Origin of the sequence: Nocardioides marinquilinus (assembly GCF_039543705.1) — a bacterium.
Classification (GTDB): domain Bacteria; phylum Actinomycetota; class Actinomycetes; order Propionibacteriales; family Nocardioidaceae; genus Nocardioides; species Nocardioides marinquilinus.
Genome location: NZ_BAABKG010000005.1, coordinates 1 through 57,671, shown reverse-complemented (window position 1 = coordinate 57,671; position 57,671 = coordinate 1). Strand labels below are relative to the sequence as shown.

Below are 57,671 nucleotides of genomic sequence, written 5' to 3'. Positions count from 1 at the left end.
CGACCCGCTCGGCGTCGTCGACGCGGTCGTCGGGTGCGCCGACCTCGCCCAGGTCGCGGACCCAGGCGGCGACGTCGGCGGCGGACAGGCTCATGCGGCGCAACCTAGGCACGCCGGCCCCCGCTCCGCCACGGCCGCCCGCCGACCTGTGGACGGCCGCGTGAGACGGCCGCGTTCCCGAGGCCGGCACCGCGGTCGGGACGACGATTGACCCGGTCCACATCCCCCAGAGGGGCGTTGACTCCCTGAGTAAACACCCGTTCACTGAGCGCGTGACGTCCTCGACGACCAGCGCGCCCCGCACGCGCGCCTGGGAGCGGCTGCGCCGCGGCGCCGACAAGCTGACCACCCCGCTGCTGCCCGACGACTACCTGCAGCTGCTCAACCCGCTCTGGAGCTCGCGCGAGCTACGGGGCCGCATCGAGAAGGTCGTGCGCGAGACCGACGACGCGGCCACGCTCGTCATCCGCCCCGGCTGGGGCTGGCACCACCAGCACCGGCCCGGCCAGTACGTCGGCATCGGCGTCCAGGTCGGCGGCCGGTTCCACTGGCGCTCCTACTCGGTCAGCTCCGCGCCGAAGCGCTCGGGCCGTCACCTCGCGATCACGGTGCGCGCCATGCCCGAGGGGTTCCTGTCCGACCACCTCGTCAACGGCCTCGAGCCGGGCACCATCGTGCGGCTGGCCACCCCCGCCGGCGACTTCGTGCTCCCCGACCCGCCGCCGGCGAAGGCGCTGTTCCTCGTCGGCGGCAGCGGCATCACGCCGGTGATGAGCATGCTCCGGACGCTCGACCGCCGCGGCACGATGCCGGACGTCGTCCTGCACTACTCCTCGACCGGCCCCGACCGCATGATCTTCCGCGACGAGCTGCGCACCCTCCACGAGCGGCACGACGCGCTCGAGGTGATCGAGCGCCACACCGACGCCGAGGGCCCGCTCGACGTCGGCGACCTGGACGACGTCGTGCCCGACTGGCGTGAGCGCGAGACGTGGGCCTGCGGCCCCGCCCCGATGCTCGACGCCGTCGAGGAGCACTTCGAGCACCAGGGCCTCGCCGAGCACCTGCACGTCGAGCGGTTCACCCTCGACCGCGGCGGCGACGGCGGCGAGGGCGGCACCGTCACGTTCCGCAGCTCGGGCAAGGAGGCCGAGGTCGACGGCGCCACGACGCTGCTCGAGGCCGGCGAGGAGGCCGGCGTCGGCATGCCGTTCGGCTGCCGGATGGGCATCTGCCACACCTGCACGCTCACCCTCGTCGACGGCGTCGTCCGTGACCTGCGCAGCGGTGACGAGTACGACCAGCCGAACGAGTCGATCCAGACCTGCATCACCGTCCCCGTCGGCGACTGCACCCTCGACATCTGACCCCAGCACCAGCACCCGACCAGCACCGACCGGAAGGACACCATGGCCATCTCCGACGTCAAGGAGTACGCGCACCTCACCGACGAGCAGGTCGAGGAGCTCGGGCGCGAGCTCGACGCGATCCGCGCCGAGATCGAGGCGTCGCGTGGTGACGACGACGCCGCCTACATCCGCCGCCTGATCGCCGTGCAGCGGTGGATGGCGGCCGCGGCCCGCGTCGTGATGATCGCGACCCCGCACGACGACCGCACCCGCACCCCCGGCGCCGTCGTCGGCGGCACGGTGCTCGGCCTGGCCAAGATCCTCGAGAACATGGAGATCGGCCACAACGTCATGCACGGCCAGTGGGACTGGATGAACGACCCCGAGATCCACTCCTCGTCCTGGGAGTGGGACACCGCGCAGCCGGCCGAGCAGTGGAAGCACAGCCACAACTACGTGCACCACCAGTTCACCAACGTCCTGGGCCACGACAACGACATCGGCTACGGCATCCTCCGCATGGCCCGCGAGCAGCGGTGGACGCCGTTCACGCTCGGCCAGCCGGTCTACAACGCCCTGCTCGCGGGGCTGTTCCAGTGGGGCGTCGCGCTGCACGACCTCGACCTCGAGCGCATCCGCAAGGGCGAGAAGGACCCGAAGGAGATGAAGCGCCAGCTGAAGCAGATCTGGCGCAAGGGCCGCAACCAGGCGCTGAAGGACTACGTGGTCTACCCGGCGCTGTCGGGCCGGCACTGGAAGACGACGCTGGTGGCCAACGCCTGGGCCAACTTCATGCGCAACATCTGGTCCTACGTGATCATCTTCTGCGGCCACTTCCCCGACGGCGCCCTCCACTTCACCGAGGACGAGCTCGAGGACGAGACGCGCGCGGAGTGGTACCTGCGCCAGGTGCTGGGCGCCGCGAACTTCGAGGGCGGCGAGCTCATGCACATCATGAGCGGCAACCTCGGCTACCAGATCGAGCACCACCTCTTCCCCGACCTGCCGAGCAACCGCTACGGCGAGATCGCGGTCAAGGTGCGCGCGCTCTGCGAGAAGTACGACCTGCCCTACACGATCGGCCCGCTGCACCAGCAGTACGGCCAGGCGCTGCGCACGATCATGAAGCTGACCCTGCCGAACCGGTTCACCTCCTCCGACTCGCCCAACCCGCCGCCGCCGGAGCAGGAGAACACCGTCCCGATCGACCGTCGTCGCAAGTCGGAGTCCGACCGGCCGCGGCGCCGCGCCGAGACCGGCACCTGGTCGCGGTCGGCGTCCGGCGCGTCGTGAGCGGCTCGGCGGTGCCGAGGGTGGCCGGCCTGGACGGCGAGCCCGCCGCGACCGACGGACTGTTCGCCTGGGAGGACGGCGCGCTCTCGCGTGCCCGGGTCACCCAGTGCGCGCTGAGCCGGGTTTGCGGCGCCTGCGGTCGCCCGCTCGGCCGGCCGGTGGTCTTCGTCGGGACCGTCGACGAGCACGCCGACAACACCTTCCACGCCCCGCCGATGCACGTCGAGTGCGCCGAGCGGGTGCGCGGGCTGCTCGGCACGGGGTGGGAGGCGGCGCGCACGTCGGGGTTCGAGTTCGTGCGTCCGATCACCGGCGACGTCGACCCGCGGCCGCGCTTCCAGCCGAACTCGCTGCTCGACTGAGCCGCACGTCGCCGTCCCGGGGCGACGGGCGCGATAGCGTCACCGCCGTGGAACGGGTCGTCGTGGTCGCCGGAGCCGGACGCAGCGGCACCAGCACGGTCGCCGGGGCGCTGACCCGGCTCGGGCTCCTCCTTCCCGAGCCGCACGTGCCGCCCGACGAGACCAACCCGCGCGGCTTCTACGAGTCGCAGTGGGTCGTCGACTTCCACAAGTCGCTGCTCAATCGGGGGCCCGCCGTCGTCCGCACCCTCGACTCGCGGCCCGAGGCCGCCGGGCTCGCCGCGCGGGTGCCGGACGACGGTGACGCGGCGCGGCTCGGCGCCTGGCTCGACCGGTGGTCCGACGAGCCGCAGCTGCTCGTCAAGGACCCCCGGGCCTTCTGGTTCCACGACCTCTGGCGGCGCGCCGTCACCGACCGCGGTGCGCGGCTGGGCTTCCTGACGATGCTGCGCCACCCCGCCGAGGTGGCCGCCTCCCGCGACACCCACTACACGCCCACCGACCGCGGCGAGGCGTTCCGCCGCCGGCGTGCCACCGCCAACATCGCCGGCTGGTGCATGGCGTGCCTCGAGACCGAGAGCGCCACCCGCGACGACCGTCGCGTCTTCGTCCGCTACGCCGACCTGCTCGCCGACTGGCGCACCACGCTCGGCGGCGTGGTCGAGCGGCTCGACCTCGACGTGCCCCTCCCGTTCGCCGACCCGCACCCGGTCGACGAGTTCATCGAGCCGTCGCTGAACCGGTCGGAGGCCGGCTGGGACGGCGTCGACGTCCCCGACACCCTGCGCGCCGTCGCCGAGGGGGTCTGGGAGCAGATGAACCGTCTGGCCGACGACCCCGCCGACGCCGCCGCGCCCGCGGCCCTCGCCGCCCTGCGCGCCGACTACGAGCGGCTCTTCGACCACGCCGTCGGGGTCGCGCTCGACCACACCAACGCCCGCGAGGCCCTCGTCCGCCGCAAGGTGCGGGCCAGCGTCCGCGCCGACTACGAGGCGCAGATCGCCGAGCTCGAGCAGCAGCTCGAGGAGGCACACGCCGACGACGAGGACGCCGACGAGCCGCCCACGCGACTGCCGTGGCGCCGGCGCCGCTGACCGTGCCGCCCCGCGGTCACCTCTCCCAGGGGGCAGCCACCGGCAGGTAGGTCTCCAGCACCCGGGTCACCAGGGCGGTGACGACCTCGGGGTCGCGGGCGAAGTCGTGCTGGTCGGCCAGGCAGAACCCGTCGCGGTCGCGCTCGAGCAGGTCGAGCAGCCGGCGCCGCACGGTGGCGGCGCTGAGGTCGACGAACGCCCAGTCGGCCTGCGCCACGTGGGCGGTGCCGGTGGCCAGGCCGTAGTGCTGGGCCAGCGAGCTGAGCATCGAGACGTCGGTCGGGGAGCGGAACGGCGCGCGGGCCGTGGCCGCTACCGCCTCGGCGAAGCGGGCCTCGACCTCCCGCAGCACCGATACCCGGTGGGCGTAGGGCGCGTGCGCGAGCGTGGTCACCAGCTCGACCCCGAGCGCGTCGTGCAGCAGCCGCCGGTTGTTCTGCGCCGCCCACGCCCACGGCAGCCGCTGCTCGCCGGGCAGCCCCACCAGGCTCGTGGAGGGGACGACGGCCGTGGTGCCGCCGGGACCGAAGAACGCCTCGGGCCGCGTCGGCCGGCCGAGCACGAAGTCGTCGTTGAGGTAGACGAAGTGCTCGGCGAGCCCGTCGATGCGGTGCAGCGCCGTCTCGATGGCGTGCGAGTTGAAGGTGGGCAGGGCCTCGGGCGGCAGCAGGTCGGCGTGGTCGACCAGGTGGATCCGCGGGTGGTCGACGTCCAGCCAGGCGGGCACCTGCCCGGCGGTGACGACGTGGATGCGGCGCACCCACGGCGCGAACAGGTGCAGGCTGCGCAGGCTGTAGCGCAGCTCGCCGCGGTCGAGGTAGCGCGCGCGCCCGCTCGAGGCCCGCTCGCGCAGTCGCGGGTCGTCGAGCGCGTCGAGCCGGGCCGCGCGGGCGGCGTCCCAGGCGGGGTCGCTGCCGTCGACCCAGGTGTAGACGGCGTCGACCTCGCCGCGCAGCTCGAACGGCGTCGGCACCAGCGTGCCGGGCAGCACGGGCACCTCGACGTCGTGCACCCGGCCGACCACGGTGCCGTCGCGGACGACGTCCGGCGGCACCTGCGTGGCGTAGGTGGCCCCACCGGGGGAGTGCAGCGCGCCGTCCGGCCCGGCCTCCCACAGCTCGACCGCCACCCCGCAACCGCGCAGCAGCGAGGCCCACGGCCCGGGTCCGAGGTCGAGCGGGCCGGTGCCGCCCCCGTCGTCCGCGGCCCCGGCTCCACCGACGCGCGGCCACGGCTCCACCAGCAGCCGCGGGGAGCGGGCGCGCAGCAGCGGCGCCACCATCTCCTCCGGTCGACCGCGGCGGCTCGGCCAGCCGCGCGCCTCGGGGTCGTGCAGCGACAGGTACGGCGGCAGCGCGCCGCCGGCGCCGAGGGCGCGCACCACGGGCTCCCGGGCCGCCATCGGCACGACGACGGTGGGCGGGTCGTCGCCGTCGGTCACGGTGGCCGCGGTGCGGTGCGGCGGCAGCACGAACCAGCCCCGCTCGCCGACCGCCGCGCGCACCGCGGCCGCGACGGCCGCCAGCGCCTCGTGGCGGCAGCGCTGCGGCGTCAGGCCCGCACCCTCGTGCCCGTGCGGGGCGACGTCGGCGTCGGGCGGCGGGGTCGGCGGCGCCTGCGCGTGGACGACGGCGCTGCGGCCCGCCCCGCCGGCCGCGTGCGAGCGCCGCTCGACCGCCGTGCCGAGCACCTCGACCCACCGGTCGGTGATCGCCGCGCTGTCCCAGCCGGCCGCGGTGGCGAGCGCCGCCTCGCCCAGCCGCTGGCGCTCGGCGTCGTCGGTGGCCAGCCGCAGCAGCGCCGCCGCCAGCGCCTGCTGGCCGCCCTGGGTGACCAGCAGGCCGTCGACGCCGTGGTGGATCTGGTCGCGCGGGCCGGTGGGCATGTCGTAGGCCACCACCGGGACGCCGGCCGCCATCGCCTCCTGGATGACGAGCGGGAAGCCCTCGCCGGGCTGGGAGGTGAGCGCCGAGATGCTGCCGCGGGCCCACTCGGTGGTCATGTCGGTCGTGGGGCCGGGCAGCTCGACCCGGTCCCACAGGCCGTGGCGGCGCGCCGTCGCCATGATGTCGAACCGCGCGGGGCCGTCGCCGAAGATGCGCACCCGCCAGCCCGGCATCCGGTCGGCCACCTCGGCGAACGCGCCGACCAGCGCCGGCCACCGCTTCTCGTTGTCGAGTCGGCCCGCGGCCACGATCACCGGCTCGGTGAGCCGCGAGCGCGGCCGGTACCCCGGCGCCAGCGCGTTGGGGACGACGACCACCGGCGGCGACGACGCCCCCAGCTCGCCGCGCAGCCAGTGCGCCATCGGCTCTGTCAGCATCGCGACCGTGTCGGCCCGCCGCGCCCGGTCGAGCAGCAGGTCGCGGCCGTTGGGGCGCGAGTGCGAGGCCCGGTGCTCCTGGTGCACGACCGCCGTGCGCGCCGGCGCCAGCTGCACCGCGTAGGCCAGCATCGCCGGCGTCACCGTCACCAGAACGTCGGCCTCGAGGCCGGGCAGCGCCGCCTCGAGGGTGACGTCGGCGTGGGCGTCGAGCCCGGGGTCGGTGCCCAGCGGCACCTGCAGCGGCGGCCGCCCGGTCAGCGACGGGTCGGCGCCCGCACCGGGGCGCAGGTCGGCCAGGTCGCGGACGACGACGCGCGGGTCGAGCGGGAAGTGGTGGCCGTCGTCGCGGCGGTAGACGCTGAGCACCTCCACCGAGGTGACCTCCGGCCGCGCCACGAGCGCGTTGGCCTGGGTCGCCACGGCGCCGGCGGTGCCGCCGCGGTCGTGCACCGTGGCGATGAGGAACGCGACCCTCACGACGCCGCCCCCGCGCCGTCGTCCGCGGCCCGCCGGTGCACGGCCAGCCGGCCCTCGCGCTGCCAGCGCAGCTCGACGGCGCCACCCGGCACGTCCGGAAGCGGCGGCAGCAGGACGGCGGCGTTCGGCCGCGCCACGACGTGCGCGGTGCGCAGCAGCGGGACGCCGTCGACCTCGAGCCGGGTGGTGCCCGCGGGCAGGTCGGGCAGCGCGCCGAGCACCGCCGTGCCGTCGACGACCCCGACCGTGTGCGGACCCACGCGCAGCACGCCGTCCGCCCGGTCGAGGTGCAGCGCCACACCCTCGTCGAGCGCGGTGAGCCCGAGCACGCCGACGCCGCGCTGCCGCGCCGTGCGGCGCACCTGCACCGCGCCGTCGACGACCTCGACGCTCAGCTGGTGGCGGCGGTCGCGGGTGCGCGGCTCGGGCACGGCGGCGTCGCCGGGCCCGGACGGCGACTCGTCGCCGGCCCACGTCACCGGCGTCTCGGCGCGCCCCTCGCCGGCCACGAGCGCGAGGACGACGTCGTCGCGCCCGGCCGGGGCGAGCCGCGCCAGCGCGGCCGCGACGGGCACGACCGCCGAGCGCACCGACGGGTCGCGCGGGTCGGGCCCGGCGTCGACGTCGATGGCGAGCCCGTCGCCACGGAGCCGCAGCACGCCGTCGCCGCGCACCGCGAGCCAGAGGTGCTCGCCGTCGAGCACCCGCGCGAAGACGGCCTCGCACGGCTGGTCGGCCTCGGAGCCGCCGAGCCGCGACAGCAGCCCGCCCACCCGGCTCACGCCTCGCGCTCCCACGGCGCCGCGACCGGCAGGTAGGCCTCGAAGAACGCCGCCAGCAGCGCGTCGAGGCGCTCCTGCCGCATGCCCTGGTCGTGGTGGTCGCCCACGCACAGGAAGTCCTGGTCGCGGTGCAGCGCGCGGGCCAGCTGCCGGTCGAGGTCGGCGCTGCTGAGGTTGAGGTAGGTCAGCGGGTGGTCGGCCAGGTCGGCGAGGTAGGCGGTGCCGGTGAGCAGGCCGTAGTGCTGGGCCAGCGAGCTGAGGGTGGCGACGTCGTCGTCCCCGCGGAACGGCGTGCGCGCGGTGGCCGCCAGCGCCTCGCCGAACCGGGCCTCGACCTCCTGCAGCACCGAGACGCGGTGCGCGTAGGGGGCGTGCGCCAGCGTGGCGGTGGTGACCGCCCCGAACGCCTCTCTCAGCAGTCGTCGGTTGTTCAGCGCCGCCTTCGCGAACGGTGCGGGCTCGGGCCCGCCGTCGTCGTCGAGGCCGACCGCGAGCCGCGCCGGGAAGACCGAGGTCAGGCCCGAGGAGGAGAACAGCGCCTCGGGTCGCAGCGGCCGGCCGAGGAGGAAGTCGTCGTTGAGGTAGACGAAGTGCTCGGTGAGGCCGGGGATGCGGTGCAGCGCGGTCTCGATGGCGTGCGAGCTGAAGGTCGGCAGGGCCTCGGGCGGCAGCAGGTCGGCGTGGTCGACCAGGTTCAGGCGCGGGTGGTCGGCGTCGAGCCAGGCGGGCACCTGCCCGGCGGTGACGAGGTGGATGCGGCGGATCCACGGGGCGAACAGGTGCAGGCCGCGCAGGCTGTAGCGCAGCTCGCCGCGGTCGAGGTAGCGCGCCCGCCCGCTCGACTCGCGGGTGTGAGCAGTGCTCGCGCCGGTCGGGTCGAGCGCGGCCAGCCGCGCCGCCCGCGCCGCCTCCCAGGCCGGGTCGCGGCCGTCGACCCAGGTGTAGACGGCGTCGACCTCGAAGCGGCACTCGGCCACCGTGGGCGCCACCAGCAGCGGCAGCGACCGGACGGCGACGCCGTCGACCTCGGCGTCGACGACGCCGATCGCGTCGAGGCCGGCCCGGTCGCCGGGCAGCCGCGTCGTGTAGGGGTTGCGGCGCGGCGCCACCATCGAGCCGTCGGGCCCCGACTCCCAGAACTCCACCTCGACGCCGCACCGCTGACCGGCGAGCGTGGTGAGCCCGCGCACCGCGGGCCACGGCTCGAGCGCCACCACCGAGGTGCGGCCACGACGCAGGGACGTCGCCAGCTCGGCCACCCGGCCGCGGCGCTCGGGCCAGCCCGACTCGCCCGGGTCGCGCAACGACAGCCACGGCGGGCAGCCCTCGCGCGCCAGGGCCTGCAGCACACCGTCCCGCGCGTCCATCGGCACCACCACGGTGGGGTGGGTGCGCTCGTGGGCGGGCACGACCAGCCAGTGGTCGGTGGCCGCCCGCGCGGCGTCGACGGCCCACGCCAGCGCGGCGGTGCGGGCCTGCTCGGGCGTCGGGCCGACGGGGTCGAGGCCGTCGGTCGGGTCGTCGGCCGGTCGCGGCGGCGGCGCCAGCGCGCGCGCCTCGAGCCCGCCCGCGCCGCGACGCCGGGCCCGGGCGTCGGCGAGGACGCCGGTCCACCGCTCGGCCAGGACGGCGGCGTCCCACTGGCGCGCGGTCTGCAGCGCGCCGCGTCCGAGCCGGTGCCGCAGCGCGTCGTCCTCGGCCAGCCGCAGCAGCGCGCTGGCCAGGCCGGCGGTCGACTGCGGCGCCACCAGCAGGCCGTTCACCTCGTGCTCGACCAGCTCGCGCGGCCCGGTGGGGGAGTCGAGGCACACGGCCGGGACGCCGGCGGCCATCGCCTCCTGCAGCACGATGGGCAGGCCCTCGGAGCGCGAGGCGAGCGCGGCGATCGACGCGCGGGCCCACTGCGCGGGCATGTCGTCGACCAGCCCGGGCGTCTCGACGCGGTCGTAGAGGCCGTAGCGGCGCGCCTGCCGCTGCACCTCCGGACGCTGCGGACCGGCGCCGAGGACGCGCAGCCGCCACCCGGGCAGCCGGTCGGCCACCAGCCCGAACGCCTCGACCAGCCGCGGCACCTGCTTCTCGGGCACCAGCCGCCCGGCGGCCACGATGAGGGGCTCGGCGAGCGTCGAGCGGGGCGTGTAGACCTGCGGCAGCGGGTTCGGCATCACCACCGTGGGCGGGCACAGCTCGCCCAGCCGCTCCTGCAGCCAGGCCTGCATCGCCTCGGTGGGCAGCGAGACCAGGTCGGCGCGCGGCGCGTGCGCCAGCAGCGGCTCGAGCCCGCCGCCGTGGTCGCTCGAGCTGCGGTGCTCCTGGTGCGCGACGACGACCCGTTCGGCGGTCAGCGCCACGGCCGCGGCCAGCAGGCCCGGCGTCGTCGTCACCAGGACGTCGACCGGCAGCGTCGGCAGCGTCGCCTCGAGGGCGACGTCGCACAGCCCCGTGTAGCCGGGCTCCCACTGCGGCGGCACGAGGGCCGACGCGCGGGCGTGCAGCCCGGCCGCGACGCGTTCGCCGAGGTCGCCGTGGGCCGGCCGCGCGGGGTCGCGCAGGTCGACCAGGCGCCGCAGCTCGACGCGCGGGTCGGGGGTGAAGTGCGGCCGGTCGGCTGTGGAGACCACGCTGACCAGCACCACCTCGTGGTCGGCGGCGAGGGTGCCGGCCTGCGTGACGGTCGAGCGCGCGACGCCGGTGGGCTCGTCGACGTCGAAGACCAGGAACCCGATCCTCATGACTCGTCCCCCTCCCCGTCGTCCCCGGCCCCGCCGTCGGTCTCGTGCTCCTCGGTGGGCATCACCCGCGCCACGAGGCGCCCGCTGCTGCCCCACCGCAGCCGCAGCCGCCCACCGGCGGCCAGGGACTGCCCGGCGTCCCCGGCGTCCCCGGCCTCCCCCGCGCCTGTCGGGCCGTCCGGGTCGACGACCAGCTCGGGCATCCCGACCGCCGTGGCGGGGTCGAGGTCGTTGCGCCGCCGCCGCACCGGCGCGCCGCTGCCGGCCAGCACCAGCACCGCCCGGCCGGGCTCGGACCACGCGGCCGGGTCGAGGTCGCGGACGTCGAGGACGACGTCACCCCCGCCCGCGCCGTCGGCGACCAGCGGCCAGGTCGCGAGCGTGGTGCCCGCGCGCCGCAGCGCGAGGGCGTCGTCGGCGCCGACCTCGGCGAGGGTGAGCCGGGCGCTGTGCGGCCCGACGTCGCTCAGGGCCTGCAGCCGGGCGCCGTCCGAGCGGGGCTTGCGTCGCACGACGAGGGCGCCGTCCGGCTCGCGGTCGAGCACGTAGCGGGGCCCCTCGTCGGCCTCGGGCACCGCGCCGGCGCCGGGCAGGACGTCGAGCGGCGGCGTCCGCACCGGCTGCGGCGCGGCCGTGCCCGGCGGCACCAGCACCACGGCGAGCCGGTCGGCACCGTCGGGGCCGAAGGCGGCCGCGAGGTCGAGCCGCGCGTCGAGCCAGCCGGCCTGCGCGTCGGCGGCGGGCGCGGGGTCGCCGACGACACGGCCGGCGTCGGCGTCGCGCAGGGCCAGGTGCCCGGGCCGCTCGGCCACCGCCACCCAGAGGTGGCGTCCGTCGAGCACGCCGGCGAAGACGGCCGCCGGGCGGTCGTCGGGCGGCGACGGGGCGGCGTCCGGCTCGGGCACCTCGGCCGGCAGCACCGGGGCGGCGTCCGGCTGCGCGCCGGGCTCGCCGCGACGCCTCACGAACCTCACAGGGGAGAACCTAGACGGGCGGGGCGTGCTCGCCGCGTCACATGCCGGTGTTGCCCTCGGAGCTGCCGGCCTGCTCGTCGAAGGTCTCGTGCTCGAGCAGGTGCAGCACCGGGATGCCGAGCTTGCGGCGGGCCTTGGAGGCCCAGTCGAGACGCAGCAGGTCGGCGACCACGTGGGGCGCGGTCAGCACGATCGCCTCGCGGGCCTCGACCGCCGTGGCACGCTTCTCCAGCTCGTCGACCGGCGAGCCGGCGAGCAGGGCGGTGTCGGCCACGGTCGCGCCGGCCCGCTCGAGGGCGGCCACCGACGCGGCCAGCGCGGCCAGGGAGCGGTCGCGGCAGTCCTCCTCGACGGCGTCGAGGTCGATGTCGCGCATCGGCATGCCGGGGGTGGCGAGCAGCTCGCCGCCGGAGAGCGAGCCGAGCGAGGCCTCGACGCGCGCGGCGGCGTCGTCGACGGGCAGCAGCACGTGGTAGACCACCGGCTCCTCGACGGCCTCGTGCAGCGAGCGCACCTGCCGCGCATCGAGGTCGGAGAGCGCCTGCTCCACCAGCAGGACGACGACGTACTCGGTGGGCTCGCTCATGCGCCGAGACTAAGGCGTCGCCCCAGGGTGGGCGCCCCTCACCCCGAGAGCACCTCGGCGAGGTCGTAGCTCACCGGCTGCTCGAGCTGGTCGTAGCCGCACGACGCGGGCTCGCGGTCGGGCCGCCACCGCTTGAAGTGGGCGGTGTGGCGGAACCGCCGTCCCTCCATCGCGTCGTACTTCACCTCGAGCACCCGCTCGGGCCGCAAAGGGGTGAAGGAGAGGTCCTTGCCCTGGCTCCAGCGGCTCTGGGTGCCGGGCACGCGGTCGGGGTTGGCGGTGAGGAACTCGTTCCAACGGCCCCAGGGGTGGTCGCGGATGTCGACGACGAACGGCTGCAGCTCGTCGATCAGATCGGCGCGGCGCTTCTCGGTGAAGCTGGCGCTGACGCCGACGTGCTGCAGCTCGCCGGCGTCGTCGTGCAGGCCGAGCAGCAGGCTGCCGAGCAGCGGCCGCTCGGGGGTGCTGGTCTTGTGCTCGCGGTAGCCGGCCACGACGACGTCGGCGGTGCGCTCGTGCTTGATCTTCATCATGGTGCGGCCGTTGGGCACGTAGGGCTGGCCGAGCGGCTTGGCGATGACGCCGTCGAGCCCGGCGCCCTCGAACTGGTGGAACCAGCGCTCGGCGACCGCGGGGTCCTCGGTGGTGCGGGTGAGGTGGCACGGCCCGCCCTGGCCCGCCAGGCCGGCGAGGGCCTCGGCCATCGCGGCCCGCCGCTCGCCGAACGGACGGTCGACGAACGACTCGTCACCGAGGGCCAGCAGGTCGAAGGCGACGAAGGAGGCCGGCGTCTTCTCGGCCAGCATCGTCACGCGGCTCGCGGCGGGGTGGATGCGCTCCTGCAGCACCTCGAACTCGAGCCGCCGGCCGATGGCGACGAACACCTCGCCGTCGAGCACGCACCGCGCCGGCAGCTGCGCGCGGGCGGCCTCGACCAGCTCGGGGAAGTAGCGGGTCAGCGGCTTGGTGTTGCGGCTGGTCAGCTCGACGTCGTCGCCGTCCTTGAAGACCAGGCAGCGGAACCCGTCCCACTTCGGCTCGAAGCTCAGGCCGCCGTGCGCGGCCGGGTCGGGCACGCCCTTGACGGCCTTGGCGAGCATCGGCTGCACGGGCGGCATGACGGGCAGGTCCACGGCTCCGACCCTAGGACCTGGCGCCGACACCGCCCACCCACGTGCGTGCCACCAGCGGGACGCCGGGGCGGTAGGCCAGGTGCACGTGCGAGGGCGCGTCGAGCAGGACGACGTCGGCCCGCGCGCCCACGCCGAGGTGGCCGACGTCCTCGCGGCGCAGCGCCCGGGCCCCGCCGGCCGTGGCGGCGAGCAGCGCCTCGGTGGGCGTCATGCCCATCTCGCGCACCGCGAGCGCGATGCACAGCGGCACCGAGCTGGTGTAGCAGGAGCCGGGGTTGCAGTCGCTGGCCAGCGCGACGTGCACGCCGGCGTCGAGCAGGCGGCGGGCGTCGGGGTAGGGCTGCCGGGTCGAGAACTCCACGCCGGGCAGCAGCGTGGCCACGGTGCCGGATGCCGCCAGCGCGTCGACGTCGGCGTCGGTGAGGTAGGTGCAGTGGTCGACGGCGGCCAGGCCCAGCTCGCAGGCCAGCGCGACGCCGGGGCCCGGGCCGAGCTGGTTGGCGTGCAGCCGGCCGCCCAGCCCCGCGGCCGCACCGGCGGCGAGGACGGCGCGCGCCTGGTCGGCGTCGAAGGCGCCGGTCTCGCAGAACGCGTCGATCCAGCGGGCGTGCGGCGCGGCCGCGGCCAGCATCGGACCGGTGACGAGGTCGACGTAGCCGGCCGGGTCGTCGGAGAACTCGGCGGGCACGACGTGCGCGCCGAGGAACGTCGTCTCGTCGGTGACTTGCCGCGCGATGGTCAGGCTGCGCGCCTCGTCGGCGACCGTGAGGCCGTAGCCCGACTTCACCTCGACCGTCGTCGTGCCCTGCCGCCGCATCTCGGCCACCAGCCGCGCGAGGTTGGCGGCCAGCTGCTCGTCGGTCGCCGCCCGCGTCGCCGCGACGGTGGCGCGGATGCCGCCCGCGGCGTACGGCGTCCCGGCCATGCGGGCGGCGAACTCGCCGGCCCGGTCGCCGGCGAACACCAGGTGGCTGTGGCTGTCGACGAAGCCGGGGACGACGGCCCGCCCGTCGGCGTCGACCACCTCGTCGGCGTCCGGCGCCGAGACCGCCGGGCCCACCCAGGCCACGCGGCCGGCGTCCATCACCAGGGCGGCGTCGGCGAGGGTGCCGACGCCGGGGGCGTTCGTGGTCAGCTCGCCGATGCCGGTCAGCAGGGTGCTGGTCACCAGAGGGCTCCGATCGCCTCGTCGAGCTCGCGGCCGATCGCCGCGTCGTCGTCCTCGCGGTAGACCACGCGCCCGTCGGCCACCACGTGGACGACGTCGGCCGCCGTGGCCGCGAAGACCGCCGTGTGCTCGTCGGCGCCGGTGCCGGCGGTGCGCGGCGAGCGGGTGTCGAGGGTGACGAGGTCGGCGCGCCGTCCGACGGCGATGGCGCCGGCGTCGTCGACGCCGAGTGCGTCGTGGGCGGTGGCGGCGGCCAGCAGCTCGGCGGCGCTCCAGTGCCCGCGGGTCTCGGTAGCCAGCCGCTCGTCGAGCTCGAGGGCGCGCATCTCCTCGAACGGGTCGACCACGGCGTGGCTGTCGCTGCCGAGCGTCACGCGCGCGCCGGCCTCGTGCAGCCGCCGCGCCGGGCCGATGCCGTCGGCCAGGTCGCGCTCGGTGGTGGGCGTGACGCACACGTTGGTGCGGCTGGCGCCCAGCAGGGCGACGTCGTCGTCGGTCAGGTGCGTGGCGTGGACGACGGTCGTGCCCGGCCCGAGCAGCCCGGCGTCGTGCAGCAGCCGGGTCGGCGTCACGCCGTAGGTCGCCAGGCACGCCTCGTTCTCGGCGCGCTGCTCGGAGAGGTGCACGTGCAGCGGCGCGCGCCCGGCGAACACCTCGAGCTGGTCGCGTGGCACCGCGCGCACCGAGTGGATGGCGGCGGGGCCGTCGCCCGCCCGAGCCGCCCAGCCGGCGGCGTCGCCGTCGCTGAACCGCCGCTGCACGCCCTCGACCGGTGCGCCGAACCCACTCGAGACGTAGGCGGTGTCGAGCAGCGCGACCCGCAGGCCGGCCCCGGCGGCCGCGGCCCGCACCGCCTCGCGCATCGCGTTGGGGTCGTCGTACGGCGTCCCGTCGGGCCGGTGGTGCAGGTAGTGGAACTCGCCGACCGTCGTGACGCCCGCCGCCACCATCTCCCGGTAGGCCGCCCGGGCGAGGGTGTAGTAGGTGTCGGGTTCGAGCCGGCCGGCGAGGTCGTACATCTGCTCGCGCCAGGTCCAGAACGTGCCGCGGCCGCGCTGGGTGCGCCCGCGCAGCGCGCGGTGGAAGGCGTGGCTGTGGCCGTTCGCGAGACCGGGCAGGGTCAGGCCGGGCAGCCGGGTGGCGCCGGTGGCGTCGGTCGCGTCGCCGCCGGGCTCGACCCGGCCGAACCGGCCGCCGGCGACCTCGACGACGACGTCGTCGCGCACCGCGCCGTCGACCCACGCCCGCTCGAGCAGCCAGGCAGTCGGCGTGGTCACGCGACCAGCTCTGCCAGCACGTCGGCCAGCGCCTCGACGCCGGCCAGGCAGTCGGGCATCGAGGCGTGCTCGTCGGGGGAGTGCGAGACGCCGGTGGGGTTGCGCACGAACAGCATCGCCGTCGGGATGCCGGCCGCGGCGAGCACGCCGGCGTCGTGCCCCGCGGCGGTGGGGATGACGGGCAGCCCGCCGAGCAGGCCGGCCAGCCGGCCGGTCAGCGCCGGGTCGAACTGCACCGCACCCGAGACCGACTCGGGGGTCAGCGCGGCCGTCGTCCCGTCGCGCTCGGCGCGCTCGACGGCCTGTCGCTCGATGGTGGCCACCAGCGCGGCGAGCGCCTCCTCCGAGTGCGCCCGCGCGTCGAGCCAGGCCCGCACCCGCGAGGGGACGGCGTTGGTGCCGTTGGGCGTCACGTCGACGCGGCCGAAGGTGGCGCGGTGCCCGTCGGAGCCGGCGAGCCGCGCCTGCTTGTTGGCCGCCAGCACCGTCATCGCGTAGGTGAGCATGGGGTCGGCGCGGTCCTCCATGCGCGTGGTGCCGGCGTGGTCGGCGCGGCCGGTGAGGTCGAGGCGGTAGCGGCCGTGCGGCCAGATGCCGCTGCCCAGGCCCACGGCGGCGTCGCGGTGCACCAGGTCGCGGCCCTGCTCCACGTGCAGCTCGACGAAGGCGCCGACGTCGGTCAGCAGGCCGGGTCCGCCGCCGGACACCTCGTCCTCGAGCGTCGCGCCGCGCCGGTCGTGCAGCCCGCGCACGTCGTCCCACGCCACCGCGCCGGTCGCCAGCCGCGAGCCCAGGCAGGCCAGCCCGAACCGCGAGCCCTCCTCCTCGACGAACACCGAGACGCCGAGCGGCCGTGACGGCGTCACGCCTCTCTCGCGCAGCACGTCGACCGCCGCGAGCGCCGAGACCACGCCGAGCGGACCGTCGAACGCCCCGCCCTCGAGCACCGAGTCGAGGTGCGAGCCGGTCAGCACCGCCGGTCCGCTCGCGCCCTCGGGGCGCCACCAGGCCACGGTGTTGCCCGTGTCGTCGATCGCGACCTCGAGGTCGCGCGCCAGGGCCTGCTCCACGAACCAGGCGGCGAGCTCGCGCTCGGACGGCGTGAACGGCTGCCGGAAGTACCCGCCGGCGCGGCCCGCCCGGCCGATCGGCGCCAGGTCGGCCCACATCCGCTCGAAGTCGTCGCCCCGGTCCGTCGCGCCAGCCACGGTCGCGACCCTGCCACCCCACTGGCCCCCACGCGACCCGAGGGCGTTGGATGACCCCGTGGTCACCGTCTCACCGCCGATCGCACCGTCGACAGCACCGGCGCCCGTCACCGTCGACGTCGGTCCGCTCCGCTTCGAGGACGTCGTCGCCGTCGCCCGCCACGGCGCCCCGGTCGTGCTGAGCGACGCCGCGCTCGCCGCCCTCGACCGGGCCCGCGCCGTCATCGACGCCCTCGCGGCCGGCGAGACCCCGGCCTACGGCGTCTCCACCGGCTTCGGCGCCCTCGCCACCCGCCACATCCCGGCCGCGATGCGCGCACAGCTGCAGCGCTCGCTGGTGCGCTCGCACGCCGCCGGCAGCGGCCCGCCGGTCGAGCGGGAGGTGGTGCGGGCGCTGATGCTGCTGCGCCTGTCGACCCTCGCCACCGGGCACACCGGCGTCCGCCGCGGGACCGCCGAGGCGTACGCCGCGCTGCTGACCCACGGCATCACGCCCGTCGTCCCCGAGCACGGCTCGCTGGGCTGCTCCGGCGACCTCGCACCGCTCTCGGCGTGCGCGCTCGCGCTGATGGGGGAGGGCGAGGTCGACGACGCGGACGGCGTCCGCCGTCCCGCCCACGAGGCGCTCGCCGCCGCCGGCCTCACGCCGGTCGAGCTGGCCGCCAAGGAGGGCCTGGCGCTGATCAACGGCACCGACGGCATGCTCGGGATGCTCGTCATGGCCGTCACCGACCTGCGGATGCTGCTGCGCACCGCCGACGTCGCGGCCGCCATGTCGGTGGAGGCGCAGCTGGCCACCGACCGGGTCTTCGCCGCCGACCTGCAGGCGCTGCGTCCGCACCCGGGCCAGGCCGACGCGGCGGCCAACCTGCGTGCGCTGCTGGCCGACTCGCCGGTCGTCGCCTCGCACCGCGGCCCCGACTGCAACCGGGTGCAGGACGCCTACTCGCTGCGCTGCTCGCCGCAGGTGCACGGCGCGGCCCGCGACACCGTCGCCCACGCCGCCACGGTCGCCGGGCGCGAGCTGGCCTCGGCCGTCGACAACCCGGTGGTCGTCGACGACAGGGTCGAGTCGAACGGCAACTTCCACGGCGCCCCCGTCGGCTACGTGCTCGACTTCCTCGCCATCGCCGCCGCGGACGTCGCGAGCATCAGCGAGCGCCGCACCGACCGGTTCCTCGACCGCGCGCGCAGCCACGACCTGCCGCCGTTCCTGGCCGCCGACCCCGGCGTCGACTCGGGCCACATGATCGCCCAGTACACCCAGGCCGGGATCGTCTCCGAGCTCAAGCGGCTCGCCGTCCCGGCCTCGGTCGACTCCATCCCCTCCAGCGCGATGCAGGAGGACCACGTCTCGATGGGCTGGGCCGCCGCCCGCAAGCTGCGCCGCAGCGTCGACGGCCTGGCGCAGGTGCTGGCGATCGAGGTGCTCACCGCCGCGCGCGCCCTCGACCTGCGGGCGCCGCTCGAGCCCGCCCCCGGCACCGGCGCCGTCGTCCGGCTGCTGCGCGACGCCGGGGTCGAGGGCCCCGGCCCCGACCGCCACCTCGCCCCCGAGATCGCGACCGCCGTCGGGCTGGTGCGCTCGGGCGCCGTCCTCGCCGCCGTCCAGTCCCAGATCGGAGACCTCGCATGACCGAGCCGCACGAGACCAACCCGCGCCTGCCCGTCCGGGCCGCGCACGGCACCCGGCTGACCGCGCGCTCGTGGCAGACCGAGGCGCCGCTGCGGATGCTGATGAACAACCTCGACCCCGAGGTGGCCGAGCGTCCCGAGGACCTCGTCGTCTACGGCGGCACCGGCAAGGCGGCGCGCGACTGGCCGTCGTACGACGCCATCGTGCGCGAGCTCACCACGCTCGAGGACGACGAGACGCTGCTGGTGCAGTCGGGCCGGCCGGTCGGCGTCATGCGCACGCACGCGTGGGCGCCGCGGGTGCTGATCGCCAACTCCAACCTGGTCGGCGACTGGGCGAACTGGGAGGAGTTCCGGCGTCTCGAGGACCTCGGCCTGACGATGTACGGCCAGATGACCGCGGGCTCCTGGATCTACATCGGCACCCAGGGCATCCTGCAGGGCACCTTCGAGACCTTCGCCGCCGTCGCCGACAAGCGGTTCGGCGGCACCCTGGCCGGCACCATCACCCTCACCGCCGGCCTCGGGGGCATGGGCGGCGCGCAGCCGCTCGCGGTCACGATGAACGACGGCGTCTGCATCTGCGTCGACGTCGACGCCGCGCGCATCGCACGGCGCATCGAGCACCGCTACCTCGACGAGCAGGCCGACTCGGTCGACGACGCCGTCGCCCGCGCCGTGGCCGCGCGCGACGCCCGCCGTCCGCTGTCGATCGGGCTGGTCGGCAACGCCGCCGAGGTCTTCCCGCAGCTGCTCGAGATGGGTGCGCCCGTCGACGTCGTCACCGACCAGACCTCGGCCCACGACCCGCTGTCGTACCTGCCGGTCGGCGTCGCGGTCGACGACTGGCACGACGCGGCCGAGCGCGACCCCGACGGCTTCACCAAGGACGCCCAGGCCTCCATGGCCGCGCACGTGCGGGCGATGGTGGAGTTCCAGGACGCCGGCGCCGAGGTCTTCGACTACGGCAACTCGATCCGCGACGAGGCCCGCAAGGGCGGCTACGACCGCGCCTTCGAGTTCCCCGGCTTCGTGCCGGCCTACATCCGCCCGCAGTTCTGCGAGGGCCGCGGCCCCTTCCGCTGGGCGGCTCTGTCGGGCGACCCCGCCGACATCGCCGCCACCGACCGCGCCGTCCTCGAGCTGTTCCCCGACGACGAGAAGCTGCGCCGCTGGATCACCATGGCCGGCGAGCGCGTGCACTTCCAGGGCCTGCCCGCCCGCATCTGCTGGCTCGGCTACGGCGAGCGCCACCGCGCCGGCCTGCGGTTCAACGAGATGGTCGCCTCCGGCGAGCTGAAGGCGCCGGTGGTCATCGGCCGCGACCACCTCGACTGCGGCTCGGTCGCTTCCCCCTACCGCGAGACCGAGGCCATGGCCGACGGCTCCGACGCCATCGCCGACTGGCCGCTGCTCAACGCCCTGGTCAACACCGCCTCGGGCGCCACCTGGGTCTCGATCCACCACGGCGGCGGCGTCGGCATCGGCCGCTCCATCCACGCCGGCCAGGTGATCGTCGCCGACGGCACCGACCTCGCCGCCGAGAAGATCGAGCGCGTGCTCACCAACGACCCCGGCATGGGCGTCATCCGCCACGTCGACGCCGGCTACGACCGTGCCTCCGACGTCGCCACCGACCGCGGCGTCCGGGTGCCGATGCGGGAGTCCTGAGGTCGCTCGGGCCGGGTGGGCCGCTTGTGCCGCTCGGGTCGCTCGGGTCGGGTGGGCGGTGCGTGGGCCACGGTTCGGGGACGTCGGAGGGTGGCTGGGGCACCGCCGGCCGGGCTGGGTCGGGTGGGCGGTGCGTGGGCCACGGTTCGGGGACGTCGGAGGGTGGTTGGGGCACCGCCGGCCGGGCTGGGTCGGGTGGGCGGTGACCTGGTTACCGAATCTGGGCCACGAACGGGAACCAGCTCACCGCCGCCCCGGGCCGGCTCTGGGGAGCGGTGCGTGGGTTACCGAACGTCGTCCGGGAACGGGAACCAGCTCACCGCCGCCCCGGGCCGGCTCTGGGGAGCGGTGCCTGGGTTACCGAACGTCGTCCGGGAACGGGAACCAGTTCACCGCCGCCCCGGGCCGGCTCTGGGGAGCGGTGCGTGGGTTACCGAACGTCGTCCGGGAACGGGAACCAGTTCACCGCCGCCCCGGGCCGGCTCTGGGGAGCGGTGCGTGGGTTACCGAACGCCGCCCGGGAACGGGAACCAGCTCACCGCCGCTCCAGGCCAGCCATGGGGAGCGGTGCGTGGGCTACCGAACGCCGGCCGGAAACGGGAACCAGCTCACTGCCGCCCCGGGCCAGCCCCACGCCCACCGAGCCACCACCACACCACCACCCACGCCGACCCCACTGGCCTAACCTGCTCCCAGCGCATTCCCCGGTTGGTCTGCCGGCAGGGCCCGCCTGACTTTGAATCAGGACTAGCGACGTAGGTTCGACTCCTACCCGGGGAGCCAGCGCGGCCGTCCCGCCGCCCCGAGGACGACGACGTTCGGGGACACCGAGGACGACGTCCTAGCCCCGCACCCGCACCGCGATGCACGCGATGTCGTCGTCGAGCTCGTCGGGGGCCACGTGGGCGAGCACCCGGTCGCACAGCGCGGCGGGGTCGGTGCCGGCGTCCACGAGATCGCCGAGCAGCGCGGCCAGGGCGTCGATGCCGTCGTCGATCGAGCCGCCGCGGCGCTCGACGAGCCCGTCGGTGTAGAGCAGCAGCACGCTGCCGGGTGCGAGGTCGACGTCGTGCTCGCGGCGGCGGGTGGCGCTGTCGACGCCGAGCAGCAGGTCGGGGTCGCCGTCGTCGAGCCGGCGCACCACGGACCCGCCGGCCGTCGTCGGCTCGACCAGCAGCGGCGGCGGGTGGCCGGCGCTGGCCCACCGCAGCCGCGCGCCGCCGGGCCGGGCGGTGAGGCGGGCGGCGACGGCGGTCGCACTGGTCTCGAGGCGCAGCCGGTCGATGGCGGAGTCGACGTGGCACAGCAGGTCGGCGGGACCGTGGTCGGTGGTCACCGCGATGCCGCGCAGCATGCTGCGCACCTGGCTCATCGCCGCCGCGGCCGCGGTGTCGTGGCCGACGACGTCGCCGATGACGACCACGACGTCGTCGTCGACCCCGAAGGCGTCGTACCAGTCGCCGCCGACGCGCGCGGCCTCGGCAGCGGGCGCCCAGCGCGCCTCGACGTCGAGCCCGGCGAAGTGCGGGACGGCGGTGAGCACGCTGCGCTGGAAGCCCTCGGCCAGCTCGCGCTGCTCGGCGTAGAGCCGCGCGTTGTCGAGGGCGAGGCCGGCGCGGCCGGCGATGTCGGAGGCGTCCGCGAGGTCGCGCTCGGTGAAGGCGCCGCGCTCGGCGGAGCGGAACACGCTGAGCAGCCCGACCACCCGGTCGCGACCGCGCAGCTGGACGACGAGCGCGCTGTCGGGCTCGAGCGCGGCCAGCAGGTCGCGGGCCTCGCCGTGGTCGAGGGTGCGCCCGGCCTGCTCGGCGAAGTCCTCGGAGACGACGATGACCTGCTCGTCGTGCAGCACCCGCGCCAGGTAGGAATCGTCGTGCAGCGCGGTGGCCCGCACCTGCGCGTAGCGCTCGACGGCGGCGCGGCGCTCGGGGTCGGCGTGCCAGGTGCCGGCGTGCGAGAGACGCGCCCGCCACGACGTGCCGGTGCTGGTGGGGGCGTCGACCAGGCTGACGACGCTCCAGTCGCCCAGGTCGGGCACGACCAGCCGGGCCAGCCGGCGCACGGCCTCGTGCGGGTCGAGGGTGTCGGCCAGCGCGGAGGTGACCTCGGCCAGCAGCTCGGTGCGCTCGGCGGCCAGCCGGGCGGCGTCCGCGTCTCGCCGTCGCTGGCTGACGTCGAGGAAGTAGACGGCCAGGCCGTCGAGGGTCGGCAGCGCCCGGATCTCGAACCAACCGTCGAGCGGCGCGGGGTAGTAGGCCTCGAAGGTCACCGGGCGTCCGGTCTCGACGGCGCCGCGGTAGTGGCGCTCGAAGTCCGACCCGACGGTGGCGGGGTAGAGGTCCCACACGACGCCGCCGAGCAGGTCGGCGCGGTCGGCGCCGAGGATCCGCTCGGCCTCGGCGTTGACGAAGGCGATGCGCCACTCGCGGTCGAGCATCAGGTAGCCGGTGGCGATGGCCTCCAGCACCCGCGAGACCCGCGCCTCGCCCTCGTGCACGGCCGTGGTGTCGTAGGCGGCGCCGACCACGCGCGCGGCCTCGCCGTCGGGCCCGGCGACCGCCTGACCGCGCGCCCGCACCCAGCGCTCCTCGCCCGAGGGCAGCGCGATGCGGTACTCGGCCTGGTAGATCCCGAGGGTCGCGATGGCGTCGGCCAGGGCCCGGTTGACACGGTCGCGGTCGGCCGGGACGACGCACTCGGCGAACGCCTCGATGGTGCCGCCGAAGGTCTCGTCGTCGAGCCCGAACAGCTCGAAGAGCCGGTCGTCCCAGCGCAGCTCGTTGGTGGCCAGGTTCCAGTCGAAGGCCCCGACCCCGGCGGCGTCGACGGCGAGCTGCCAGATCAGCCGGTCCTGCTCGTAGTCGGCCTCCAGGGCGGTCAGCTCGAGCTCGGAGACCACCGGTCCGGCCAGCCGCCGCAGCGTCTCGACCTCGTCCTCGGTCCACGTGCGTGGCTCGGGCCCGAAGACGCACAGCGCGCCGACGCACCGCCCGCCCGAGACCAGCGGGACGCCGACGTAGGCGGCGACGACGCCGGCCACGACGGGCGGCATCGCGGCCACCCGGGGGTCACGGGCGGCGTCCTCGATCACCACGGCCGCCTCGGTGGCGGTGACGAGCGAGCACACCGTGCTCTCGACGGGGTCCTCGGAGCCCGCGGGGGACGCCGCGCCGACCCCGCTGGTGACGACGGTGACGTCGGTGACCACCGAGACCTGCGCCGACTGCACGCCGAGCAGGTCGGCCGCGAGCCGGGTGAGCCGGTCGAGCGCCGGGGTGACGGCCGGCCGGTCGAGGAGTCGCCGGGCGCGCCGCAGGCGAGCGGCGTCGGGCGTGCCTGCAGCGCGGTCGTCGTCGACCTGTGCCACCTTCACCGCCTCGTCGCTCGTGCACGCGTCCGCTCGCCTGCCCCTCTCAGGGTGACACGTGGGGGCCGACGCCGCGGGCGAATCGGCCCGTTGCCGGGTGACCTCCGACTCACGGGCGCCTCCCCGGGTGGGACGGCGGGTGGGACGGCGGGTGGGACGGCGGAGGGGGCCTCGCCGAGCACCCCGCAACGGGTGGCGAGCACCTATGGTGGCTCGGTGCCTCCCGACCTCACCGTCATCGTCCTGGCCGCCGGCGGCGGCACCCGCATGCGGTCCAAGACGATGAAGGTGCTGCACCCCGTGGGCGGACGCAGCATGGTCGGCCACGTGCTCGCCGCCGTCCGCGCCACCGAGCCGCGGCGCGTGGTCGCGGTCGTCGGGCACCAGCGCGAGCAGGTCGGCGCGCACATCCAGGCCCTCGAGCCCGACGCGCTGCTCGCCGTCCAGGAGACCCAGCAGGGCACCGGCCACGCCGTCCGCGTGGCGATGGACGCGCTCGTGGACGCCGACGGGCCCGACCGCACCGCCGCCGGCACGGTGCTGGTGGCCTACGGCGACACCCCGCTGCTGCAGGGGGAGTCCCTGCGGGCCTTCGTGGCCGAGCACGAGGCCGCCCAGCGCGCGGTCAGCATCCTCTCCGGCGTGCTGTCCGACCCGTTCGGCTACGGCCGGGTGGTGCGCGACGACGACGGCGACGTGCTGGCCATCGTGGAGGAGAAGGACGCCAGCCCCGTGCAGCGCGAGATCGCCGAGATCAACTCCGGCATCCTCGCCTTCGACGCCGGCTTCCTGCTCGAGGCGCTGCCGCGCCTGGGCAACGACAACGCCAAGGGCGAGTACTACCTCACCGACACCGTCGGCCTGGCCCGCGACGCCGGCCTCACCGTCGGTGCCCACGCGATCGACGACGTCATGCAGACCGAGGGCGCCAACGACCGCGTGCAGCTGGCCGAGCTCGGCCGTGAGCTGAACCGCCGCGTCGTCGTCCGGTGGATGCAGCAGGGCGTGAGCGTCATGGACCCCGCCACCACCTGGATCGACGCCGACGTCGTGCTCGCCCCCGACGTGACGCTGCTGCCCGGCGTGCAGCTGCTCGGCGCCTGCGTCGTCGGCGAGGACGCCGTCATCGGGCCCGACACCACGCTCAAGGACTGCGAGGTCGGCGAGGGCGCCCGGGTGGTGCGCGCCCACGGCGAGCTCGCGGTCATCGACGCCGGCGCCAGCGTCGGGCCGTTCGCCTACCTGCGCCCCGGCACCCGCCTCGGCGCCCGCGGCAAGATCGGCGCCTTCGTCGAGACCAAGAACTCCACCATCGGCGAGGGCGCGAAGGTGCCCCACCTCACCTACGTCGGCGACGCCGACATCGGCGAGGGCAGCAACATCGGCGCCGGCTCGGTCTTCGCCAACTACGACGGCGTCGCCAAGCACCGCACCCGCATCGGCCGCCACGTGAAGACCGGCTCGAGCAACACCTTCGTCGCGCCCGTGGACGTCGGCGACGGTGCCGGCACGGGCGCGGGCGCCGTCGTGCGGCGCGACGTCCCGCCCGGGGCGCTGGCGGTCAGCAGCGGCCCGCAGCGCAACCTGGTCGGCTGGGCGCTGCGCCGTCGTCCGGACACCGACCAGGCCGCCGCCGCTCGCGAGGCCCTGGCACAATCGAGCGCGGCAGAGACGGCCCCCGGCGACGACGGGCCCGACCACCCCCCGACCGCCGCGCACCACTAGGCACCAGGAGTCCGCGTGACCGGAATCCAGAAGACCACCGAGAAGAACCTGATGGTCTTCAGCGGCCGGGCCCACCCCGCGCTCGCCGAGGAGGTGGCCGAGATCCTCGGCACGCCGCTGGTGCCGATGGCGGCCTACCAGTTCGCCAACTCCGAGATCTACGTGCGCTACGAGGAGTCGGTGCGCGGCTGCGACGCGTTCGTCATCCAGAGCCACACCGCGCCGATCAACGAGTGGATCATGGAGCACCTGATCATGGTCGACGCGCTCAAGCGCGCCTCGGCCAAGCGCATCACGGTGGTCATGCCCTTCTACGGCTACGCACGCCAGGACAAGAAGCACCGCGGCCGCGAGCCCATCACCGCGCGCCTGGTCGCCGACCTGTTCAAGACCGCCGGCGCCGACCGGCTGATCAGCGTCGACCTGCACGCCGACCAGGTGCAGGGCTTCTTCGACGGCCCCGTCGACCACCTGATGGCGCTGCCGGTGCTCGCCGAGCACGTGCAGGCCAAGTACGGCGACCAGAAGCTCGCGATCGTCTCGCCCGACGCCGGCCGCATCAAGGTCGCCGAGCGCTGGTCGGCCCGCCTGTCCGGCGCCCCGCTCGCCTTCATCCACAAGTCGCGCCGCACCGACCGCCCCAACGAGACCGTCGCCAACCGCGTCGTCGGTGACGTCCGCGGCCGCATGTGCGTGCTGGTCGACGACATGATCGACACCGGCGGCACGGTGGCCCAGGCGGCCGAGGCGCTGATGGCCGACGGCGCCGCCGGCGTGGTCATCGCCGCCACCCACGCGATCCTGTCCGACCCCGCCGTCGACCGGCTGAAGAACTCCCCGGCCGTCGAGGTCGTCGTCACCGACACCCTCCCCATCCCGCCCGACCGCGAGTTCGACAAGCTCACCTGCCTCTCGATCGCGCCGCTGGTCGCCCGCGCCATCCGCGAGGTCTTCGAGGACGGCTCGGTCACCTCGATGTTCGACGGTCACGCATAGCCGGTCGCGACGATGGTCGAGGTGCGAGGAGCCCTGGCGACGAGCCTCGAGACCTCGTGAGATCAACGGCCACCCGACCCACGGACCCTGAGCCTGTCGAAGGGCTCAGGACGCCGACGCCACCCACCCCTCGAGCGCGGCGACGTCGAGCCCCAGCCACGCCCGCAGCCCCGCGGCCCCGTCGGCGGTGACGTCGAGCCCGCGCGAGGTCGGTCGCCGCAGCACCCACCCGCGCTCGAGGACGACGTCCGCCACCGCGGCCCCGACCCCGCCCGAGACGTGGGGACGCCGCTCGGTCCAGTCGGTGCACTCCCGCACCGCCGGACGCCGTGCGCCCACGAGCGCGTCGAGGTCGACGTCCACCTCGGCCAGCACGGCGGCGGCCGCCGGCCCCGCCACGAGCGACCCGGCGCGCCGCGCGAGCGCCTCCCGGGCCACCAGCGCGTCGGTGACGCCGGTGCCGAGCACGCCGGCGAGGTGGTCGTAGCACAGCCGCGCCCGCCGCAGCCGCCGTCGGCCGCGCTCGCCGCGCAGGGAGCCGAGCGGCGCCGGGCCGCCCTGCGCCGCCAGCAGCTGCATCGACTCGAGCAGCTGCGCGACCTCGAGCGACGCCAGCCGGTAGAACCGCCGCCGGCCGCGTGCCTGCACGCCCACCAGCCCGCCGTCGAGCAGCCGTCGCAGGTGCGCGCTGGCCAGGGACGGCGAGATCCCGGCCACCGCCGCCAGGTCGGCCGCGGCGGCCTCGCCCTCCACCAGGCGCAGGAGCATGGCCGCCCGGTGCGGGTCGCCCACCAGCGCGCCCAGCCCGGCCACGGCCTGCGACGGCGCGGGATCGCTCATGACGCGACCGTAGTCCCGCGACCCTTCAACCGGCGTTGAAGCGTCGGCGGCCTAGCGTGGCGGCCATGAGGTCATCGGGCAGCGACTGGCGGCGCGTCGCGCTGGCGATGTTCGCGGTCGGCTGGGGCGCCAACCAGTTCACCGCGATGCTGCTGGCCTACCGCGACGAGCTCGGCACCTCCACGCAGGTGCGGGCGGTGCTGTTCGGCGTCTACGCCGCCGGCCTGGTGCCGGCGCTGCTGGTCGGCGGGGCCGCCTCCGACCGGTGGGGACGCCGCGCCGTCGTCCTGCCCGCCGTCGTCGCGTCCCCGCTGGCGACGCTGCTGCTGGTGCTCGAGCGGTCCTCGCCGGGGCTCGCCGCGGGCCGCCTGCTGGCCGGTGTCTGCTCCGGAATCGTCTTCGCGGCCGCCAGTGCCTGGGTGGCCGAGCTGTCGGTCGACGAGGCGCCCGGCACCGCCGCCCGCCGGGCCGCGGTCGCGCTGAGCGCCGGGTTCGGCGTCGGGCCGCTCGTCACCGGACTCGTCGCGCAGTGGTCGCCGGCGCCGCTCGTCGTCCCCTACGTCCCGCACCTCGTGCTGGGCGTGGTCGCGGTCGTCCTGCTGTGGCCGGTGCCGGGCCCGGCGCCGGCGCGCACCGGGCCGCGGCCGCCGCTGCTGCGCGTGCCGGCCGTCACCCGCAGCCGCCGCTTCGTGCTCGCGGTGGCGCCGTCCGCCCCGTGGGTCTTCGCCACCGCCGCGATCTCCTTCGCCTACCTGCCGGCCGAGCTCACCGGCCCGCAGCCCGGCGCGCTCGCCTTCACCGGCGTCCTCAGCGGACTCACCCTCGGCGCCGGCGTGCTGGTGCAGCCGCTCGCCCGCCGGCTCGACGAGCGCCGCGTGCTGCTCGCCGGCCAGGTCGGTCTGCTGCTCGCGGTGCTCGGCTGCGGGCTGGGCGTGGTCGTCCTCGAGCTCGACGCCCGCCTGCTGCTGCTCGTGGCCGGGCCCGTGCTCGGCGCCGGCTACGGCTGCGTGCTCGTCTCGGGGCTGCGCGAGACCGAGCGCCTCGCCGCCCCCGCCGAGCGCGGCGCCACCGTCGCGGTCTTCTACGCCCTCACCTACCTCGGCTTCGCTGCGCCCTACCTGCTCGGCGCCATCGGCGGCGGGACGACGGCCCTGGTCGTCGCCCTCGTCGTGGCTGTCGCGTCCCTCGCCGTCGTCACCCTCGGACGGCGCGTGCCGGCCCCCGGCGCGGGCGCCGTCAGCGGCGGGTGAGGAACCGCCGCAGACCGCTGAGGTCGTCGGTGTTGAGGTGGTCGACCCCGGCTCGCCGCAGCTCGGTCCACAGTGCGCGCCGCGCCGCGCCGGGCGAGTCGTTGGTGGCCCAGAAGCGCACCCGGCGGCCCTCGTCGTGGGCCTGCTCGACGATGCGGCGCAGGCGGGCCCGGTCGGCGGCCGGGAACGGCCCGGTGCCGGTCCAGGCCGACACCGACGACCAGTTGGCGCTGATCAGCGGCACCAGGCCGGCCGACGCGCCGCCGTACAGGTTCTCGAGCCGCCCGTCGTAGGCCGCCCAGCGCACAGGCTGCGCCGCCATCGCGGGCAGGTCGCGGTTGCCGCTGACCGCGACCGAGACGGCGCCGGGCCGCTCACCGGTGGCGTCCCACGAGGTCAGCAGCCGGGGATGGCGCCGCAGCACCCGGTCGAGCGCCGCGTAGGTGGCGGACGCCTCCGACTTCACGTCGACCAGCAGCTGCAGCGGACGGCGGTGCCCCGCGATCACCGGACCGCGGTTCATGGCGGCGAGGCCCTCGAGCGGGGAGAGGTAGAGCGACTCCAGCGTGCGGCCGGGCACGACGTCCTCGAGGTCGTGGGCCACCAGCAGCTCACCGTCGACGAGCCACACGTCGGCCTCGACGCTGGTGAAGCCCTGCTCGATCGCGTCGCGCAGGGGCCGGGCGTGCTCGTAGTCGTTGTGGGCGTGCGCCGCGGGCAGCGCGGTCGCCTGGGACGGCGGGCGCAGCGCCGGCGGCAGCCGGTGACCCGTCTCGGCCAGCACCCGCCGCAACCGGTTCGGGTAGTCGGTGATCAGGCCGTCGACGCCGAGACCCACCAGGGCCCGCATCGTCGGCACGTCGTCGACGGTCCACGGGACGACGCGCAGCCCGGCCCGGTGCGCCGAACGCACCATCGCGCGGGTCACGTAGGGCTCGTAGTCCGCGTCGTCGACCGCGCCGTCCTGCGGGAACCCGTGCACGGGTGAGATCGCGTCGGCGTCGAACGACGCGGCGGCGGCCACCAGGTCGCCGCCGAAGTCGTCGATGTCGATGCCGCCGAGCCAGGGGCTGGCGCCGGGCTGCCCGGCCTGCAGGAAGTCGCGGTTGGTGAGCGCCACGATCGGCAGCTCGGGGGCCACCTCGCGCATCCGCATCAGCGCGCCCCAGTCGAAGCTCTGGATGCTCACCTGGTCGCTCAGGCCCGCCGCGTCGACCTCGGCGGCGGTCACCTGCACGAACTGCTCGCGCGGGGCGGTCTCCGACGGGGCACCCGCCTCGACCTTCGTCTCGATGTTGAGCATCACCTCGTCGTCCTCGTAGGCGCGCACGAGGTCGAGCACCTCGCTCAGCAGCGGCATCCGGGCGCCGGGGTCGAGCCGGGCGCCGGGGTGCGCCGGCAGCCGCCGCGAGCCGCAGTCGAGGGTGCGCACCTGGTCGAGGCTCAGGGTGTTGACGTACGTGCCGACGTAGGGCCACTCGGGATCGCCGGCGGTGGCCGGGGCGGTGTCGGCGCAGGTGCGGGCCTGCACCTGCCGGTCGTGGGTGACGACCGCGCGGCCGTCCTCGGTGATCTGCACGTCGAGCTCGAGCGTGCTCACGCCGAGCCGCAGCGCCCGGTCGAAGCCGGCCAGCGTGCTCTCGACGGTCAGACCGAGCCCACCGCGGTGGGCCTGGAGGTCGAAGGGCCTGCCCCCGCGCTCGGGCCGCTCGGCCCGTTCGGGACGCGTCGTGCCGGTCGGCGCGGCCTGCGCCGGCGACGGCGTGAGCAGCGGGACGGCGAGCAGCGCGGCGAGCGCGCCCGCGAGGGCGGTGCGGTTCCGAGAGACCATGCGGTCCAGCCAACCGAGCGCGGACGACGTCCGGGTGACGCCGACGTGGCCCCCCGGCGAAGCCTCAGTTCAGGATGCGGGTGCCCTCGGGGATGCCGCCGCCGCGCTGCTCGACGTCCTCGGCCAGCTGCTGCAGCGCGGTCAGCGCCACGTTCTGCGAGAGCGGGCCGTAGGAGATGCGAGCGACGCCGTGTTCCTGCTGCCAGGCCGACGAGGGCGTGCCGGGGATGCCGATGGTGGTCAGTCGCCGCGGCCCGAACGCCTCGACGAGGGTCTCGATCTGGGCCTCGGTCAGCTTGCCGGGCACGAAGACGACCGGCGCGCCGGCGTCGAGGAAGGCACGGCCCCGCTCGAGCGCGGTGGCCAGGTTCTCGTCGGGGTCGCCCTCGCGATTGAGCACGAAGGCGTCGGTGCGGGCGTTGAGCACGAAGTCGACGCCCTCCTCGGAGGCCACCCGCATGATCGCCTCGACCTGCCGCACGGCCTCGTCGAGCGGCTTCATCTGGTCCTCGATGTTGGCGCCGACGACGCCGACGCCGATCGCCCGGCGCACCGTCTCGGCGGCGTCGCCGTACCCGCCCTCGAGGTCGGCGCTGACCGGCAGGTCGGTCGCGGCCACGATGCGGCCCACCTGCTCGAGCATCAGCGCGACCGGGATGTTCTCGCCGTCCTCGTAGCCGAAGGACGCCGCGATCGAGTGGCTCGCCGTGGCCAGCGCCCGGGTGCCCTCGACGGCGGCGACGGTGCGGGCCGAGACCGCGTCCCACACGTTGACCACCGAGAGCAGCTCGTCGGCCTCGTGGAGCCTCAGCAGCTCGGTGCCCTTGCGTCGCGTCTCGTCGGTTGCGCTCATGCGCTCGACGCTAGTCACCCCGTCAACGCCGTGAGGGACGACGGCCGCGTCACCGCCGGTCGTCGAGCTCGTCCTCCCAGTCCCGCCGCAGGATCGTGCTCGACACCCCGGCCAGCGCCTGCTCGACGGCCGCGAGCTGCGCCGCGTCGAGGTGGACGGCGGGGAACGCCCCGCCCACCGCCTGCGCGAAGGCCTGACCGCGCTCGGCGAGGCCGGGCGCGGCGGCGAGGTAGCGGTCGACGTACGGCGCCAGCACGGCGGCCTGCTCCACGTCCCACAGCCCGCGCATCACCCACTGGAAGCGGCGGTTCGAGACGTCGGGCTCGGTGGCCGCGGCCCACGCCGCGGCCTTGGCGTCGGCGCCGGGGCGCGCGGCCAGGGCCCGCGCCGCGCCCAGCTCGCCGTCGACCGTGCCGTCGCGGCGCCGCTCGGCCTCCACGAACGCCGCGTCGGCCTCGCCGATGGCGGCCAGACGCGCCACCACCGACCAGCGCAGGGCGGCGTACCAGGCGACGCCGTCGGCGGCGTCGGCGTCGAGCCAGCGCCGCAGCCGGCCGGCGTCGCGGGTGGTGGCCGCGAGGCCCTCGACGAAGGCCAGCCGCAGCTCGTCGTCACCGGCGGCGGCCAGGCCCTCGTCGAAGGCCTCCGCCAGCCGGGCCACGGCTGCCGGCGCCGCGTCGGCCGGCACCCGCGTCGCCAGCACCGAGGTGAGGGTGCGGTTGACCACCGAGGTCACGATCATCGGCTCGGTCTCGCGCGGCAGGTGGCGCGCGACCAGGCCGAGGTAGTCCTCCGCGCCGAGCGCACCCGTGCGGACGCCGGCGAACCACGACCCCCAGACCACGGCCCGCGCCAGCGGGTCGGCCAGCCGCGGCAAGCCGTCGGCGAACGCGGACGCCGAGCGGTCGTCGAGCGCCACCTGGGCGTAGGTGTCGCTGCGGGCGTTGGGCAGCACCACCCGGCCGGCCAGCGCGTCGAGCCGCACCGGCTCGTCGTCGGCCAGGTCGACCAGCTCGCCGCCGACGGGGGAGAGGTCGTCGTCGTACGCCGCCACCCACAGCCGGTGTGGCCGCGTGCCCGCCCGCCGCAGCACGGGGACGCCGTCCTCGTCGCGCCGCACGTGCACCGTGTCGAAGCCGGTCGAGCGCAGCCACGCCTGCGCCCACGCCACCGCGTCGCGGTCGGACGCCGCGTCGAGAGCCGCCACGAAGTCGGCCAGCACCGTGTTGCCGAAGCGGTGCCGCGACAGGTAGCGGTTCACGCCGGCCAGGAAGGTCTCGTCACCCAGCCACACCACCAGCTGGCGCAGCGCGGCGTTGCCCTTGGCGTAGCTGATCATGTCGAAGTTGGTGGCCGCGGCGTCGACATCGGGCACGTCGTCGGCCAGCGGCGCCACCGGGTGGGTCGAGCGACGCGCATCGGCGTTGTAGGCGTTCACCTTGCGCGTGGTCTCGAACGCCACCAGCCGGCCGGCGTGGCCCGCGGCGTCCTCGGCCACGCGGTAGCCCATGTAGTCGGCGAAGCTCTCCTGCAACCAGGTGTCCTCCCACCAGGTCATCGTCACGAGGTCGCCGAACCACATGTGGGCCATCTCGTGGGCGATCGTGGTGGCCCGGTTGGCGCGCAGCCGGTCGGTGGTGCGGCCGCGGGGCAGCAGCTCGTCGCGGTAGGTCACGCAGCCCGGCGTCTCGAGCGCACCCCAGTTCTGGCCGGGCACGAAGGCCTGCTCGTAGGAGTCGAACGGCATCGGCTCCTCGAACAGCCCGGCGTAGTGGTCGAAGCACGCGTTCGTCGTCGCCTGCAGCTCGTCGATGTCACGGTCGAGCTCGGCGGCCAGCGAGGCGCGGCAGTGCCACGCGAACGGCAGCCCGGCGTGCTCCCAGGCCCGGGTGTGCCACGGGCCGGCCCCGACCACGAACATGGCGGGCGGCAGCGGCGGGGTCGTGGTGAACGACCAGTGGACGACGTCCCCGTCCTCCCCGTCGCGGCTCGCCCGGCCGTTGCCCAGCACCGTGACGCCCTGGTCGGTGCTCGCCCGCACCGTGAACGGCGCCTTGAGGTCGTTCTGGTCGAAGCACGGGAAGACCTTCTGCGCGACGTCCATGCCGACGTAGGCGCACACGTACCTCGCCCCGTCGGCCGGGTCGGTGAAGGTGTGCATGCCGTCGCCGTCGGTGACGTAGGGCAGCCGGGCCGTCACCACGACCTCGTGCTCGCCGGCCGAGCCCGGCCCCGCGAGACCGCGCAGCCGCAGCCGCGCGCCGTCGTAGTCGGGCTCGACCGGCCGCCCGTCGAGCACCAGCGACACCTCGCGCGCCCCGACGAGCTCGAGGAACGTCTCGTCCTCGCGGCACGCGAAGGCCACCGTCGCGCGCAGCCCGTAGTCGCCCCGCTCGGGCCGGGTGAGGTCGAAGGCGAGGTCGTAGGCCACGTGCGAGACGGCGGCCGCGCGGGCGCGGGCTTCGGCGAGGGTCAGGCTCACGGCGGCGAGCCTAGGTGGCGGCCCCGCCGTCCGATTGGGCCGGCCGTGCCGACGTCCCGTAAGGTTCTGGGGTTGCCTCGGCGAGGGAGCGGTCAGCTCCGTGATCGACAGGGCCCGACGCCACGTGCGTCCCGTGCCGCTGCTCGTCCTCGCCGCCAGGCCCGCCAGCCACCCCGAGCGAGACGAGAGAGTCAGCGATGTCCGAGAAGATCCAGGCCGAGGCCCGCAGCGAGTTCGGCAAGGGCGCCGCGCGCCGCATCCGCCGAGAGAACAAGGTGCCGGCCGTGATCTACGGCCACGGCAACGACCCGGTCCACCTCACGCTGCCCGGCCACGCCACCATGATGGCGCTCAAGCACGGCGGCGCGAACGCGCTGCTCGAGCTCGAGGTCGACGGCGACACCCACCTCGCGCTCACCAAGCAGGTGCAGGTCGACCCGATCCGCCGCACCCTCGAGCACGTCGACTTCGTCGCCGTCCGCCGCGGCGAGAAGGTCACCGTCGACGTGCCGGTCCTCGTCGAGGGCGACGCCGCCCCCGAGACCCTCGTGGTCACCGAGAACTCCACCGTGCAGCTCGAGGCCGAGGCCACCAACATCCCCGAGTCGGTCGAGGTCAGCATCGAGGGCGCCGAGGTCGGCACCCAGGTGCTCGCCTCCGACCTCGCCATCCCGGCGGGCACGACCCTGCTCACCGACCCCGACACGCTGATGGTCAACGTCACCGCGCAGGTCACCGCCGAGGCCCTCGAGGCCGAGCTCGAGGCCGCCGAGGCCGAGGCCGGCATCGAGCGCGACGAGTCCGACGAGGAGGCCGCCGAGGCCGAGGCCGCCGCCGCCGACGGCGAGGGCTCGACCGACGAGGGCGAGGGCTCCTCGGACGAGGAGTGATCCGGACGACGGCCGGCCGGCTGCGGTGGTACGCGGGCCGGCTGGTCTCACCGGTCGTCGCGGCCCTTCCGGGCCGCGGCGGCCCGCCGCGTGAGGACGACCCGCGCGCGGCCGAGTCCGCACGAGCCGAGGAGGCCGACATGAGCACCGGCGACGTCTGGCTGGTGGTCGGCCTCGGCAACCCCGGCGCGTCCTACGCCGGGCACCGGCACAACGTCGGCTACCTCGTCGTCGACGAGCTGGCCCGGCGCATGGGCTCGCCGTTCCGCGCCCACACCTCGCGCCGCGCCGACGTCGTCGAGGGCCGGTTCGGGCCGCCCGGCGTCCCCGCGCCGCGGGTGGTGCTCGCCAAGGCCCGCTCCTACATGAACGAGGTCGGCGGGCCGGTCAAGACGCTCACCTCGTTCTACAAGGTGCCCTACGAGCGGGTCGTCGCCGTGCACGACGAGCTCGACATCGAGTTCGGCACGCTGCGGGTCAAGCTCGGCGGCGGCGACAACGGCCACAACGGCCTGAAGTCGCTGCGCTCGTCCTTCGGCACCGGCGACTTCCACCGCGTCCGCGCCGGCATCGGCCGCCCCCCGGGCCGCCAGGACGTCGCCGACTTCGTGCTGTCGAGCTACTCCGGCGCCGAGCGCAAGGAGCTCCCCTTCCAGGTCGACACCGCCGCCGACGCCGTCGAGTCGCTCGTCCTCGACGGCCTCGAGCGCACCCAGCAGCGCTTCAACCGCTGAGCCCCCGACCCGCCGACGCGCCGACCCGCGGTTGTCACCGACCGTTGTGCCTTCTGGGCAGCGATGCTCCGCGCATGCCAGTAGTCGCAACGGTCAGTGACGTCCCCGCCGGCCGTCAGCCGCGGGCCAGGTACCGACCCACCGGCACCGGACGCCGCTCGGCGTACCCGACCGGCAGCCGGACGTCGCCCCGCGCGGTCAGGTAGTAGACCTCCCAGTGGTGGTAGGCCAGATAGGCGCGCGGACGTCGCTGCATCACCTCGGCCAGCAGCCGTACGCCGCGCGCGTACGCCGGGTGGTTGTTGTAGGAGTACAGCGCCCGGTCGACGCCACCGGGCTCGGTGAAGCCGCGGGCCCGCAGGTAGCGCGCCGCCGCCATCACCGCGTCGCGCGGGTCGTCGATGTCGCCGCGGCCGTAGGCGGCCCACGTGGTCGGGATGAACTGCATCGGCCCCTGGGCGCCGGCGACCGACGTCCCGCGGATGCGGCCCATGCCGGTCTCGACGAGCATCACCGCGGCCAGGTACTCCCAGTCGACGCCGAACCGTCGCTCGGCGACCCGGAAGATGCCGCGCAGCCGCGGCGCCGGCACGGGCGCCACGATGCGCCACGCGGGCACGGTGCGGCTGAGGTCGGAGGTGTGCATCGAGCGGAACTCGCGGCGCGAGGCCACGTTGTCGGCCACCACGCGCCGCAGGTCGTCGGGCAGCAGCCGCCGCACCCGCGCGTCCCACGCCGGCCGCTCGCCGAGCACCCGGTAGGCCACCTGCTGCACCCGCGCCGCGGCCGCCAGCGCCGGCGGGCCGGTGCCGTCGTCCGCGATCGCCAGCTCGGCCGCCACCACCTGGCGCACGGCCTGCCGGGGCGTCCGCGCGCGGCTCGGCTCGCCGTGTAGCGCCTCGGCCAGGACGGCGGGCAGCCGCGGCGTCCGGCGCCCCGGGCCCGCGTCGGACGGCGTGCCGGGCCCGGTCGTCGCGCCCTCGGCGCCACCCCGCGCGGCGTCGTCCTCGTCGCTCGGGTCGGCCCCCGAGCAACCGGTGAGGAGCAGGACGACGGCGACCGCCGCAGCCGCCGCGCGCCCGGTGCGGGAGCGCATGGCCGCCAGCGTACGGTGGCCGCCGTGACCTTCGACCCCACTCCCGCGCCCCCCGAGGCCGCCACCGACGACCACCTCCTGGCGGCCTGGCTGGCCGAGCAGGCCGGACGCCGGCTGCTCGAGGTGCGCAGCGAGGGCCTGGAGGGCCGGGCGCTCAAGGACGCCGGCGACCAGGCCGCCCACGAGCTGCTGATGCGGCTGCTGGCCGAGCACCGGCCGGGTGACGCCGTCCTGTCCGAGGAGGGCAAGGACGACAAGGCCCGCCTGCAGGCCGACCGGGTCTGGATCGTCGACCCGCTCGACGGCACCCGCGAGTTCTCCGAGCCCCCGCGCGACGACTGGGCCGTGCACGTCGCGCTGTGGCAGCGCGGCGCCGGCGACGGCTCCACGGGCGACGGCGACCTCGTCGCGGCGGCCGTCGGCCAGGCCGCGCTCGGCGAGACCTTCCACACCGGCGCGCCGCCCGTCGTCCCGCCGAGCACCAGCGAGGCGCCGCGCATCGCGGTCTCGCGCAGCCGCCCGCCCGAGTTCGTGCACGGGCTGGCCACCGAGCTCGACGCCCAGCTCGTGGCGATGGGCTCGGCCGGCGCCAAGGTGATCTCGGTGGCGCGCGACGTCACCGACGCCTACGTGCACGCCGGCGGCCAGTACGAGTGGGACAGCGCCGCCCCGGTCGCCGTGGCCCGCGCCGCCGGGCTGTTCACCAGCCGCGTCGACGGCAGCCCGCTGCGCTACAACCAGGACGACGTGTACCTGCCCGACCTCGTGGTCTGCCGCCCCGAGCTGGCCGACCGCATCCTGGCCTGGATCGCCGAGCACGGGGTGTGAGCGGGCGGCCCACGGTCGAGCACGTCCTGCTCGACGCCGACGGGGTTCTGCAGGACCTGCCCGGCGGCTGGTTCGAGGGCGTCCGTCCCTGGCTCGGCGACCGCGCCGAGGCGTTCATGCGCGCCTCGTGGAGCGACGAGGAGCCGTGCCTGCGCGGCGAGTGCGACTTTCTCGTGCACCTCGAGAACCAGCTGCGGGCGTGGGACGTCGACGTCCCGGTGCGGGAGGTCTTCGAGGCGGTCTGGCACTCGATCGAGCTGGTGCCGTCGTCCATCGAGCTGGTGCACCGGCTGCGTGCTGCGGGCTACGGCGTCCACCTCGGCACCAACCAGGAGCAGCACCGCGGCGCCTACATGCGCACCGAGCTCGGCTACGACGAGCTGTTCGAAACCTCGTGCTACTCCCACGAGCTCGGCGTCACCAAGTCCGACCCGCGCTACTTCGAGCTCGCCGTCGAGCGCATCGGCGTCGAGCCGGCCACGGTGCTGTTCGTGGACGACGTGCTCGGCAACGTCGAGAACGCCCGCTCGGTCGGTCTCGCCGCCGTCCACTGGACCTTCCTCGACGGCCTCGACGTGCTCGAGGCCGCGATGGCCGAGCACGGCGTGCACCCCGCACCGCGCTCCTGACCCGCCCCCGACCCGCGCGCGAAACCGGTCGACACCCCGGGGGCAGTGGCGGGAGGGTCGAGGTCGTGAGCCTCACCATCCAGTGCCTCGACCTCGACTGCGCCGACCCCGACCGTCTCGCCCGCTTCTGGGCCGAGGCGCTGGGCTGGCGCCGCACCTTCGACAGTCCCGACGAGGTGGCGCTCGAGCCGCCGGCCGGCAGCCCGCAGGACGGCGTGGCGCCCGATCTGCTGTTCCTCCGGGTGCCCGACGCGAAGACCGGGAAGAACCGGCTGCACCTCGACCTGCGTCCCGACGACCGCGAGGCCGAGGTGGCCCGTCTCGAGGGGCTCGGCGCCACCCGCGTCGAGGTCGGTCAGTCCTCCCGCGAGCAGTCGCCGAGCTGGACGGTGATGGCCGACCCCGAGGGCAACGAGTTCTGCGTGCTGCGACCCTTCACCGACGACGAGCTGGCCAAGCTCGCCGCCGCCACCGACGGGGAGCAGGCATGACCTCCTACATCAGCCACACCACGATCGACTGCTACGACGCCTACGCGCTCTCGGAGTGGTGGAAGCCGGTGCTCGGCTACGTCGACATGGACGGCGACCCCAACGAGCCCGGCCACGAGGAGTGCATGATCCGCGACCCCCGCACCGAGCACCGGCTGCTGTTCATCGAGGTCCCGGACGCCGACCTCCCGGCCAAGCGCATCCACTTCGACGTCGTGCCCCGCGAGGGCACCCGCGACGAGGAGGTCGAGCGGCTGCTCGCCCACGGCGCCGCCCTCGTCGCCGACCACCGCGGCAACCACGGCCCCGGCACCGGCTGGGTGATCCTCGCCGACCCCGAGGGCAACCAGATGTGCGTCCTCCGCTCGCAGGCCGAGCGCGACGCCGGCTGACGGCCCGACGACGGTCGAGGTGCGACGAGCCACGGCCACCGCGGGATGACGATGGTCGAGGTGCGAGGAGCCCTGGCGACGAGCCTCGAGACCACCGGCCCTCCACGGCCAGCGCGACCCCACGGACCCTGAGCCGATGGAAGGGTCCCCACGCACCCTGAGCCTGTCGAAGGGCCCACGGACCCTGAGCCTGTCGAAGGGCCCCGACGCACCCTCGACGCTAGGGCCGCACCTGCAGGATCCGGTCGTCCCCGTCAGCCGGGTCGCCGCGGCCGTCACGGTTCGACGTCGTCACCCACAGCGTCCCGTCGGGCGCGACGGCGACGGTGCGCATCCGCCCGTACTTCCCGACGAAGAACGACTCGGGGTCGACCGCGCGGCGTCCGTCGACGGTGACCCGCCACAGCCGCTCGCCCTGCAGGGCCGCCATCCACAGCGCGCCGTCGGCGTAGGCCAGCCCCGACGGGGAGGCGTCGGACGTCGGCCACACCTGCTGCGGGTCGACATACTGCGGCCCGCCGCCCTCGCCCTCGACCGCGGGCCAGCCGTAGTCGCCGCCGGCCTCGATGCGGTTCAGCTCGTCGAAGGCGTCCTGGCCGAACTCCGAGGACCACAGCGTGCCGGCGTCGTCGAAGGCCAGGCCCTGCACGTTGCGGTGGCCGTAGGAGAAGACGGGGGAGTCGAACGGGTTGCCCGGTGCCGGGTCGCCCTCCGGCGTCAGCCGCAGCACCTTGCCGCCGAGCGAGTCGCGGTCGGGGGCCAGCGACGGCTCACCCGACTCGCCGGTCGAGACGTAGAGCAGCCCGTCGGGGCCGAACTCGAGCCGGCCGCCGTCGTGGATGAACCCGTTGGGGATGCCGTCGAGCAGCACCTCCGGCTCGCCGAGCCGGTCGCCGTCCAGCCTCGCCCGCACGACCCGGTTGTCCGTCGCGGTGGTCAGGTAGAGGTAGACCCAGCGGTCCTGCTCGAAGTCGGGCGAGAGCGCCACGCCGAGCAGGCCGTTCTCGGCCCCGCCGCCGTCGGGCGCGGCCTCCTCGACGACGCCGAGCTCGGTCACCTCGCCGTCGGGGCTGACCCGCAGCACGCGGCGGCTGTCGCGCTCGGTGACGATCGCGTCGCCGTCGGCGAAGAAGTCCAGGCCCCACGGCGCCGCGAGCCCGGTGACCACGGTCGAGACCACCTCGGGCGGGCCGTCGGGCTGCGCGGACGACGACGGCGCCTCGCTCGACGGCTCGTCGGACGGCGTCGGCTCGGCCGAGGTCGACCCCGACGGGTCCGGGGCGGCCGACGTCCCCTCCGACGACGGCGACGACGACGGTGAGCCGCCGGCGTCGCCCTCGTCGTCCCCGCCGCACGCGGCGAGCGCCGCGGCGAGGCCGAGCGCGGTGGTCGCCGCGGCGAGCCGCCTCACGACGCGACCCGGTCGAGGAAGCGCAGCAGCAGCTCGTGCACCTGCTCGGGCTGCTCCATCGGCAGGAAGTGGCTGCCGCGCAGCTCGACGTACTCGCCGTCGGCCATGCGCTCGGCGGCGGTGGCCATGTCACGGGCGCCGGCGAGCACGTCCCAGCGGCCGGCCACGAACATGGCGGGTGCGGTCACCGAGCTCAACGAGACCCGTGCGTGCCGCGAGGTGCTGAGCGCGAGGTGGAAGTACCAGTCGATCGGGGTGGTGAGGAACTCCGCCACGGCGCGCGCCGCGTTCTCGGGGTCCTCGACCGGCAGCATGAAGCCGGAGTGCGACAGCGCGGCGATGAACTTCGGCCCGACCGGCAGCCGGCGGGCGATCGGCGTCAGCACGCCGCCGCCCACGCTGAGCATGCGCGAGGCGTTGACGGTCAGGGCGCGGGCCACGGCGTGGGGCAGGTGCAGCGCGCCGAGCATGGTGGCGAAGGTGTCGCCGGGCACGCCGGCGACGGCGAACAGCCCCGCCACCCGCTCGGGGTTGCGCACGGCCAGCTCGAACATCGTGTTGACGCCCATCGACCAGCCCATGAGCACGGCGCGCTCGACGCCGAAGTGGTCCATGACCGACAGGCCGTCCTGCACGAAGTGCGCGATCTCGACGTGGCTCGGGTCGCGCGGCCGGTCCGACCCGCCGACACCGCGGTGGTTCCACGACACGATGCGCACGCCGCAGTCGGGCTCGAGCAGGGCCGGCCAGCACCAGGGGTTGGTGCCGAGGCCGTTGCACAGCACGACGGTCGGGCCGTCGATGGCGCCGTGCGGGTCGTTGGTCCAGGCGCGCAGCGTGGTGCCGTCGTCGGAGCGGACGTCGCGGAAGACCGGACCGGACGCCGTGCTCTCGCGGGACGCCGGGGCTGAGGTCGACATGGCGGTCATCCTGCCCCACCGGCCCAGGACGATGCCGCCGTCGCGCGGTCGGGCCCCCCGGTCAGTCGGTCAGCGGCCGTCGGCGACGGCCGGCAGCACGACCACCGGGGGCGACACCGGCGCGTCGTCCGTCAGGTCGACGGCGTCCGGCGCGTCGGCGTCGTCGCCGGCGAGGTAGTCGGCGACGTCCTCGCGCTCGATGCGGCGCTGCGCGCACGCGGTGGCGGCGACCATCGCGTTGCGTCGCGCGACCTGCTGCGAGGCGACGGGCCAGTCGTGCAGGCGCCGGACCAGCACGCGCAACGGCGAGGTCAACGGCGGGGTCCCGAGCATGACGACGACGCTACGCCGCCGGAGCCGTCGGCGACATGGGCCTCGCGTGACATTCGTGTGAACTGAGCCTGAGACTCCTGCGCCCGCACCACCCACCGATGGTCGGGCAGGCCGAGCGCCCGCGCGAGGCGGTCGTCGAGACCACCGGGCGCTCGCGGGGAACGCCCCGCACGAGTCCCCCGACGATGGTCGAGGTGCGAGGAGCCCCGGCGACGAGCCTCGAAACCCCGCACGGACGACGCCGACCCGACCCGTCGTCCACCACCGACGACGTCTCAGTCCGGCACCGGGGCGACCACGGCCGCCGCCCGCCGCGTCGCCCCGACGCTGGCCACCACGACGCACGCGACGGCCAGCCACTGCAGGGGCTGCAGCGTCTCGCCGACGACCGCGATGCCGGCCAGCGCCGCGGCGGCCGGCTCCAGGCTCATCAGGATGCCGAAGACCGCCGGGCTCATCGTGCGCAGCGCGACCAGCTCGCAGCTGTAGGGCACCACCGAGCTGAGCAGCGCCACGAGGGCGCCGAGGAGCAGCACGCGGGGGTCGGCCAGGCCCGCGCTGTCGGCCACCAGCAGGGCCGGCGCCAGCAGCAGCGCCGCCACCCCGCTGGCCAGGGCGAGGCCGTCGAGGCCCTCGAGCCGCCGTCCGACCGCGCCCGAGAGCAGGATGTAGCCCGCCCACATCAGGCCGGCGAGCGCCGCCAGCAGGACGCCGACGAGGTCGAGGTCGGCCCGCTCGGCACCGAGCAGCACCACCCCGAGCGCGGCCAGCCCGGCCCACACCAGGTCGCGGGCCCGCCGCGAGCCGAGCAGCGCCACGGTGAGCGGGCCGACGAACTCGATGGTGACCGCGATGCCGAGCGGGATGCGCGCGAACGACTGGTAGATCGCCCAGTTCATGGTGGCCAGGCAGGCGCCGAAGCCCGCCACCACCAGCCAGTCGCGGCCCGCGAGCCCGCGCAGCCGCGGCCGCGTCAGCGCCAGCAGCACCAGCGCACTGACGGCGAGCCGCAGCCACACCAGCGCCGTCGGGCCGACCTCGTCGAAGAGCGTCTTGGCCACCGCGGCACCGACCTGCAGCGTCGTGATCCCCAGCAGCACCAGCACGACCGGCGGCGGCGTCACGGACGCGACGGGGGATCGCACCTGCGCAGGCTAGTGAGGCCCCGGCCGTCACCCGAGCGGGTGAGGGCTGTGCCACGATGCCGCGGTGGCGACGACGTTCTCCGTCAGCCGGTCGGCCACGATCGACGCCGACCCGGCTCTGGTGCACCGCCTGGTCGACGACCTCCGCGAGTGGCGCTCGTGGTCGCCCTGGGAGGACGCCGACCCCCACCTCGAGCGCAGCTACACCGGCCCCGAGCGCGGCGTCGGCGCCCGGTACGCGTGGTCGGGCAACCGCCGGGCCGGGCGGGGCTCGATGGAGATCACCGGATCGACGCCCGAGCAGGTCGACCTGCTGCTCGTGCTCAAGCGGCCGTTCCGCGCCACCGACCAGGCGGTCTTCCGGCTGCTGCCCCGCCGGGGCGGCACCGAGGTGACCTGGCGGACGACGGGCCGCCGCACCGGCGTCCTCGGTGTCCTCGGTGTCCTCGGCCGCGTGGTGCCGGTCGACCGCGTCCTCGGACGCGACGTCGAGCGCGGTCTGGCGCGTCTCACCGAGGTCGCCGAGGCCTGAGCCCGCCGCCGGCCCGCCGTATCCTCGACCGGGTGACGAGCCCGGCCGACCGCCCCGACCAGCCCGACATCAAGCCCCGCTCGCGCGACGTCACCGACGGCCTCGAGCGGGCCGCGGCCCGCGGCATGCTCCGCGCGGTCGGCATGGACGACGACGACTTCGCCAAGCCGCAGATCGGCGTCGCCTCGTCGTGGAACGAGATCACGCCCTGCAACCTCTCGCTGCAGCGTCTGGCCCAGGCGGTGAAGAACGGCGTCCACGCCGCCGGCGGGTACCCGCTCGAGTTCGGCACCATCTCGGTCTCCGACGGCATCTCGATGGGCCACGAGGGCATGCACTTCTCCCTCGTCAGCCGCGAGGTCATCGCCGACTCGGTCGAGACGGTGATGATGGCCGAGCGCCTCGACGGCTCGGTGCTGCTGGCCGGCTGCGACAAGTCGCTGCCCGGCATGATGATGGCCGCCGCCCGCCTCGACCTCGCCGCCGTCTTCCTCTACGCCGGCTCGATCATGCCGGGGCAGGTCGACGGCAACGACGTCACCATCATCGACGCCTTCGAGGCCGTCGGCGCCTGCCTGGCCGGCAAGATCAGCCGCGAGGAGGTCGACCGCATCGAGCGGGCGATCTGCCCCGGCGAGGGCGCCTGCGGCGGCATGTACACCGCCAACACCATGGCCGCCGTCGCCGAGGCGATCGGCATGTCGCTGCCCGGCTCGGCCGCGCCGCCGGCGGTCGACCGCCGCCGCGACGGGTTCGCCCACCGCTCCGGCGAGGCCGTCGTCGAGCTGCTGCGCCGCGGCATCACCGCGCGCCAGATCATGACCCGCGAGGCCTTCGAGAACGCGATCACCGTCGTGATGGCGCTCGGCGGCTCCACCAACGCCGTCCTGCACCTGCTGGCGATGGCCCGCGAGGCCGACGTAGAGCTGACCCTCGACGACTTCAACCGCATCGGCGACAAGGTGCCGCACCTCGGCGACCTCAAGCCGTTCGGCCGCTACGTGATGAACGACGTCGACAAGATCGGCGGCATCCCGGTCGTGATGAAGGCGCTGCTCGACGCGGGCCTCATGCACGGTGACTGCCTCACCGTCACCGGCCGCACGATGGCCGAGAACCTCGAGGCGCTCGCGCCGCCGGCGCTCGACGACGACGTCCTGCGCTCCCTCGACCGCCCCATCCACGCCACCGGCGGCCTCACCATCCTCAAGGGCTCGCTCGCCCCCGACGGCGCGGTGGTGAAGTCGGCCGGCTTCGACGAGTCGGTCTTCCGCGGCACCGCGCGCGTCTTCGACGGCGAGCGCGCCGCCATGGACGCCCTCGCCGCGGGCCGCATCGTCGCCGGCGACGTCGTCGTCATCCGCTACGAGGGCCCCAAGGGCGGCCCCGGCATGCGCGAGATGCTCGCCATCACCGGCGCCATCAAGGGGGCCGGTCTCGGCAAGGACGTCCTGCTCCTCACCGACGGCCGGTTCTCCGGCGGGACGACGGGCCTCTGCGTCGGCCACGTCGCTCCCGAGGCCGTGGACGGCGGCCCCATCGCCTTCGTCCGCGACGGCGACCCCATCACCCTCGACGTCCTCAACCGCTCCCTCGAGGTCGAGATCCCCGACCTCGAGGACCGCAAGGTCGGCTGGGAGCCCCTGCCCCCCAAGTACACCCGCGGCGTCCTCGGCAAGTACGCCAAGATCGTCGCCTCCGCCGCCCACGGCGCCGTCACCGGCTGACCACCCACGCTGCGCGAGGCCGTCGTCGAGACCACCGGCCTCACGCACCCAGCCCCACCACACGGACCCTGAGCTCGTCGAAGGGCCCCTACGCAAGCTGCACGCGGTGGTCGCTGGGCGCTTCCGATGGTCGAGGTGCGAGGAGCCCCGGCGACGAGCCTCGAGACCTCGCAAGGTCCACGGGGTCGGAACCACACGGACCCCAACGACGGTCGAGCAGGCCGAGCGCCTGCGCGAGGCCGTCGTCGAGACCACCGGTCGTCCGCGCGAACGTTCGCGTGCGACCTACCGGCGTCTCGACACGCCGGTTCACGGCCTTCGCGGGCTCAGGCCGTGACGGCTCGCTCGACGACCGTCAGTCGGCGCCGACCTCGTGCCCCGGACGGCACCGACTAGAAGTAGTCGCGGGTGTGGACCGGCCGCCCACCGAGGACGACGTCGAGCAGGCGGTCGTGCTCGTCCGGGCCGGTGAGGTGGCCGGCCAGCCGCAGGTTGCCGCAGGACTGCACGCCGGCGAAGGCGAGGGCGAGGCCCTGCGGCGTGAAGGTGGCGACGCCGTCGTCCGCACCGGACGACGTCCGCTCGCACCGGCCCGGACCGTCGCCGAGTACGAGGCGGTAGGTGCCCTCGGCCGAGCCGAGCCGGTCGCCGGCCACCGCGAGGCCGACCTCGGTGCGCGCCAGGCCCGGCACCTCCAGCCGCGCCGCCGACAGCGCGCCGGCCGGGTCGCCGACCCGCAGCATGTAGGGGTGGCGCCCCACGACGTGCCACGTCGACGTCGGCAGCACCAGCCGGGCCGGGTCCTCGCCCGAGGTCCGCAGCCGCACGCGGCCCACGACCGAGCCCGACGACCCGAGCATCCGCCACAGCGCGCGGTAGCCGTCGGCGGTGAGCGCGACGAGGTCCCACACCTCGATCACCGACTCGGTGGGGTCGTAGCCCCGGCCGCGGTCCCACGACGCGTAGCCGACGACCCGGTCGCCCTCGACCGCCAGTGTGTACGCCGTCACCTCGCCCAGCACCTCCGCGTCGGGCTCGGCGAAGCGCGGGCCGGTGCGGGTCAGCGGACCGTTCTGCTGCGCGGCCCACGCCGCGTAGGTCTCCCGCACGGCAGGCAGGTCCTCGACCGTCGCGCGGCGCAGCGTGGTCGTGGCCGGCGGCCGCACGGCGGCCAGCTCGGCCGAGGCGAGCTCGACCGTGTCGTAGGACCCGATCAGCTCGTAGCCGAGCGAGCGGTAGATGCCGTTGGCGGTCGGGTACAGCGTCGAGAGGACGTCGCCGCGCTCGGCCGCCGCGCCCAGTGCCGCCTCGAAGAGCGGTCGCAGCAGGCCGCGCCCGCGCTGCTCGGGCGCGACGGCCACGCTGGCGACCCCGGCGGTGCGCAGCCGCTGCCCGTGCCACCACGACTCGAGGTCGAGGGTCGCCACCCGCGCGAGCAGCCGGTCGCCGTCCCAGGCGCCCCAGACCTCACGGCCGGCCGGCCACGTGGACGGCGGGTCGGGCACCTCGGGCGGCGCACCGAAGGCCTCGACGGCCATCCGGTAGGAGGGCACGTGGTCGTCGAGCGTCAACCGGCGGATGTCCACGCCCCGTGGTCTACCGGTGCGGCCCTGCCGCTGTCGACCGGGTCGGGCCGCGCGTCCCGGCCGTCGCGACGGATCGGCCGGGTCACCCGCCCAGGGTTATCCTGTGGCGCCGGCCGCCCCGTGACGGTGCCGCCGCGCTCGAGCCCGAACCCTGCCGAGACCGATGAGGACTCCCCGCCGCATGTCCAACGAGGTGCTGGACACCACCGACGACGCCCCGCGTCGTCCGGGCGGACGTCGTCGCGCCGCGCGGTCGGCCCGGTTCCGCATCGGACGCCGCCGGGGCGGCGCACGCCGCGCGGCCCGCGAGCACCGCCGGGCCCACGGCCTGCCGGGCACGCTCGGCCTCACCGCGCTGGGCGCGTTCGTCCCCGGCTCCGGCTACCTCTACTCCGGGCGCAAGGCGCTCGGCGTCGCCGTCCTGGGCGTCTGGCTGGCCGGCGTCGCGGCGCTGCTGTGGTACTTCGGCCGCGGCATCGACGCCACCCTCGACCTCGCCTTCGACCCCACCCGCACCCGCATCGCCGCGGTGCTGCTCGGCACGGTCCTGCTGGTCTGGGCGTTCGTCGTCCTCACCTCGCACCGGCTGGTGCGCCACCGCTCGCGGCCGCGCTGGCACACCGCCGTCGGCTGGACGACGTCGCTGGTGCTGGTCGCCGTCGGCGCCGCGCCGGTGCTGGTCGCCGCCCGCTACGCGATGGCCACCGCCGACACGGTCGAGAACGTGCTCGACGAGAGCCCGAACAGCGCCACCATCCCCGAGATGGCCACCGAGGACGACCCGTGGGCGGGGGAGAAGCGCGTCAACGTGCTGCTGCTCGGCGGCGACGGCGGCAAGGGCCGCACCGGCGTGCGCACCGACACCGTCATCCTCGCCAGCATCGACACCGAGACCGGCCGCACGGTGCTGTTCAGCCTGCCGCGCAACATGCAGGGCGCGGAGTTCCCCGAGGACAGCCCGCTGCACGACGTCTACCCCGACGGCTACCGCACCGGCATGGGCGACGACGCCTACGACATGCTCAACGCGATCTACGGCCAGGTGCCGCAGACCCACCCGGGCATCCTCGGCGACAGCGACAACGAGGGTGCGGACGCCGTCAAGCAGGCCGTCGAGGGCAGCCTCGGCATCCCCGTCGACTACTACCTGCTGGTCAATCTCGCCGGCTTCCAGGACGTCGTCGACGCGCTCGGCGGCATCACCGTCAACGTGAACGAGCCGGTGGCGATCAACGGCGACACCGACCGCGGCATCCCGCCCACCGGCTACATCGAGCCCGGGCCCGAGCAGCACCTCGACGGCTTCCACGCGCTGTGGTTCGCCCGCGGCCGCTACGGCTCCGACGACTACGCCCGCATGGACCGCCAGCGCTGCACGATCGACGCGATGATCGACGCCGCCGACCCCTCGACCATCCTCACCCGCTACCTCGACATCCTCCAGGCGGGCGAGGAGATCGTCTACACCGACATCCCCCGCGCCCTCGGCAAGCCGTTCGTCAAGCTGCTGCTGAAGGTCAAGGAGGGCAAGGTCCGCTCGGTCGTCTTCCGCTCCTCCGACCAGTTCTCCTCGGCCGACCCCGACTTCGACTACATGCAGGACGTCGTCCAGAAGTCGCTGTACCCGAAGAAGCGCGAGCCCGGCACCCCCAAGCCCGACCGCCCCACCGAGAACCCCGTCGACGTCTGCGCCTACAACCCCGTCGACGGCGTCGAGACCGACTCCGACCTCTCCGCCTCCGACTGACCCTCTGGCGAAACCCGATCAGCCCGTCAGGACCCCACGGACCCTGAGCCTGTCGAAGGGCCCCTCGCCCCACGGATCCTGGCGCTGGTCGAGGTGCGAGGAGCCCCGGGACCCGCCTAAGCGACCTCGCCAGCCGCCCTCACGGACCCTGAGCCTGTCGAAGGGCCAAGTCGCCCCCCGGGCCTCTGACGCTGGTCGAGGTGCGAGGAGCCCCGGCGACGAGCCTCGAGACCGCCCGAGCGACCTCGTCAGCCCGCCCCCACGGACGCTGAGCCCGTCGAAGGCATCGAGCCCAGGTCCGGTGGTCGAGCAGGCCGAGCCCCTGGGCGAGGCCGTCGTCGAGACCCGCAGGCGACCTCGCCGACCCGCCCCCACGGACCCTGAGCCTGTCGAAGGGCCTGCGCGACCCGCACGAGCTCGAGCTGCGGGCTGGCAGGGGACGACGCGGAGCGAGGTGCAGGCCCACCGCGTCGGCGACGAGGTGGGCCGGGTGGTAGGGCGGGTGGGGCTCGAACCCACGACCCAAGGATTATGAGTCCTCTGCTCTGACCGACTGAGCTACCGCCCCGCTGCTGTCCCAGGCGACCCGCCGTGAGCGGCACCTGCGGCGCGGCCGTGCGGACCGCCCCGGGGCAGCTTGCCGGGTCTGCCGCGTGCTGGCGCAGCACGACCCGGACACCGCCGACCCTAGCGGTCGACGACCCCGCCCGGCCGTCCCAGGAGGGCGGGGTGCCGGCTCGGACGACGCCCGACCGGTCAGGACGCCAACGGCGGCGTCGGCGCGGCGTCGTTGCTCGGCGCCTGGGGCGCCTCGGCCCGGGGTGCGTCGCCGGGGGCGGGGGCGGCCGGTGCGCACCCCGGGTCCGCGGGACCCACCGGCGCGCCCGGGCCCGGGCCGGCCGGGGCAGGGCCCGCCGTCCCGCCGTCCTCACCGGACGGAGGTGCCGGTGCGTCACCGGACGGCGGCACCGGTGCGTCGCCCGACGGAGGTGCCGGTGCGTCACCCGACGGCGGCTCGGGTGCGTCGTCGCCGGACGGCGGCTGGGGTGCGTCACCGGCCGGCGGGGCCGGCGCCTCACCGGGCTGGGGCGCCTCGCCGTCCGCAGGGGGCGCCGGGGGAGCCGGCGGAGCCGGGCACCCGTCGTCCGCGCCCTCGTCGGACGGCGTGCCCGAGCGCTCGCTCGTGGTGCCGCCGGTGTCGGCAGGGCCCGCCTGCCCGCCGTCGTCCGCGGCCGTCGGGTCCGACCCGGCCACGGCGGCCGACGCGCTCCTCAGGGTCGTGGCGTCACCACCGTCGTTGCCGTCGGCGAGCGCCGGCAGGCTTAGCGCGAGCACCGTCGCCGCGACGGCGCCGGCGGCCAGTCCCGCGAGCAGCCGTCGCCGCGGGCGGCCCGGCCGCCGCAGCACCACCGTGTCCTGCCGGTCGGGGTCGGGCGCCGCACCGCGCAGGTCGAGCGGCTGGGTGTCGTCGTCGTGACGCTCGGGGTCGTGCCCGGGGCGCTGGAACGGGTTCGTCATCTGCTTCTCCTTCGTCTCCGGACGAGGTGGCTCGTCACGACGACCGTGACCGCCCGACCTGCGGGTCACCTGAAGACGGACGCCGGACGGCCGCTTCTTCAGGTCGTCTTCAGATCCGCCCGGGCACACTGAGGCCGTGCCGGCACCCGACCCCCGCTCCGCGCCCGTGCGCCTGTTGGTGGTCGAGGACGACGCCGCCATCCGCGACGCGCTGGAGCGCGCCTTCACCGCCGCCGGGTTCGCCGTCCGTGCGCGGGCGGACGGCGACGGGCTCGAGGCCGAGCTCGACGAGCACCGCCCCGCGCTGGTCGTCCTCGACTGGATGCTGCCCGGCCGCGACGGCCCCGAGCTCGTCGGCGTCGTCCGCCGCCGCAGCGACGCCGCGGTCGTCATGCTCACCGCCCGCGAGGCCGTCGAGGACCGGCTGCGCGGCTTCGACGTCGGGGTCGACGACTACCTCGCCAAGCCCTTCGTCATGGAGGAGCTCGTGGCCCGGGTCCGGGCCGTGCTGCGACGCCTCGGCGCCCTGCCCGGCCGCATCGAGGTCGACGACCTCGTGGTCGAGGAGGACGCCGGACGCGTCACCCGCGGCGGCCACGAGGTCACCCTCACCGCCACCGAGTTCCGGCTGCTCGTCTTCCTCGCCCGCCACCGCGACCGCGTGCTCTCGAACGCCCAGATCCTCAGCCAGGTCTGGGGCTACGACGAGTACGCCGACAACCTCGTGCAGGTGCACCTCTCGGCGCTGCGCCGCAAGCTCGAGGCGCACGGGCCCCGGCTCATCCAGACCGAGCGCGGGCTCGGCTACGTGCTTCGGGCGCCCCGCCGATGACCGCCACCGCACCCGACGGTCTGCGCACGCCGTCGCTGCGCCGCCGGGCCACCGTGGTCGTGGTGGTGCTCGTCGCCGCGCTGCTGGTCGTGCTCGTGGTCGCCACCGAGCTGGTGCTGCGCGAGCGTCTCGACGCGCAGCTGCGTCAACGGCTGGTTGACCGGGTCGGCGTCGCCGAGGCGCTCGTCGGCCAGGTCGACGACCGCGACCTCGCGCGACGGCTCGAGGGCCAGGGCGTCTCGGTCGTCATCGTGACGGCCGACGGCGCGACCTACGCGGAGGGCTCCCTGGCCGGTGCGCTCGGGGCCGGCGGCCCGGCGTCCGACCCGGCGGGCCCGAACGAGGGACCGGACGCGCCACCCGTCGGAGCCGACCCGCCCGGTCCGGCCCCGCCCGACCCGCCGGGCGCCGACCCCGAGGTGCAGGAGTCCGGTGACCTGCTCACCGTGAGCCGACGCCTGGACGACGGCAGCACGCTGCTCCTCGCGGCCGACGCGGGCGACGTCCGCGACACGGTCGCCGAGGTGCGGCTCGTGCTGCTCGTCGCGGCGGGACTCGTGCTGCTGCTCACCGCCGTCCTCGTGCCCCTGGTCGTCTCCGGCGCGCTGCGCCCGCTGCGCACCATCACCGGCGTCGCGCGCGACATCACCCGCGGCGACCGCGGACGCCGGCTCCGACCGGTCAGCCCGCACACCGAGCTCGGACGCACCGCCGTCGCCTTCGACGACATGCTCGACGAGGTCGTCGGCGCCGAGGAGCGGGCCGTGGCCTCTGAGGCCCGGTTGAGGTCGTTCCTCTCCGACGCCGCCCACGAGCTGCGGACGCCGGTCGCCGGCGTGCAGGCCACGGCCGAGCAGCTGCTGCGCGACGACCCGCCCCGCGCCGAGCGCGAGCAGGCGCTGCTCGCGCTCATCCGGGCCACGCGGCGGGCCGGCCGGCTGGTCGACGACCTGCTGCTGATGGCCCGCATCGACCGTGGGCTCGACCTGCAGCGGGCCGAGGTCGACCTCGCCGAGGTGGCCGACGAGGTCCTCGACGAGCGGCGCCACCGCCACCTGTCGGCCCGCCTGGTGCGCGAGGGCGGCCCCCTGCTCGTCGAGGGCGACCACGACCGGCTCGTCCAGGTCGTGGCCAACCTGGTCGACAACGCCCTGCAGGCCACGGGCGGCCAGGGCCAGGTGGTGGTGCGGCTCGACGCCGTGGACGACGGTGCCGCGCGGCTCGACGTCGCCGACGACGGCCCGGGCGTCCCGCCCGAGCAGCGCGAGCGCGTCTTCGAGCGGCTGGTCCGACTCGAGAACGGGCACGCACGCCCGGACGGCGCCGGCCTGGGTCTGCCGATCGCCCGCGGCATCGCCCGCTCGCACGGGGGCGACCTCGTCTGCCTGGCCGCGCCGTCCGGCGGCGCCCTGTTCCGGCTGACGCTGCCGCCGTCGTCCGCCGGGGTGGGTCCGACCGGCCCGGTCAGGCGCGTCCAGGCACACTGACGCCGTGCCGCCCGCCGACCCCCGCGCCGCCGCGCCGGCCACGCGCCCGACCGGCGGCCCGACCGGCGGCGTGGACGCGCCCGAGGACGCGGTCGTCCCGGTCGGGCGCCACCCCCGGCTGCGGCTGGCCCTGCTCGTCGTGGGGCTCGCGACCGGCATCCTGCTCTTCGCGGTCCTCGGCGTGGTCTCGGTCGCCGAGGTGCGCGACGCCGTCGAGGGCCTCGGTCCCGTCGCGCCGCTCGCCTTCGTCGTCGTCTCGGCCGTGCTGGCCGCCCTCCTGGTGCCCGGACCGCTGCTCGCGGCGGCCAGCGGCCTGCTGTTCGGCCCGGTGCTCGGCACCGTCGTCTCCCTGGCCGCCGCCGTCGGGACGTCGGTCATCGCGCTGCACCTGGGCCGCGCGGCGGGCCGGGACGGCGCCCGTGCCGTCCTCGGCCCGCGGCGCGCCGCCCTCAGCGAGGCGCTGCTCGAGCGGCGGGGGCTTGTCGCCGTCGTCGGTCAGCGGCTGCTGCCGCTCACGCCCGACGCCCCGCTGTCCTACGCCTTCGGCGCCCTCGGCGTGCGCACCTGGCAGATCGCGCTCGGCACCGTGCTCGGCGCGGCCCCGCGCGCCTTCGCCTACACCGCGCTCGGCGCCTCGCTCGACGACCCGTCCTCGCCGCTCGCGCTGGCCGGCATCGGGGCCTGGGTGGTGGTCACGGTCGCCGGCGCCGAGATCGGACGGCGCTGGTGGCGCGCCCGACGACGTCGCGCTCCCGGGGCCGAGGCCGAGCCCGACCGCGACTCCGCCTAGGCCTGGTGGCTCGCCGCGACGGCGAGCCGGTCGACCAGGTCGTTCATCGGGTGCCCGGAGTGCCCCTTCACCCAGGCGAAGGCCACCTGCTCGGCTGCGGCGCGCCCGCACACGGCGTCCACGAGCGGCTCCCACAGGTCGCGGTTGGCCACCGGCTTGCGGGCCGAGTTCGTCCAACCGCGGGCCTGCCAGCCGGCCCACCACCGGTCCCGGAAGCAGTTGACGACGTAGGTCGAGTCGCTGACCACGAGCAGCGGCCCGTCGAGGCGCGTGACGGCCTCGAGCACCGCCTGCACCTCCATGCGCTGGTTGGTCGTGGCCGGCGCGTGCCCGCTCGCGTGGTCGTCGGGCGAGAGCGCCCACGCCCAGCCGCCGGGGCCGGGGTTGCCGCGGCAGGCGCCGTCGGTGAAGACCTCGCGGGCGCCCACCGGCACCGCCATCGCGGGCGGCTTGGGACGCCGGGCCCGGGGCGCGCGACCCGTCACGACGCGTACGTCTCGCGGTAGCGCAGCAGCAGGGCGCGGGCCTCGGCCATCGCGTCGTCCAGCTCGGCCAGGTCGGCGTCGCGGACGGCGTCCTCCCGGTCGGCCGCGAGCTCGAGGCCCTGGGCCACCGACCCGGCGCGCCGGCAGCCGAGGTTGAGGGCGCTGCCCGCGATCTTGTGCGAGCGGGCCCGGACGACGACGCCGTCGCCCTCGGCCACGGCCGCCCGGATCGCCGCGACCGCGTCGGTCGAGGTCACCTGGAAGTTCGCGATGGCGCGGTCGAGGTAGCCGGTCTCGCCGGGGTCGAGGTCGCGCAGCGCGTCGAGCCGCTCGACGTCGAGGCCCTCGAGCCGGTCGAGGCCGTCGAGCACGGCGGAGGTGTGGGGGGTGCGGTCGGACATCGCCGCAGACCCTAACCCGCCCCGTGGGCCGGGTCAGGCAAGACCGGCGATGAGGAACCCGCCCTGCCCGTCCTCCTGCAGTCGCAGCGCGACCGCCTCGGTCTTCTTGCCCTGCCCGCGGAAGTTGTAGCGGTAGGTGTAGCGCACGACGAGGTCCTCGGGGTCGGCCTCGAACGAGAGCACCTTGGGGTTGGTGACGTTGCCCCAGAACTGGTCGTAGGCCGGGCTCTGCTCCTGGTACTCCGGCGTCAGCATCCGGAACCCGGCGGCCGGGTCGGTGCTGGCGGTCTCGACGTAGTTGACCACGAAGCTCTCCAGCTCGGCGTCGGTCGGCTCGGCGGGGCTCGGGCTGTCGCTGGTCGGTGGCGTGCCGTCGCTGCTGCCGGTGTCGGACGACGGCTCCGACGTCGCCGCGCCGGGGTCGGTCGCGGTGGGGTCCTGAGGGTCGTCCTGCAGCAGCAGGACGACGATGGCCGCCACCAGCGCGAGCACGAGGCCGCCGATGATCGCCGGCAGCACGCGCGAGCGGCGGCGTCCACCGGACGGCGTGGGGGCCGGTGTCGGGGCCGGCGTCGGGGCCGGTGTGGGAGCGGGCGTCGGCGCGGCAGCCGGCACGGGCGGCCGCGCCGGGGGCGGTGTCGGGGGAGGGCCGGCGGCCGGCATCGGCTGGGTCATCGGCGTGTCGTCGGCGACGGGCTCGGGGCGGGGTGCCGGCGCCGGCGCGGGCTCGCCCGGCCGCGCGCTGGTGACCATCTGCAGCACGCGCGCCACGTCGTCCATCGACCACCGGCGCCGCGGGTCGTGCGCCATGGTGGCCAGCAGCACCGGCTCCAGCTCGCCGGCGTCGTCGAGGCGCGGCGGCGGCTCGTTGACGATCTGGTAGAGCACCGCGAGCACGTTGTCGCCGACCTCGTACGGCGGGTGCCCGGCCAGCGCGTGGAACAGCGTCGCGCCGAGCGACCACACGTCGCTGGCGGCGGTGGCCTGCTTGCCCTGGGCGACCTCCGGCGAGAGGTAGGACGGCGACCCGGTCACCAGCCCGGTCTGGGTCAGCGACGCGTCGGCCGCGGCGCGGGCGATGCCGAAGTCGGAGAGCTTCGCGTGGCCGTCCTCGGCCACGAGGATGTTGGAGGGCTTCACGTCGCGGTGCACCACGCCCTGCGCGTGCGCGGCGGCCAGTCCGAGCGCCACCTGCGAGAGCACGCGGCCGGTCTCGGCGTGCGAGAGCGCGCCCTGCTCGCGGATCAGCTGGGCCAGCGTGCGGCCCTCGACGTACTCCATGACCAGGTACTGCTGGTCGCCGTCGTCGACGAGGTCGTAGACGCCGACGACGTTGGGGTGGTTCAGGGACGCCGCGATGCGGGCCTCGCGCTCGGCGCGCAGCACGTCGGGGCTGGAGTCGCCGGGCGCGACGCCGACGCGCTTGACCGCCACGGCGCGGCCCAGCACGCGGTCGTGGCCGAGCCACACCGCGCCCATGCCGCCGCGACCGATCTCGCGCTCCAGCTCGTACCTGTCGTTGACCAACCCTCGCTCCTTCGACGTCGCCAACCTAGTGTCACCGGGGTGGGGCGACGGCCCGGCCGCGGGTCGGGCAGGCTTTCACCGTCCCGCCTCCGTCGACAACACCCGGAAAGGCTCGAAGTGACGGTCGACCCCTCGCTCCTCGACGACCTGCAGTGGCGCGGCCTCGTCGCGCACGCCACCGACCTCGACGCGCTGCGCGAGGCGCTCACGGCGGGCAGCGTGCGCTTCTACGTCGGCTTCGACCCCACCGCGCCGAGCCTGCACATGGGCAACCTCGTGCAGCTGATCACGGCCCGCCGCCTCCAGGACGCCGGCCACACGCCGTTCCTGCTCGTCGGCGGTGCCACCGGCATGATCGGCGACCCGAAGGACAGCGGCGAGCGCACGCTCAACACCGCCGAGACCGTGCGCGAGTGGACCGACCGCGTCCGGCGCCAGATCGAGCCGTTCCTGTCCTTCGAGGGTGACAACGCGGCCACGATGGTCAACAACCACGACTGGACGTCGCAGATGTCGGTCGTCGACTTCCTGCGCGACATCGGCAAGCACTTCCCGGTCAACCGCATGCTGGCCCGCGACACGGTGCGCCGCCGCCTCGAGTCGGGCATCAGCTACACCGAGTTCAGCTACGTGCTGCTGCAGTCGATGGACTACCTCACGCTCTTCCGCGAGCACGGCGTCGTCCTCCAGCACGGTGCCACCGACCAGTGGGGCAACATCACCGCCGGCGCCGAGTTGGTGCGCCGGGTCACGGGCGAGCAGGTCCACGCCTTCGTGACGCCGCTCGTCACCCGCGCCGACGGCACCAAGTACGGCAAGACCGAGGCCGGCGCGCTCTGGCTCGACCCGACGATGATGTCGCCCTACGCCTTCCACCAGTTCTGGCTCAACGCCGAGGACGAGAAGGTCGTCGAGTACCTCCGGCTGTTCACCTTCCTCTCCCGCGAGGAGATCGAGGCACTCGAGCAACGGCACGCCGAGGCGCCGTTCCGCCGGGAGGCGCAGCGGGCGCTGGCCGACGCCGTCACCACGTTCGTGCACGGTGAGCGCGAGACCGCCCAGGCCACCGCGGCCGCCGCGGCGCTGTTCGGCGGGGCCGACCTGACCGACCTCGACCCTGCCGTCCTCGGGGCCGCCCTCCGCGAGGCCGGCACCACCCGCGTGGAGCGGTCCGCGGGGATGCCGCGGGTGGCCGACCTGTTGCTCGAGAGCGGGCTGGTCGCCAGCCGCAGCGAGGCCCGCCGCGCCATCGGCGAGGGCGGGGCCTACCTGAACAACCGCCGCGTCGAGGACGCCGACGCCGAGGTCGTCGACGCCGACCTGATCGGTGGCTCCTGGCTGGTGCTGCGGCGCGGCAAGAAGCGGTTCGCCGGCGTCGAGGTCGTCTGAGGGTGTCCGACGACGCGCGTTGGGTGGCCGGACTCGAGGCCTGGGCGCGCGAGCGGCTGTCCGCCTCCGTCCTCGACTACGTCGTCCAAGGCGCTCGTGAGGGCACCTCGAGCGCCGAGGCGCCGGGGGCGTGGCGCGAGCACCGGCTGCTGCCCCACGTGCTGCGCGACACCACGACGGTCGACCCCGGCGTCGACCTGCTCGGACGACGCCACCCCCACCCGCTCGTCGTCGCGCCCACCACGCTGCACCGCGCGGTGCACCCCGACGGCGAGCTCGCCATGGCCCGGGCCGTCGCCTCCCACGACGGCTTGCTGGTCGTCTCGAGCAACGCCGGCACCCCGTTCGCCGCCATCGGCGCCACCGGGGTGCGCTGGTGGGTGCAGTGCTACCTGCCCGCCGACCGCCGCCTGGCCGAGCCGCTGCTCGACCGCGCCGTGGACGCCGGCGCCGGCGCCGTCGTCCTGACCGTCGACACCCCGGTGGTCGGCACGAAGTACGCCTCGCCGGGCGTCCCGGTGGTGTGGGACGAGGTCGACCCGGCCCTGCTGCGGGTCAACTTCGACGCCGGCTACGACGGTGCCCCCGGCTCCGAGAAGGCGCTCGACCTGGGCCCCGCCGACCTCGCCCGGCTCACCAAGCGCACCGGGCTCCCCGTGGTGGTGAAGGGGGTCCTCCGCCCGGACGACGCCCGCCTCGCCGTCGACGCCGGTGCCGCCGCCGTGTGGGTCTCCAACCACGGTGGCCGACAGCTCGACCGCGCCGTCCCCACGGCGCGCGCCCTCGCTCCGGTGGCCACCGCGGTGGGGGAGCGGGTGCCCGTGCTCGTCGACGGCGGCGTGCGCTCCGGGCTGGACGTCGTCACCGCGCTGGCCCTCGGGGCGAGCGCCGTGGCGCTCGGTCGGCTGCCCCTCTACGCGCTGTCCGGAGGGGAGGACGGCGTCACGCGCCTGCTCGGTGAGCTGCGCTCCCAGACCGTCGAGACGATGCGCCTGGCCGGTGCCCGCACCGCCGCGGAGACCCGCTCGCTGGTGGCGCCGACGCCTCTCTACGACGGGGTGTGATGGCGAAGGTGCCACCCGATTTTGTGCGTTCGCAGACCATCCCCTAGAGTTCTACTCGTCGCCACGGAGCGGCGGGAGACAAGGCCTGTGGCCGGGTCTCCGGCCCCGAAGGCGGCCGCTCGGGTCACCAGCTGGTGGCCCACAGCCCCGGCTGACGACCGAGAGGTCAACATCCGGGTGCGTCTGATGTTTGAGAACTCAACAGTGTGTTTGTCGATGGTTTTTTGTTTGTGGGCCTGTCGACTCTGATGATCGGTTCGTCTGCCTTGTTTGGTGGGGGTTCTGGTTGGATGGGTTTGTTGGGTT

48 protein-coding genes and 2 tRNA genes (1 of these 50 running past the window's edge) are annotated in these 57,671 nt (G+C 75.5%); 24 read left to right on the top strand and 26 right to left on the bottom strand.

The window, feature by feature from the left end:
* A protein-coding gene (locus tag ABEA04_RS18125; RefSeq protein WP_345461952.1) for an HNH endonuclease crosses the window boundary here: on the bottom strand, positions 1-94 show its 5' end (the start). The gene continues 1,175 nt to the left of window position 1, outside the view; the window shows 94 of its 1,269 coding nt (coding positions 1-94); the start codon lies at positions 92-94; its stop codon lies beyond the left edge, outside the window.
* A 178-nt stretch (positions 95-272) separates the two neighbouring features.
* Here ABEA04_RS18125 and ABEA04_RS18120 point away from each other — a divergent pair, with 178 nt between their 5' ends.
* Genes ABEA04_RS18120 through ABEA04_RS18105 form a run of 4 tightly spaced genes read left to right on the top strand, consistent with a single transcriptional unit; the run spans position 273 to position 4,098 of the window.
* A complete protein-coding gene (locus ABEA04_RS18120; protein WP_345461949.1) occupies positions 273-1,367 on the top strand; it encodes a ferredoxin reductase in 1,095 nt (364 codons plus the stop codon).
* Positions 1,368-1,409: 42 nt separating this feature from the next.
* The gene (locus tag ABEA04_RS18115; protein ID WP_345461946.1) at positions 1,410-2,642 is read left to right on the top strand and encodes a fatty acid desaturase family protein; all 1,233 of its coding nucleotides are present in this window, start codon (positions 1,410-1,412) and stop codon (positions 2,640-2,642) included.
* Between the two features lie 11 nt (positions 2,643-2,653).
* Positions 2,654-3,004 (top strand): hypothetical protein, encoded by a 351-nt coding sequence (locus tag ABEA04_RS18110; RefSeq protein WP_345461943.1) that lies wholly within the window; start codon positions 2,654-2,656, stop codon positions 3,002-3,004.
* Between the two features lie 47 nt (positions 3,005-3,051).
* Positions 3,052-4,098, top strand: a complete 1,047-nt coding sequence (locus ABEA04_RS18105; protein WP_345461940.1) for a sulfotransferase family protein — start codon at positions 3,052-3,054, stop codon at positions 4,096-4,098.
* A gap of 16 nt (positions 4,099-4,114) precedes the next feature.
* Here the strand turns inward: ABEA04_RS18105 and ABEA04_RS18100 are convergent, their stop codons facing one another.
* Genes ABEA04_RS18100 through ABEA04_RS18060 form a run of 9 tightly spaced genes read right to left on the bottom strand, consistent with a single transcriptional unit; the run spans position 4,115 to position 16,761 of the window.
* On the bottom strand, positions 4,115-6,901 hold the full coding sequence (locus ABEA04_RS18100) for a stealth conserved region 3 domain-containing protein (RefSeq protein WP_345461937.1): 2,787 nt from the start codon (positions 6,899-6,901) through the stop codon (positions 4,115-4,117).
* Positions 6,898-7,683 (bottom strand): hypothetical protein, encoded by a 786-nt coding sequence (locus ABEA04_RS18095; protein ID WP_345461934.1) that lies wholly within the window; start codon positions 7,681-7,683, stop codon positions 6,898-6,900. Before ABEA04_RS18095 ends, ABEA04_RS18100 begins: the two co-directional genes overlap by 4 nt.
* Entirely contained in the window at positions 7,680-10,415 is a 2,736-nt protein-coding gene (locus ABEA04_RS18090; protein WP_345461931.1) for a stealth conserved region 3 domain-containing protein, read from the bottom strand. Before ABEA04_RS18090 ends, ABEA04_RS18095 begins: the two co-directional genes overlap by 4 nt.
* The gene (locus tag ABEA04_RS18085) at positions 10,412-11,389 is read right to left on the bottom strand and encodes a hypothetical protein (protein ID WP_345461928.1); all 978 of its coding nucleotides are present in this window, start codon (positions 11,387-11,389) and stop codon (positions 10,412-10,414) included. The genes ABEA04_RS18090 and ABEA04_RS18085 overlap by 4 nt, the downstream gene beginning before the upstream one ends.
* A 37-nt stretch (positions 11,390-11,426) precedes the next feature.
* Positions 11,427-11,975 (bottom strand): hypothetical protein, encoded by a 549-nt coding sequence (locus ABEA04_RS18080; RefSeq protein ID WP_345461925.1) that lies wholly within the window; start codon positions 11,973-11,975, stop codon positions 11,427-11,429.
* 38 nt (positions 11,976-12,013) lie between these two features.
* Positions 12,014-13,108 (bottom strand): ATP-dependent DNA ligase, encoded by a 1,095-nt coding sequence (locus tag ABEA04_RS18075; RefSeq protein ID WP_345461922.1) that lies wholly within the window; start codon positions 13,106-13,108, stop codon positions 12,014-12,016.
* A gap of 10 nt (positions 13,109-13,118) precedes the next feature.
* On the bottom strand, positions 13,119-14,276 hold the full coding sequence (gene hutI / locus ABEA04_RS18070) for an imidazolonepropionase (protein ID WP_345461919.1): 1,158 nt from the start codon (positions 14,274-14,276) through the stop codon (positions 13,119-13,121).
* A complete protein-coding gene (locus tag ABEA04_RS18065; RefSeq protein WP_345461916.1) occupies positions 14,273-15,553 on the bottom strand; it encodes a formimidoylglutamate deiminase in 1,281 nt (426 codons plus the stop codon). The genes hutI and ABEA04_RS18065 overlap by 4 nt, the downstream gene beginning before the upstream one ends.
* Entirely contained in the window at positions 15,550-16,761 is a 1,212-nt protein-coding gene (locus ABEA04_RS18060; RefSeq protein ID WP_345461913.1) for an allantoate amidohydrolase, read from the bottom strand. Before ABEA04_RS18060 ends, ABEA04_RS18065 begins: the two co-directional genes overlap by 4 nt.
* 58 nt (positions 16,762-16,819) lie before the next feature.
* On the opposite strand from ABEA04_RS18060, the gene hutH reads away from it, so the two are divergent.
* The 3 genes from hutH to ABEA04_RS18045 all read left to right on the top strand — a co-directional run bounded on the left by hutH (position 16,820) and on the right by ABEA04_RS18045 (position 20,850).
* Entirely contained in the window at positions 16,820-18,397 is a 1,578-nt protein-coding gene (gene hutH, locus ABEA04_RS18055) for a histidine ammonia-lyase (protein ID WP_345461910.1), read from the top strand.
* On the top strand, positions 18,394-20,067 hold the full coding sequence (hutU, locus tag ABEA04_RS18050; RefSeq protein WP_345461907.1) for a urocanate hydratase: 1,674 nt from the start codon (positions 18,394-18,396) through the stop codon (positions 20,065-20,067). The genes hutH and hutU overlap by 4 nt, the downstream gene beginning before the upstream one ends.
* A 701-nt stretch (positions 20,068-20,768) precedes the next feature.
* Positions 20,769-20,850 (top strand) — tRNA-Gln (locus ABEA04_RS18045).
* A 58-nt stretch (positions 20,851-20,908) separates the two neighbouring features.
* On the opposite strand, the gene ABEA04_RS18040 is transcribed toward ABEA04_RS18045, so the two are convergent.
* A complete protein-coding gene (locus ABEA04_RS18040) occupies positions 20,909-23,434 on the bottom strand; it encodes a SpoIIE family protein phosphatase (RefSeq protein ID WP_345461905.1) in 2,526 nt (841 codons plus the stop codon).
* Between the two features lie 216 nt (positions 23,435-23,650).
* Here ABEA04_RS18040 and glmU point away from each other — a divergent pair, with 216 nt between their 5' ends.
* Together glmU and ABEA04_RS18030 are read left to right on the top strand one after the other, a co-directional pair.
* Positions 23,651-25,159, top strand: a complete 1,509-nt coding sequence (gene glmU / locus ABEA04_RS18035) for a bifunctional UDP-N-acetylglucosamine diphosphorylase/glucosamine-1-phosphate N-acetyltransferase GlmU (protein WP_345461901.1) — start codon at positions 23,651-23,653, stop codon at positions 25,157-25,159.
* A 15-nt stretch (positions 25,160-25,174) separates the two neighbouring features.
* Positions 25,175-26,155, top strand: a complete 981-nt coding sequence (locus tag ABEA04_RS18030; protein ID WP_345461898.1) for a ribose-phosphate diphosphokinase — start codon at positions 25,175-25,177, stop codon at positions 26,153-26,155.
* A gap of 105 nt (positions 26,156-26,260) precedes the next feature.
* Here ABEA04_RS18030 and ABEA04_RS18025 read toward each other — a convergent pair whose 3' ends face one another.
* The gene (locus tag ABEA04_RS18025; protein WP_345461896.1) at positions 26,261-26,995 is read right to left on the bottom strand and encodes an ArsR/SmtB family transcription factor; all 735 of its coding nucleotides are present in this window, start codon (positions 26,993-26,995) and stop codon (positions 26,261-26,263) included.
* A gap of 65 nt (positions 26,996-27,060) precedes the next feature.
* On the opposite strand from ABEA04_RS18025, the gene ABEA04_RS18020 reads away from it, so the two are divergent.
* Complete coding sequence (locus ABEA04_RS18020; RefSeq protein WP_345461894.1) at positions 27,061-28,245, top strand: MFS transporter; 1,185 nt, start codon at positions 27,061-27,063, stop codon at positions 28,243-28,245.
* On the opposite strand, the gene ABEA04_RS18015 is transcribed toward ABEA04_RS18020, so the two are convergent.
* The 3 genes from ABEA04_RS18015 to pepN all read right to left on the bottom strand — a co-directional run bounded on the left by ABEA04_RS18015 (position 28,232) and on the right by pepN (position 33,411).
* The gene (locus tag ABEA04_RS18015) at positions 28,232-30,076 is read right to left on the bottom strand and encodes a glycerophosphodiester phosphodiesterase family protein (RefSeq protein WP_345461891.1); all 1,845 of its coding nucleotides are present in this window, start codon (positions 30,074-30,076) and stop codon (positions 28,232-28,234) included. The genes ABEA04_RS18020 and ABEA04_RS18015 overlap by 14 nt on opposite strands.
* A gap of 64 nt (positions 30,077-30,140) precedes the next feature.
* Positions 30,141-30,929: an isocitrate lyase/PEP mutase family protein gene (locus ABEA04_RS18010; protein ID WP_345461890.1), complete on the bottom strand. Its 789-nt coding sequence runs from the start codon at positions 30,927-30,929 to the stop codon at positions 30,141-30,143.
* 49 nt (positions 30,930-30,978) lie between these two features.
* Positions 30,979-33,411, bottom strand: coding sequence for an aminopeptidase N (gene pepN, locus ABEA04_RS18005; RefSeq protein WP_345461888.1), 2,433 nt, complete (start codon positions 33,409-33,411; stop codon positions 30,979-30,981).
* Positions 33,412-33,608: 197 nt separating this feature from the next.
* On the opposite strand from pepN, the gene ABEA04_RS18000 reads away from it, so the two are divergent.
* On the top strand, positions 33,609-34,301 hold the full coding sequence (locus ABEA04_RS18000; protein WP_345461885.1) for a 50S ribosomal protein L25/general stress protein Ctc: 693 nt from the start codon (positions 33,609-33,611) through the stop codon (positions 34,299-34,301).
* 140 nt (positions 34,302-34,441) lie between these two features.
* The gene (gene pth / locus ABEA04_RS17995) at positions 34,442-35,035 is read left to right on the top strand and encodes an aminoacyl-tRNA hydrolase (RefSeq protein ID WP_345461882.1); all 594 of its coding nucleotides are present in this window, start codon (positions 34,442-34,444) and stop codon (positions 35,033-35,035) included.
* Positions 35,036-35,150: 115 nt separating this feature from the next.
* Here pth and ABEA04_RS17990 read toward each other — a convergent pair whose 3' ends face one another.
* Positions 35,151-36,131 (bottom strand): lytic transglycosylase domain-containing protein, encoded by a 981-nt coding sequence (locus ABEA04_RS17990; RefSeq protein WP_345461880.1) that lies wholly within the window; start codon positions 36,129-36,131, stop codon positions 35,151-35,153.
* 24 nt (positions 36,132-36,155) lie between these two features.
* On the opposite strand from ABEA04_RS17990, the gene ABEA04_RS17985 reads away from it, so the two are divergent.
* From ABEA04_RS17985 to ABEA04_RS17970, 4 genes are all read left to right on the top strand, one after another.
* Complete coding sequence (locus ABEA04_RS17985) at positions 36,156-36,959, top strand: 3'(2'),5'-bisphosphate nucleotidase CysQ (RefSeq protein ID WP_345461878.1); 804 nt, start codon at positions 36,156-36,158, stop codon at positions 36,957-36,959.
* Positions 36,956-37,588, top strand: a complete 633-nt coding sequence (locus tag ABEA04_RS17980) for an HAD family hydrolase (RefSeq protein WP_345461875.1) — start codon at positions 36,956-36,958, stop codon at positions 37,586-37,588. Before ABEA04_RS17985 ends, ABEA04_RS17980 begins: the two co-directional genes overlap by 4 nt.
* A gap of 65 nt (positions 37,589-37,653) precedes the next feature.
* Positions 37,654-38,079 (top strand): VOC family protein, encoded by a 426-nt coding sequence (locus tag ABEA04_RS17975; protein WP_345461872.1) that lies wholly within the window; start codon positions 37,654-37,656, stop codon positions 38,077-38,079.
* Positions 38,076-38,471, top strand: a complete 396-nt coding sequence (locus ABEA04_RS17970) for a VOC family protein (RefSeq protein ID WP_345461867.1) — start codon at positions 38,076-38,078, stop codon at positions 38,469-38,471. Before ABEA04_RS17975 ends, ABEA04_RS17970 begins: the two co-directional genes overlap by 4 nt.
* A 220-nt stretch (positions 38,472-38,691) precedes the next feature.
* Here the strand turns inward: ABEA04_RS17970 and ABEA04_RS17965 are convergent, their stop codons facing one another.
* The 4 genes from ABEA04_RS17965 to ABEA04_RS17950 form a co-directional block, all read right to left on the bottom strand.
* A complete protein-coding gene (locus ABEA04_RS17965; protein ID WP_345461864.1) occupies positions 38,692-39,882 on the bottom strand; it encodes a PQQ-dependent sugar dehydrogenase in 1,191 nt (396 codons plus the stop codon).
* Positions 39,879-40,802, bottom strand: coding sequence for an alpha/beta fold hydrolase (locus ABEA04_RS17960; RefSeq protein WP_345461861.1), 924 nt, complete (start codon positions 40,800-40,802; stop codon positions 39,879-39,881). The genes ABEA04_RS17965 and ABEA04_RS17960 overlap by 4 nt, the downstream gene beginning before the upstream one ends.
* A gap of 69 nt (positions 40,803-40,871) precedes the next feature.
* Positions 40,872-41,135 (bottom strand): hypothetical protein, encoded by a 264-nt coding sequence (locus ABEA04_RS17955; protein ID WP_345461858.1) that lies wholly within the window; start codon positions 41,133-41,135, stop codon positions 40,872-40,874.
* 275 nt (positions 41,136-41,410) lie between these two features.
* Positions 41,411-42,280 (bottom strand): EamA family transporter, encoded by an 870-nt coding sequence (locus ABEA04_RS17950; protein ID WP_345461856.1) that lies wholly within the window; start codon positions 42,278-42,280, stop codon positions 41,411-41,413.
* Between the two features lie 64 nt (positions 42,281-42,344).
* Between ABEA04_RS17950 and ABEA04_RS17945 the strand changes: the two genes are divergently transcribed.
* Positions 42,345-42,812 carry an SRPBCC family protein gene (locus ABEA04_RS17945; protein ID WP_345461853.1) on the top strand — a complete coding sequence of 156 codons (468 nt, stop codon included), beginning with the start codon at positions 42,345-42,347 and terminating at the stop codon, positions 42,810-42,812.
* A gap of 32 nt (positions 42,813-42,844) precedes the next feature.
* Positions 42,845-44,539, top strand: coding sequence for a dihydroxy-acid dehydratase (gene ilvD / locus ABEA04_RS17940; RefSeq protein ID WP_345461850.1), 1,695 nt, complete (start codon positions 42,845-42,847; stop codon positions 44,537-44,539).
* A 392-nt stretch (positions 44,540-44,931) separates the two neighbouring features.
* Here the strand turns inward: ilvD and ABEA04_RS17935 are convergent, their stop codons facing one another.
* Positions 44,932-46,125 carry a GNAT family N-acetyltransferase gene (locus ABEA04_RS17935; RefSeq protein WP_345461847.1) on the bottom strand — a complete coding sequence of 398 codons (1,194 nt, stop codon included), beginning with the start codon at positions 46,123-46,125 and terminating at the stop codon, positions 44,932-44,934.
* A 163-nt stretch (positions 46,126-46,288) separates the two neighbouring features.
* Between ABEA04_RS17935 and ABEA04_RS17930 the strand changes: the two genes are divergently transcribed.
* Positions 46,289-47,872 (top strand): LCP family glycopolymer transferase, encoded by a 1,584-nt coding sequence (locus ABEA04_RS17930; RefSeq protein ID WP_345461844.1) that lies wholly within the window; start codon positions 46,289-46,291, stop codon positions 47,870-47,872.
* 491 nt (positions 47,873-48,363) lie between these two features.
* Here the strand turns inward: ABEA04_RS17930 and ABEA04_RS17925 are convergent.
* Both ABEA04_RS17925 and ABEA04_RS17920 read right to left on the bottom strand, forming a co-directional pair.
* Positions 48,364-48,440: transfer RNA gene (locus tag ABEA04_RS17925), tRNA-Ile, on the bottom strand.
* Between the two features lie 188 nt (positions 48,441-48,628).
* Positions 48,629-49,390 (bottom strand): hypothetical protein, encoded by a 762-nt coding sequence (locus ABEA04_RS17920; protein WP_345461841.1) that lies wholly within the window; start codon positions 49,388-49,390, stop codon positions 48,629-48,631.
* A 136-nt stretch (positions 49,391-49,526) separates the two neighbouring features.
* Here ABEA04_RS17920 and ABEA04_RS17915 point away from each other — a divergent pair, with 136 nt between their 5' ends.
* The 3 genes from ABEA04_RS17915 to ABEA04_RS17905 are packed head-to-tail and all read left to right on the top strand — an operon-like array spanning position 49,527 to position 52,499.
* Positions 49,527-50,222 carry a response regulator transcription factor gene (locus tag ABEA04_RS17915; RefSeq protein WP_345461838.1) on the top strand — a complete coding sequence of 232 codons (696 nt, stop codon included), beginning with the start codon at positions 49,527-49,529 and terminating at the stop codon, positions 50,220-50,222.
* The gene (locus tag ABEA04_RS17910; protein ID WP_345461836.1) at positions 50,219-51,709 is read left to right on the top strand and encodes a sensor histidine kinase; all 1,491 of its coding nucleotides are present in this window, start codon (positions 50,219-50,221) and stop codon (positions 51,707-51,709) included. Before ABEA04_RS17915 ends, ABEA04_RS17910 begins: the two co-directional genes overlap by 4 nt.
* A 4-nt stretch (positions 51,710-51,713) precedes the next feature.
* Positions 51,714-52,499: a TVP38/TMEM64 family protein gene (locus ABEA04_RS17905; protein ID WP_345461834.1), complete on the top strand. Its 786-nt coding sequence runs from the start codon at positions 51,714-51,716 to the stop codon at positions 52,497-52,499.
* Here the strand turns inward: ABEA04_RS17905 and ABEA04_RS17900 are convergent.
* Genes ABEA04_RS17900 through ABEA04_RS17890 form a run of 3 tightly spaced genes read right to left on the bottom strand, consistent with a single transcriptional unit; the run spans position 52,496 to position 54,912 of the window.
* Positions 52,496-52,984, bottom strand: a complete 489-nt coding sequence (locus ABEA04_RS17900; protein ID WP_345461832.1) for a ribonuclease H family protein — start codon at positions 52,982-52,984, stop codon at positions 52,496-52,498. The genes ABEA04_RS17905 and ABEA04_RS17900 overlap by 4 nt on opposite strands.
* Positions 52,981-53,385, bottom strand: a complete 405-nt coding sequence (locus tag ABEA04_RS17895) for an Hpt domain-containing protein (protein WP_345461830.1) — start codon at positions 53,383-53,385, stop codon at positions 52,981-52,983. The genes ABEA04_RS17900 and ABEA04_RS17895 overlap by 4 nt, the downstream gene beginning before the upstream one ends.
* Before the next feature lie 33 nt (positions 53,386-53,418).
* The gene (locus ABEA04_RS17890) at positions 53,419-54,912 is read right to left on the bottom strand and encodes a serine/threonine-protein kinase (RefSeq protein ID WP_345461828.1); all 1,494 of its coding nucleotides are present in this window, start codon (positions 54,910-54,912) and stop codon (positions 53,419-53,421) included.
* 117 nt (positions 54,913-55,029) lie between these two features.
* Between ABEA04_RS17890 and tyrS the strand changes: the two genes are divergently transcribed.
* A complete protein-coding gene (tyrS, locus tag ABEA04_RS17885; RefSeq protein ID WP_345461826.1) occupies positions 55,030-56,301 on the top strand; it encodes a tyrosine--tRNA ligase in 1,272 nt (423 codons plus the stop codon).
* A 23-nt stretch (positions 56,302-56,324) separates the two neighbouring features.
* Positions 56,325-57,365: an alpha-hydroxy acid oxidase gene (locus ABEA04_RS17880; protein ID WP_345461823.1), complete on the top strand. Its 1,041-nt coding sequence runs from the start codon at positions 56,325-56,327 to the stop codon at positions 57,363-57,365.
* Positions 57,366-57,671 lie beyond the last annotated feature (306 nt).

Bases quoted from the DNA above. Each gene is read 5' to 3' on its own strand.
- ABEA04_RS18115 (WP_345461946.1), top strand. From the start codon at position 1,410: ATGGCCATCTCCGACGTCAAGGAGTACGCGCACCTCACCGACGAGCAG.
- ABEA04_RS18090 (WP_345461931.1), bottom strand. From the start codon at position 10,415: ATGAGGATCGGGTTCCTGGTCTTCGACGTCGACGAGCCCACCGGCGTC.
- ABEA04_RS18080 (WP_345461925.1), bottom strand. From the start codon at position 11,975: ATGAGCGAGCCCACCGAGTACGTCGTCGTCCTGCTGGTGGAGCAGGCG.
- hutU (WP_345461907.1), top strand. From the start codon at position 18,394: ATGACCGAGCCGCACGAGACCAACCCGCGCCTGCCCGTCCGGGCCGCG.
- ABEA04_RS18025 (WP_345461896.1), bottom strand. From the start codon at position 26,995: ATGAGCGATCCCGCGCCGTCGCAGGCCGTGGCCGGGCTGGGCGCGCTG.
- ABEA04_RS18020 (WP_345461894.1), top strand. From the start codon at position 27,061: ATGAGGTCATCGGGCAGCGACTGGCGGCGCGTCGCGCTGGCGATGTTC.
- ABEA04_RS18015 (WP_345461891.1), bottom strand. From the start codon at position 30,076: ATGGTCTCTCGGAACCGCACCGCCCTCGCGGGCGCGCTCGCCGCGCTG.
- ABEA04_RS18010 (WP_345461890.1), bottom strand. From the start codon at position 30,929: ATGAGCGCAACCGACGAGACGCGACGCAAGGGCACCGAGCTGCTGAGG.
- ABEA04_RS18000 (WP_345461885.1), top strand. From the start codon at position 33,609: ATGTCCGAGAAGATCCAGGCCGAGGCCCGCAGCGAGTTCGGCAAGGGC.
- pth (WP_345461882.1), top strand. From the start codon at position 34,442: ATGAGCACCGGCGACGTCTGGCTGGTGGTCGGCCTCGGCAACCCCGGC.
- ABEA04_RS17990 (WP_345461880.1), bottom strand. From the start codon at position 36,131: ATGCGCTCCCGCACCGGGCGCGCGGCGGCTGCGGCGGTCGCCGTCGTC.
- ABEA04_RS17970 (WP_345461867.1), top strand. From the start codon at position 38,076: ATGACCTCCTACATCAGCCACACCACGATCGACTGCTACGACGCCTAC.
- ABEA04_RS17960 (WP_345461861.1), bottom strand. From the start codon at position 40,802: ATGTCGACCTCAGCCCCGGCGTCCCGCGAGAGCACGGCGTCCGGTCCG.
- ABEA04_RS17955 (WP_345461858.1), bottom strand. From the start codon at position 41,135: ATGCTCGGGACCCCGCCGTTGACCTCGCCGTTGCGCGTGCTGGTCCGG.
- ABEA04_RS17930 (WP_345461844.1), top strand. From the start codon at position 46,289: ATGAGGACTCCCCGCCGCATGTCCAACGAGGTGCTGGACACCACCGAC.
- ABEA04_RS17920 (WP_345461841.1), bottom strand. From the start codon at position 49,390: ATGACGAACCCGTTCCAGCGCCCCGGGCACGACCCCGAGCGTCACGAC.
- ABEA04_RS17910 (WP_345461836.1), top strand. From the start codon at position 50,219: ATGACCGCCACCGCACCCGACGGTCTGCGCACGCCGTCGCTGCGCCGC.
- ABEA04_RS17895 (WP_345461830.1), bottom strand. From the start codon at position 53,385: ATGTCCGACCGCACCCCCCACACCTCCGCCGTGCTCGACGGCCTCGAC.